This window comes from Paenibacillus auburnensis (assembly GCF_927798115.1).
In the GTDB taxonomy this organism is placed as follows: Bacteria; Bacillota; Bacilli; order Paenibacillales; family Paenibacillaceae; genus Paenibacillus_AQ; species Paenibacillus_AQ auburnensis.
On the sequence record NZ_CAKMMG010000017.1, the window covers coordinates 1 to 57671 of the forward strand.

Sequence of the window (57671 nt, forward strand, 5' to 3'; positions counted from 1 at the left end):
GCGTTCGTCCTGAGCCAGGATCAAACTCTCCAAATTGGTATTTAGAAAGAGCGATTGCTCATTTTGAAACATCTGACGAGAATTTGCATTCTCAAGATGAATTTCTAAAGCGTACAAGACGTTGTGAAAATCATCAGTTTTGGATCTCACCGAAGTGATTTCCGATACTCACTCGTTGTTCAGTTTTCAAAGATCAAGCTTGTTGTCAGTGATGATTAGCTCGTCACCAGCAACTCTTATAATATATCACATCCAGCCGTTCAATGCAAGCTCTTTTTTTCAACTTCTTTTTCGAGCTCGGCGTTGATGTTTCGCGGCCAGAAATAGAATATACCATGTATAACGTTTGATTGCAAGCATTATTTTAAAATATGTTCATTCCACCATTGAACCAAGGAAACTGCCTGTACAGCTTCCCTGGTTATTGTGGTTTTGCGATCAGGACTTTATTCAGTCTTTGTTACGCATATGCGGGAACAACAGAACATCACGGATAGAAGCCGCGTTGGTAAGCAGCATGATCAGACGGTCTACACCGATTCCGAGTCCGCCTGTAGGAGGCATGCCGTATTCCAGCGCACGGATGAAATCATCATCCATCTCATGGGCCTCATCGTTACCCTGCTCTTTTTCCTGAATCTGAGCTTCGAACCGCTGACGCTGGTCAATCGGGTCATTCAGCTCACTAAATGCATTCGCATGCTCTCTGGCAACAATAAATAGCTCGAAACGGTCAGTAAACCGCGGATCCTGTTCATTCTTTTTGGCCAGTGGCGAGATTTCAACCGGATGACCCATTACAAATGTAGGCTGAATCAGTGTTTCCTCAACGAATTGTTCAAAGAACGCATTGAGGATATGGCCGAAGGTCATGTGCTTCTCAACTGGAACACGGTGCTCCTTAGCCAAACGCTGGGCTTCCTCATCAGTCATCTGAACGCCAAAGTCAACACCCGTTACTTCTTTAACAGCATCAACCATGGTTACACGACGCCATCCCGGTGAGAGGTCGACTTCTTGTCCCTGATAGTTAATCTTCTGGCTGCCAAGAACCTCCTGGGCGATGTGGGCGATCATGTTCTCCGTCAGCTGCATAATGTCTTTGTAGTCAGCATAAGCTTCGTACAGCTCGATCATGGTGAATTCCGGATTGTGTCTTGTTGAAATTCCTTCATTACGATAGACGCGGCCGATTTCGTAGACTTTCTCCAGACCGCCGACAATCAGGCGCTTCAGGTGGAGCTCGATAGCAATACGCATATACAGCTGCATATCCAGTGTATTGTGGTGGGTAATGAACGGACGCGCAGCAGCTCCGCCGGCAATTGCATGCAGAGTCGGAGTTTCAACTTCAAGATAGCCCAGCGAGTCCAGATAACGGCGCATCGACTGGATAATCCGTGAACGGGCAATAAACGTCTGCTGGACCTCAGGGTTGATAATCAGGTCTACATAACGCTGACGGTAGCGCAGTTCTACATCCTTCAGGCCGTGATATTTCTCAGGCAAAGGAAGCAGGGATTTGGACAATACCTCGAGGTTGCTCGCTTTAATCGACGTTTCACCTGTTTTGGTCTTGAACAACGTTCCGCGGACACCGATGATGTCGCCCAAATCAAGAACATTAAATGCTGCATATTGCTCTTCAGGAATGCTGTCCTGGCGCACATAAATCTGGATTTTACCGCTTAGGTCCTGGATGTGGGCGAAGCTGGCTTTGCCCATTACCCGTTTACCCATGATGCGGCCGGCAATGCTTACATCCAGAGCAAGCTCGTCCAGTTCTTCTTTGGTTTGTCCGTCATACTTAGCCAGAAGGTCTCCGGCTCCTGCAGTACGCTCATATTTCTTGCCGAACGGGTCGATTCCCAGTGCACGCAGCTCGTCCAATTTCGCACGGCGGATCTGCAGCAGCTCGCTAAGTTCCTTTTCCGTGCTCTCCACGGTATTCAATTCCTCGGTCATGTTCGTTCATCCTCTCTAAAACCATCATGTCATATACATAAGAAGAAACGGCTCCCCGCGGGCATTGAGCGAAGGCAGTCCGTTTCAGTACAAAATATAAGCTATATATGTTCACCCATATTTTTCGCTTGTTATACTTTGAAAAAAGCTTCCCTAAGGAAGCTTTCGGGGTACAACTGTAAGTTACTTCATTCTAATATCGAGAATTTTATATTGAATGACGCCTGCAGGAACACTTACATCGACGATTGTGCCGACTTTTTTGCCGATAATGGCTCTACCTACCGGGCTTTCGTTAGAGATTTTATTATTTAACGGATCGGATTCAGCTGTGCCGACGATGGTATACTCCATCACATCGCCATATTCCAAATCTTCAACGCTAACCGTAACCCCGATGCTTACCACATCAGTAACAATCTCGTCGCTGTTGATGATTCGGGCGTTGCGGAGCATTTTTTCCAGAGTAATAATACGGCCTTCGATAAAAGCCTGTTCGTTCTTCGCGTCTTCATACTCCGAGTTCTCGCTGATATCCCCGTAGCCGATTGCTACTTTAATCCGCTCGGCCACTTCGCGGCGTTTCACGGATTTGAGGGTCTCCAGTTCTTCTTCCAGACGCTTAAGTCCGTCCGGCGTAAGGATGACTTCTTTATCGCTCATCTCAACCGATTCTCCTGTCGTATACATTTATTGAAAACACCATACTATATGCGAATCCGGAGGGATAAGAACCCTCCCTGCTGCATTAACGCTTGCTGTAACGGCGATTTTATACTGTGAAATTATATTGGAACCGCTACTAAATGTCAATGACGCCCCATATAAAGTTCAGTGTTATCCGATAATGTAAGCAGAAGCATGAAAATCCCCGCTGCCGGAGCGGAAATTATACTGCCGAAAGAGAAGGGTTTAGGTCTTCCTGTTCCTCTTCATCTCTAAGCTGTACGACAAAATCATTCAAAATCCGCACCATTCCGTCGCGTCTTGTTTCTTCCATAATGACATCCTTCACACGGGCGGCAGCTTTCAGACCTTTCAAATACCAGGCCATATGCTTGCGCATTTCACGAACGGCCACCGCTTCCCCCTTAAGGGCCACCAACCGGTCCATGTGAAGAATCGCTACTTTGAATTTCTCTTCGACTCCAGGCTCAGGCATCAGTTCGCCAGTCTTCAAATACTGCACAGTACGGTACAGCATCCACGGATTGCCCAGTGCGCCGCGGCCGATCATGACTCCGTCACAGCCGGTCTGATCAAGCATGGCCCGCGCATCCTCAGGTGTATTCACGTCCCCGTTACCGATAACAGGAATCGAAACAGCCTCTTTGGCCATTTTGATATACTTCCAGTCTGCATGTCCGGTGTACAGCTGCTCGCGTGTACGGCCGTGCACACTGACCGCCTGACCGCCGGCCCGTTCTACAGCACGCGCATTTTCTTCCACAAAGATGTGCTCACTGTCCCAGCCGATGCGCATTTTTACGGTGACAGGCTTATCAACAGCTTCCACGACAGCCGACACCATCTCGTAAATTTTGTCAGGATTCAACAGCCAGCGGGCGCCGGCATCACATTTGGTCACTTTAGGGACAGGACAGCCCATATTAATGTCGATAATATCGGCATTGGTCTCTTTATCCACCACTCTTGCCGCTCCAACCAGCGTTTCACGGTCGCCTCCAAAAATCTGCAGGCTCAGCGGTTTCTCCCGCTCATCCACAAACAGCATTTCGCGTGTACGCTTGTTGCCGTGCAGGATGGCCTTGTCACTGACCATTTCTGCGCAGACCAGACCTGTTCCAAACTCTTTAGCGATCAGACGAAAAGCGGGATTGCATACGCCAGCCATAGGCGCCAAAACCACCTGATTCTTCAATTCAATACCGCCTATTTTCAGCATGTTCTTTCACTTCCTTTACTATTGGTTTATATAAAAGCTCCGTCTCACGGGGAGGGATTAGCCAGCTCTTCGGCTGAAACACCGAGAACGTCCGCAATTTTATTTAAAATTTTATCTTCCAACCGACGATTGCCCCTCTCTACTGCGCCGAGCACAGCGAGGGAAATTCCGACAGAATCCGCCAGCTCCTGCTGGGTATACCCCTTTAGCTTCCGGAATGCTCTGACCCGCCGTCCCATTCGTTTGATGTCCACAAGCGCATTCCTTCCTTTCCGTCCAAATCTTGAAGCGCTGCAGCAATCATTCCGTAAAGTCCGAACGATGCATCATTCTGCGGAACAATATCACTTAGCGGAATCAGCACAAACGCCCGCTCCATCATCCGGGGATGCGGAAGTGTTAACTCAGGCGTGTCCAGACTCCGGCCTTCTACCCAGAGTAAATCCAAATCGACGGTTCTCGGTCCGTACCGGATATCCCGGACGCGGCCGAGCTGTGTCTCAATCGCCAGCATGACATGAAGCAAATCCTCCGGCGCAAGCGTAGTACGCAGGGCAGCAGCCATATTCAAAAACTGCGACTGATCCAGATAGCCAACCGGCTCGGTCTCGTATATTCTGGAGCAGCGTACAACTTCTATTCCCTCATGCTGGTTCAGCCTGTTCAAGGCTTCCTTCAAGGTTCCCTCACGGTCGCCTAAATTAGCCCCTAAAGCAATATAAGCCTCTGATGCCTCAGAGGTGGAATGTATGTTCATGGACCTGGTCTCACTTTCTCGTTCTGCGCAGTTCTACGGTCACTCCCTGAAAATGAATGTCGAACGGCGGATGCGGCTTGGTCACTTTGACCGTTACTGCATTGATAATAGTATAAGTGTCCAGTAACACGGATGCAATATGTTCCGCCAAAGCTTCAATCAGCTTGAAGGACTTTGTTTCGACAATGTTTTTAACTGTTTCATGCACCTCGGCATAGTTCACCGTCTGCGTCAGATCATCATTTAGTCCTGCAGTCTGCAAATCAAGCTCCAGCTCCAGATCCACATAGAAGCGCTGGCCAAGCTTGCGTTCCTCTTCAAACACTCCGTGATATCCGTAATACTCCATGCGGTGCAGCGTCATTTTATCCATTACAGTACCTGCTTTCTTATAATAAAAATAGTCAGCCGCTGCAGGCCTAACCTACTTCCGCACTTGCGGGGAGGCGGCATACAGCATAGCGTCGCACATTTGAACGGTTCGTTTGATTAAGGATACATCATGCACCCGCACGATCTGACAGCCTTGGGCAATACCGAACGCCACAGTCGCCGCGGTTCCCTCCACTACATCATCCGCTGGAAGACCGAGTGCAGTCCGGATGAACTTTTTGCGGGAAGTGGCCAGCAGCACCGGATAACCCAGCTCAGTCAAGCTGTCCAGCGCCATCATCGCCTGCAGATTCTCGGTATAATCCTTGGCAAACCCGATACCCGGGTCAAGAATGATGTTCTCCGGCTTTACACCTGCAGCCAGTGCCATATCAATACTCTCTTTGAGATCCGCAGACATATCTGCCGCCAGATCCTTATAATTACGGTCATGACGGTTATGCATCAGAATGAAGGGGCATCCGGCTTCTGCAGCTACAGCGCCCATATCACGGTCAGCTTTGCCGCCCCAGACATCATTAATAAGGTGTGCCCCCGCCTGTAGAGCCTGCCGGGCTACCTCAGCCTTATACGTATCTATCGAAAGAACCAGATGGGGCGCTGCGCGGTGAATGCTCTCAATAACAGGAAGCACCCGCTCCAGCTCTTCCTCCATACTCACCGGCTGGTGGCCGGGACGCGTGGATTCACCGCCTATATCAATAATATCGGCACCCTCTGCCGCCATTTGGAGTGCATGCTCTACCGCTCTATCCGGCTCATTCCACAGGCCCCCATCAGAAAAAGAGTCCGGCGTTACATTCAGGATGCCCATAATCAAGGTGCGGTCGCCTAAGACCAGTTCGCTGTCCTTAAACCGGTAGTTCCGTCTATAAATAACAGGTTTCATTTCAGCCCTTCCGTCCTTTCCCTGTACAACCTGATTAATTCAGCCGTGTTCTTGCCGCTTCGTCCACCGCTAACCATCAATGACTCATTACCGTGCCAAAGTGTCGTCACCGGAACAATCTCCTGCACCGAGTTCGTCAGAAATATTTCCTCGGCAGCAAGCAGCTGCTCCCAGCGGTAAAATCCCTCTTCTGTGTGCAATCCTGCACCGGGGGCCAGTTCCAGCACCATTTCCCGGGTAATGCCGGGCAGGATGCCTGCAGCTATATCAGGAGTATGGAGTATCCCGTCTTTGATGTAAAAGAGATTGCTGACGATGCCCTCCGCAATAAACCCTTTATCCGTCAGCATCAGCCCTTCCGCACCGCCCGCAGCTGAGGCATATCCGGCAAGCTCACGTTTGGCCAGAATGTTATTCATATAATGCAGCGACTTCAGTCTAACCGGCCCTTCCGGGGTATTGCGCGGTATCCGCAGCAATTGCAGCGGCTTGCCTTCCGTGTAAAGGGACGAAGGCACCTTGGGCAGCTCTTTGATATAGAGCAAATGATTAGGCTGGGTATACTCTCCGGCCGGAAGCCCCAAAATATCTTCGCCTGCAGTAACTGTATAACGGATATATGCTTCCTGCAGCCCATTCGCTGCCATTACTTGTCCGATCCATTTACGCAAAGAGTCTTCATCTGCCTCAAACGGAATTCCCAGCTGTCTGCAGCCGTCCGCCAGCCTATCCAGATGGCGCCGCAGCAGAAAAGGGACGCCTCCGTAAGTACGCAAGGTTTCAAACAGGCCCATGCCGTACAAAAAGCCGTGATCCAGAGCGGAAACCACGGCGTCTTTGGCCTCGACTATTCTTTCATTCAGTCCGATATAGTTCATGCCGGTTCTCCGGCTCTCCGTTTCAGGAAGTTGCGGAGCATGGTGTGTCCATGATCGGTAATGATTGATTCCGGATGAAACTGGACACCTTCAATCGGATATTCTTTATGACGCAGTGCCATAATTTCACCTTCCGCCGTCTCTGCTGTAATCTCCAGGCAATCCGGCAGGCTCTCGCGTTCTACAATTAACGAATGATATCTTGTTGCGGTAAATGGGGATTCCAGTCCCTCAAAAACTGATGTGCCGTTATGGTAAATCGGCGATGTTTTGCCGTGCATTAAACGTTCGGCACGGATGACGTTTCCGCCAAAGGCCTGCCCGATGGCCTGATGTCCCAGACATACGCCGAAGATCGGAATGACGCCCTTGAAATGCTGCAGCAGCTCCAGGCTGATGCCCGCTTCATTCGGGGTACAGGGTCCCGGTGAGATCAGAATATGATCCGGAGCCATCTCCTCAATCTCCTGAATCGTAATTTCATCGTTGCGGTGCACCTTCACTTCTTCCCCCAGTTCGCCTAAATACTGCACCAGGTTGTACGTAAAGGAATCATAATTATCGATGACCAAGATCATAGTGTTGCTCCCCCTTTGGCTCCACCGGTGGTCCGTGATTCCTGCTGCAGCTCACTGCAGAGAACCGCCTTCACTACCGCTTTGGCTTTGTTATGGCATTCCCGGTATTCGCGGTACGGATCGGAATCGATCACGATACCTGCGCCTGTCTGAATATATCCTACTCCGTCCTTGACTGCCAACGTCCGTATAATAATATTTAATTCCATATTGCCGTTATAGTCAATCCAGCCCAGTGATCCGGTATATGGGCCGCGGCGAACCGGCTCCAGCTCTTCGATGATTTCCATTGTGCGCACCTTGGGCGCACCGGTGATTGTGCCGCCGGGAAACAAGGCGGCCATGACATCATAAGCATCGCGGCCGGGGGCGATGCGCCCCTCCACCTGCGAGACGAGGTGCATGACATGCGAGTATCGCTCCACGGTCAGCAGCTCCGGCACGCTGACCGATCCATACGCAGCGACACGGCCGATGTCGTTGCGCTCAAGATCGACAAGCATAATATGCTCGGCGATCTCCTTCTCGCTCCCGCGCAGCTCCGCCTCCATGGCGGCATCCTCCGCGGGAGTGAGCCCCCGGCGCCGGGTACCGGCAATGGGGCGGGCGCTGACCTTGTCCCCGTGCAGCTTGACGAGCAGCTCCGGCGAAGCGCTGGAGAGCGCGAAGCCGGGCGAGCGGAGCAGCCCCATGTACGGGGACGGATTGAGCTTGCGCAGCCATTCATAAACATCCTCCGGCGGGGCTTTCAGCTGCGCCTCCTGGCGCAGCGAGAGGTTGACCTGGAATACGTCGCCCTGGCGGATGTATTCCTGAACATCGAGCACGGCCTGCTGGAAGTGCTCTGGTGAAAAGGCAGACCTCATGCCAGGCCACTCTCCGGACAGATTAACGCTCTCCTCAATCACAGCCACAATCCTGACCATCTCCGCTGCCTGTGTCTGTGCTTCCGTTTCTGCAGCACAACCGATCAGCCGCCACTGTTCAACCATCTTTTCCGCCCGCTGTACAGACTCGGAATAGAGAAGTCTGAGGCCGGGCAGATCAGGTTTATTGCCGGCAGTCACTGGGACATGAACAGTGCAATAAAGCATGTCCTCCTGGTGATCGTAAATCCATAGCTCTTCGAAACGCATAAACAAATAATCAGGAAATCCCGGATCATCCTTAGCCAGCGAAGGCAGCCTCTCGAGGGAACGGACTACGTCATAGCTGAGATAGCCCACACAGCCGCCATGAAACGGCGGTAATCCTGAAATCTCTGCGCGCGGGGAAGTCAATCCCTTCATCCATCCCTGCAGCACATCCAGCGGTTTACCTTGCAAATCTTTCTTTGCATCGGCTTCCCAGACTTGATAGCCCGGTGTTCCCGGGGTTAAATCGAATGCTGCCGCTTGTTCTCCTTTGCCTTCTATTACGGAGACAGGGCTCAGCCCCAGGTAGGTATAGCGGCCGCCTTTCCCGCTCTCCAGTACCACTGAATAAGGCGAGGCCTGCTCCCAAGCCTTCATCCAAGAAGCCGGCAAGCCGGATTTATCCTGTGGTGATTGTATAATCAAGGGAAGAAGGCTCCAGTTCTCATCTGCCCATTGCTCCCAGTCCTGCCACGCCGTTAAGATTTCCAAAGCTATCCTCCTTAAAGTTTTGTAAAGCCTTTGCTTCTAGCGTATTCTTCACAACAAGACTCGCTTCGTAAGCATTTACTTAGTTTGTGAAGCCTACATGGTTATCATCGTATATTGCCTGTCAGTATACTGTACTTCAGGACGCTTTGAAAACCCCGAAGATTGGATTTATGTAAAATAAGCCTATTATTGCATTCAAAACGCACCAACTGCTCTGAATATCGCCACATCATCTCTTCTATCAGCATGCACAAAAAAGAGCCTTCACTATCCCTGAATGAGCGGAGAGGAAGACTCTTATAGAAAATTTTAATAATTATACTTCGAAGTTGTACAGCGGAGTGCTGAGGTAGCGTTCGCCGTTACTTGGAATAATGACAACGACTTTTTTGCCTGCACCCAGCTCTTTGGCTACTTTAAGCGCTGCAAATACAGCGGCACCGGAAGAAATACCGGACAACACACCTTCTTCTTTGGCCACACGGCGCGCAGTTTCGAAGGCTTCGTCGTTCTCCACATGAATGATCTCATCGTAGATGTTCTGGTTCAGGATGTCCGGAATGAAGTTAGCACCAATCCCTTGGATTTTGTGCGGACCTGGTTTGCCGCCGGCCAGAATAGGTGAAGCAGCTGGCTCTACCGCATAAATCTTCACATCAGGATATTGCTTCTTCAATACTTCGCCGGCACCAGAGATGGTTCCGCCAGTACCTACGCCTGCAACGAACGCATCCAATGGTCCACCAATCGACTCAATCGCTTCTACGATTTCAGGACCGGTAGTTTCCAAGTGAATCTTCAGGTTAGCTTTGTTCTTGAACTGCTCAGCAAGGAAGTAATCCGGATTCTCGGCCAAAATCTGCTCGGCTTTCTTAACCGCACCGTTCATACCTTCTGATCCCGGAGTCAGTACGAGCTCAGCACCGTAAGCGCGAAGCAGGTTACGGCGCTCAAGGCTCATCGTTTCAGGCATAACAATAACTGCCTTGTAGCCTTTGGCAGCTGCAACAAGTGCTAAGCCGATACCAGTGTTACCGCTGGTAGCTTCTACAATCGTTCCGCCCGGTTTCAGAAGACCATCCTTCTCAGCTTCTTCTACAATGCTGAGGGCAATACGGTCTTTAACACTGGAACCCGGGTTTTGGTATTCCAGCTTCAAGTAGATATCTGCGGAACCTTCGGGAGTGATCCGATTCAAACGAACAAGCGGTGTGCCACCGATCAAATCTGTTACGCTGTTGACGACTTTAGCCATGAGCAAAAACCTCCTTGGAATATTTATTAATCTATGAGTGCATAACTTGTGACATAAGTCTTCAGCATGTAATTCCGGGTGTTTGATGTATTGCGGCTTATCTCTCAAGGGGACGATGAGTCTGCACCAGGATATTCAATACCGCAGCGTCAAGTTATAACGCTGTAAGGCGGCCATTTTGTGTAATCCGCCGCCGGTTATTCCCGACTAAAACGGTAGGTTTTACATTTAACCTCATATTATCAATCTTGCAGGCCGTTGTCAATATATATCGCTGTGTCATATTTAGTGCGCAGATCGCTTTCTACCTGCTGTAATGGAGCAGCCTGCTCCAGTGCCAGCTCCCGGCGTACCTGCTCCCTGATTTCCGCCTCATCCGGCTTAGGGGGATCAATCATTTTCTCCAGCCGAATTACGGCATAAGCTTCACCGGTCTGCAGCGGCCCGGCGATATCGCCCGCTTCAAGTCCTGCGGCCGTTTCCAGCAGATCCCCAGGCCAAAAGGGATCATCCTCCTCCACCATTCCGATGCTTCCTCCGTGCTCCCTGCTCTCGGTGTCGATGGAGACCTCCTTGGCTACAGCGGCAAAATCCTCTCCCTGCTCCAGCCGGTCCATCACATGATCTGCCTCATCATAAGTCTCCACCTTGATCATCGAAAGCTGCATTTGCTTCTTGGGTATGAAGCGTGCGGAATTCTCCGCTAAATAATCATCGATTGCCGATTCACTGATAATAACGTCCTTTGTGGCCACCGCCTGGAGAGTGAGCCGGTAAACCGCCTCCTCACGTACCTCCTGACGGGAAAGTCCCAGCTCAGACCGCATTTGTGTGTAATACTGTTCCTCTGAGCCATAACCAGCCATACTACGCTGAAGTTCCTGCTCGATGTCAGTATCTGTCACGGTAATGCCAAGTGCCTTGGCTTCCTTATCGACTACAATGTGATTGAGTATTCCCAGAAGCACCTCATCACCGTGCTTTTTTTTGAGTTCATCTATCCATTCCCGGTCCGTTACCGGCTGTCCGCCTGCGGTGGCGATATCAGCGGATTCACCCTCGCCAGCCTCACCCTTCAGAATGTACATCGCCCGCAGGCTCCAAAAGAGCAGTCCCCCAAGGACTAAAGTGCCGACAGCAAGTATGACAACGGCATTGCGCAGCACGCGCTCCTGTCTAGTCATCATCCCATGCCCTACGATTTCGCTTGATCCAGGATAACCTGTAGTTCATCCTTATTAAATAAATAGGCCTCGTTGCAGAAATGACATACAACCTCCGCCTGATCGTCTTCTTCGATTAAACGCTCCAGCTCGTGCTGGCCCAGACTGACCAATGTTTGTTCAACCCGCTCCCGGGAGCATTGGCAGACAAAATTAATATCCAGTTCATCCAGTACGATGGCATCCGGTAAAAGATAACGCAGCATTTCCTCAGGCTCAAGTCCCTGATCCAGCAGGGTAGTAACAGATGGCATAGCGCCTACTGCCTGTTCAATCTCAGTAATTTCAGCATCGGTAAGTCCTGGAAGCAGCTGGATAATAAATCCTCCGGCAACACTCACAGAGTTATCCGGTTCAACCAATACGCCCAGCCCGACCGCCGCAGGTGTCTGCTCGGAAACGGCAAAATAGTAGGTGAAATCGTCGCCAAGCTCACCTGAAATAATAGGTACGCTTCCGCGATAAGGCTCTTTCATCCCCAAATCCTTGCTCACATCAATAAATCCTTCGGTCCCTACAGCACCGGCCACATCCAATTTGCCAAGACTGTTGCTGGGCAGATGCACATGCGGATTGCTCACGTAGCCGCGCACTTCCCCAAGAGCATTCGATTCAGCCGTAATCTGTCCAATTGGGCCGTTTCCTTTGACCATAATCGCCAGCTTCTCTTCTCCTTTGAGCATAGCGCCCATCATGGCTGCTGCGGTTACTGTACGGCCCAGTGCGGCTGTAGCCGTCGGGTACGTATCATGTCTGCGCCGCAATTCATCAACGAGTGCTGTCGTGCGGACAGCAAATGCCCGGACTCTTCCGTCCAGTGCAGTCCCCCGGATCAGCCGGTCTTTTTTTGTTTCCATTGGGTGCATATCCCTCCACTCTCTTAGCCTCGTTCAGGCTTCTTTATCTTTATTGGTTACGGTCATAAATAATGCGCAGGCCTTCCAGTGTCAACATAGGATTAACTTCATCTATACAGTCCGTCTCCCCGGCAATAAGCGTAGCAAGCCCGCCTGTAGCTATGACCTTCAGTACTGGCGCATTCATTTCCTGCTTGATTCTCCGTACGATTCCCTCAACCTGGCCGGCATAACCAAAAATAATCCCGGCTTGCATGGCATGCACCGTATTGCGTCCAATGACCTTCTTGGGTTTCTCGAGCTCGATTCTCGGCAGTTTAGATGCCCGCTGATACAGGGCCTCGGTGGAAATACCGAGCCCCGGTACAATGGCCCCGCCAAGATAATTAGCACCGGCATCAATACAATCGAAGGTAGTTGCAGTCCCGAAGTCCACAACCACTAACGGGCATTTGTACTGTTCGACAGCCGCAACAGCATTCACAATCCGGTCAGCCCCTACTTCACGGGGATTTTCATACCGCAGATTAAGACCGGTCTTAATTCCGGGACCAACCAGCAGCGGATCTTTACCGATATACCTTACACACATCTCTACGATTACTTGGACAAGCGGTGGGACGACAGAGGAGATAATGACGCCCTCCACATCTTTAAACGATATGTTCGACATATGGAACAAATTATGAATCAGCACACCATATTCATCGGCCGTAGATTGACGCGCAGTGCTGAGCCGGAAATGGTGCAGCAGCTCACGCTTCCGGTAAACACCGAGCACAATATTGGTATTGCCGATATCGACAGCCAGTATCATGAGAGAGGCGCCTCCTTCTTGGCATTCAGATCCAGACTGATGTCCAGACTAGTGAAGGAATAGGTCAGCCGTCCGACAGAAATCACATCCACGCCTGATTCAGCCATGCTGCGAACAGTCTCCAGGGAAACATTCCCCGAAGCTTCGGTTTTGACATGCGGTGATTTGGTCTTAATTCTTCTAACCGCTTCCTTCATCAGCTCAGGCGCCATGTTGTCCAGCATAATAATATCTGCTCCAGCAGCTAAAGCTTCCTCAACCTGCTCAAGACTCTCGGTCTCCACTTCAATGGTCATGGTATGCGGAATATTCGCCCGGGCCCGGCCTACAGCCTGACGAATGCCTCCGGCTCCCTTGATATGATTATCTTTGATCATCACAGCATCGTATAATCCGAACCGGTGGTTCGCACCGCCGCCGACGCGGACAGCGTACTTCTCCAGCATCCGGTGTCCCGGTGTAGTCTTACGGGTATCAACAAGCCGTGTAGGCAGACCATTCAGCGCTTCTACAAAAGCGGCTGTCCGTGAAGCAACACCGGATAATCTCTGCATCAAGTTAAGCGCAAGCCGCTCCCCGGTCAGAATTGCGTGCGTGCTTCCTTCCACTTCAGCAATTACCGTTCCCTTGGAAACGGTCTGCCCTTCTTGAACCAGCGCCGTAAATACAAGCGAAGGATCCACAACTTCAAAAACCAGTTCTGCCACAGGCAGGCCGCAGATGACACCGGCTTCCTTCGCATGGATAATCCCCTTGGATTCGTGGCCGGCCGGAATCGTCGTACGTGTTGTAATATCACCCGAACCGACATCCTCCTGCAGCCAACCCTTGATTAATTGCACTAATTCTTCGTTATATCCATTAAACATCATCACTTAATTCCTCCACTATTCCGAGATCGCGAATCTGGAGCAAATGTTTCTGCCACTTCGCATCATCCCTTAGCGGATAATCCTCACGGTAATGTGCTCCACGACTCTCCTGCCGCGCCAAAGCCGATTCAGTGATCAGCAGACAGCAGGTAAGCATGTTGGCAAACTCATATTCCTCACGTTTGGTTAGAGCAGAGCCAAAAATCGGCAGCTGCCGTTTTAGTTCTTCCAGTCCTTTTTCCAGCATTTCCTCATTCCGCCGGAGACCGGCATAACGCACCATTACCTTTTGCAGCTTAAGACGACGTTCGACTATAGCTTGGGTCGGTGATTCCACCCGTCCTTCATCACAAGCGGCGGATACAATATCCCGGCCAAGCGGCGGAAGCTGACGGATACGTTCTATAATCCGCCGTCCAAATACAATCGCCTCGGATAAGGAGTTGCTGGCCAGGCGGTTTGCTCCCTGTACTCCGGTCGAAGAAACCTCCCCGCAGGCAAACAGCCTGGCGATATTGCTTTCTCCGTTGAGATCAGTCTTGATGCCCCCCATCATATAATGCGCAGCAGGAGCCACAGGAATCCAATCACTTGTAATATCGAGTCCGTAACTCATACATGTCTCATAAATCGTCGGGAACCGGTGTTTAACCATATCCGCAGGCTCATGTGTAATGTCGAGGTATACGAAGGTAGACTTAGTGAGCTCCATCTCACTGATAATCGCCCGGGCTACGATGTCACGGGGTGCCAATTCCAGCAGCTCATGATAACGCTCCATGAACCGTTCGCCATTAATGTTGCGCAGGACAGCTCCCTCACCGCGTACAGCCTCGGAGATCAGAAACCGTGGTGCTCCGGGATAACTCAGTGCTGTCGGATGGAACTGGATAAACTCCATATCCCGCACATGAGCTCCAGCCCGGTAGGCTATCGCTACCCCATCCCCGGTGGCAACCTCAGGATTCGTAGTATAGCGGTACAGTTGCCCCGCTCCCCCTGAGCAGAGAATCGTGGCATCGGCTTGCAGGAACAGTCTTCCGCCGCCTGGACGCTGCACCAGCGCACCTACGCATTCTCCCCCGTCAGTAATAAGATCTATAACAAAATGATCATCCCAGATCTCAATATTCTCATGCTGCTGGACTTGTTCCGCGAGTGCACGGACAATTTCATAGCCGGTAGCATCCCCATTAGCGTGAAGGATACGGCGGTGGCTGTGTGCTGCTTCCTGAGTTAAAGCCAGGACACCATTTTCCTTATCGAATATGGTACCGAGCCGGATCAGTTCACGCACCCCCTCCGGACCTTCATGCACCAATACATCCACTGCTGCGGAAGAGTTAAGCCCCGCTCCAGCCATTAGGGTGTCCTGGCGGTGGTAAACTGGCGAATCATCTTCTGAGAATACTGCAGCAATTCCACCCTGTGCATACCGGGTGTTGCTCTCCATCAGCGATTTCTTGGTAATCATAATAACCTTCCGGTCTTCACTGGCTTTAATTGCTGTGAATAATCCGGCAATCCCCGAGCCGATTACAAGGCAGTCTGTCTTTACTGTAGGGAGCTCACGAAGATCGAAATCTACTAAATATTGTGGAATCATGACCGCTTTTCACCTGTTTCAACGAAAGAGTAGCGCATGCTACCGGACTTGTAGCATGCGCTCTAGGGAGGTTCTGGCTTTGTCGGCGACAGCGGGCGGTACGTAAATCTGCGGCTTCATCGTCTCCAGGCATTTTACCAGTTTCTTTAGATTATTAACTTTCATATTAGGGCAGACAAGGAATTTTGTCGCAAAGTGGAATTCCTTATCCGGGCTGTCTTTGCGCAGCTGGTAACCAGTACCGTCCTCTGTTCCAACGATAAACTGCCGGCGGTCCGATTTCCGGCAATACTCAATGATCGAGGTGGTGCTGCCTACATAATCACCCATCGCAACTACTTCAGGGCGGCATTCCGGATGTACCACAAATTCTGCTTCCGGATATTTGGCTCTCATTTCAATAACATCTTTAACCGTGAGCATATCATGAGTGTTGCAATAGCCTTCCCAGATAATCAGCTTCTTACCGGTCTGTTCCTGAACATAATTGCCCAGATTCTTGTCCGGCACCCAGATGATTTCCTCCGCGTCGAGCGATTCAATCACCTTGACGGCATTGGCTGAGGTACAGCAAATATCCGTTTCCGCCTTAATCTCAGCCGACGAGTTAATATAGGTGACCACCTTGGCGTTCGGATGCTGCGCCTTGAGCTTGCGGAGCCCATCCACATTGACCATATCCGCCATTGGACAGCCTGCACGTTCGTCCGGAATCAGTACGGTTTTGTTCGGAGCAAGAATCTTGGCGCTTTCGCCCATAAAGTGCACACCGCAGAATACAATAACCTCCGCATCGGTCTCCGCTGCCTTTTGAGCCAGTAAAAAAGAATCTCCCCGGAAATCCGCTACCTCCTGAATTTCATCACGCTGATAATAATGAGCCAAAATAATTGCATTCCGTTCCTTCTTAAGCTGTTCGAGGCGCTCACGAAGTTCACGGTTCTGTTCCTGCTTGCGCTCAAGCGCCAGAGCTTCCACGGTCTGTTCTCCCCCTTAATTCTTATGGCTAATCAAAGCCGGACATTCATTATACCAGTTACCCGCTGCAATCAGATATGCAAAGCCACTCAGCTCTGCTATTTCAAGGTATATTTATTATTTAATATTTAATCACTAATGTACACAACGTTCCACCCCCTGTCAATGTGACCAGGCAAGCAGCAGAGCCCTGCATAGACTGCATAAAGACATATAACCCTGGGCATATCCATGCTTATATGACAAAAAAACCGGAGAACCCATTGGTTCTCCGGTCGAACTGTATACTCTTTATTCCGATATGAGCAGCTTAGACCAGGCTTCCGCCGCCGTCTTTATTGCCGCCGTTTGGATCATTTCCGTCCTCGGAATCCGTTTTGTTCGGGATATCCTTGGTCAGATCAGGCAGTATGGCTGAGTCATCATCGGTTTTGCCCTGAATACGAACACGCACATCACCAATAGAATCAATGACTGGCTCCCCAGCTTCATGAGTCACCCCAGGAACTTCTTCCGGTTTGCCATCCTCAGTCAGGTACCCTTGCTCAATCAGTTCTTTGATCTGATCAAGTTCCAGCGTTTCCTTCTCAAGGAGAGTGTTAGCAATCAAGTGCATTTCCTTAGAATACTTAGTCAGCAGCTCACGGCAGCGCTCATAGCAGCTGCGGATAAAGTTCTGCATTTCCTGATCGATTTCGTAAGCAATGGAATCACTATAGTTCTGCTCATGCCCGATATCACGGCCAAGGAATACCTGGCCTTGGGATGTGCCGAACTGCATAGGTCCCAGCTTGTCGCTCATACCGTATTCCATAATCATGCTTCGCACGATGCGCGTAGCCTGCTGGAAGTCACTGTATGCACCTGTTCCTACTTCACCGATAAACAATTCTTCAGCCACACGTCCGCCGAGGAGTCCAGTTACTTTATCAAGCAATTCTTGCTTGGTAACAAGCATACGGTCTTCCTTAGGAAGCATAATGACATATCCGCCTGCGCGTCCGCGCGGGATAATTGTTACTTTGTGAACCATGTCAGCATGCTCCAGGAAGTAGCCAACAATGGTATGACCTGCTTCGTGATAAGCCACGATGCGCTTCTCGCGTTCACTGATGACACGGCTGCGTTTCTCAGTACCCACGATTACACGGTCAATCGCTTCATCCACTTCCCGCATGGTAATGTCCTTGCGGTTACGGCGGGCAGCGAGTAGTGCCGCTTCATTCAGCAAGTTCTCCAGATCCGCACCGGTAAACCCGGTAGTACGCTTAGCGATAACATCAAGTCTTACGTCCTTCGTAAGCGGCTTATTGCGGGAGTGAACCTTCAGTACTGCTTCACGGCCTTTCACATCAGGGCGGTCAACCGTAATCTGACGGTCAAAACGTCCCGGACGGAGAAGCGCCGGATCAAGTATGTCTGCGCGGTTAGTAGCCGCGACGATGATAATACCTTCGTTGCCGCCAAAGCCGTCCATCTCGACGAGCAATTGGTTGAGCGTCTGTTCGCGTTCATCATGTCCGCCGCCGAGTCCGGCGCCGCGTTGACGGCCCACTGCATCGATCTCATCAATAAAGATGATACATGGAGCATTCTTCTTGGCATTCTCGAACAGGTCACGTACACGGGAAGCACCGACACCGACGAACATTTCTACAAAGTCGGAACCGGAAATACTGAAGAAAGGAACGCCTGCTTCACCGGCAACTGCGCGGGCCAGCAAGGTTTTACCAGTCCCTGGAGGACCGACCAGCAGTACCCCCTTAGGAATACGGGCACCTACTGCAGCAAACTTACGCGGATCCTTCAAGAACTCGACCACTTCGACCAGTTCCTGTTTCTCTTCATCAGCACCAGCGACATCCTCGAAGCTGATCTTCTTCTTCTCTTCATTGTACAGGCGGGCTTTGCTCTTGCCGAAGTTCATTACTTTGCCGCCGCCGCCCTGTGCATTATTGAACAGGAAGAAGAACAGGATGAACATAATCACCAGCGGGATAATGGAAGAAAGGAATGTCAGCCAGATGCTGTCACCTTCCATTTTCTTCTGGGTTAACTCTACGCCATTGGAATCGCTGGCGGATATGAGTTCATTGATGGCTGCATCAGTAGGAGGAACATATGTGGAGAAGCTTTTCGATTTGGCATCAGTCGGTAAATTTTTGTATTCACCGGTAACCAAAAAAGCGTTACCTTCAAACTGAATCGTCATGCTCTTCACATTGTTAGTTTTGATCTCCTGCCGTAACTCATCGTATCTAGGGAAATCGGCGGATTCATTTCCATTGCTGACAAACTGGACAATGCCCACCACGACTAAAAATAAAATCAAATAAAAACCAGAATTCCGGATGAACCGATTCATCCCCTACCTCCTCTCACAACGCTCAAGTTATTGTACCATAGCCTGCCCGGAGTCCTCAAATAACATCAGGCCCGGGAATCTGATCCGTAGATCTAAGGCTGTCGATTAGTTCATTTGGAATAAATTTCAGGCTTCAGCACACCGACATAAGGGAGGTTCCGATATAGCTCGGCATAGTCCAGTCCGTAGCCGACCAGGAATGCATCAGGAATCACAAAACCGGTATATTCGGCTTCAAGATTAACTGCACGGCCTGACGGTTTGTCGAACAGGGTGACTACTTTGACAGAAGCAGCGTTACGGCCCTGCAGCATGTCAATCAAATAGCTGAGCGTAAGACCGCTGTCGATAATGTCCTCTACAATCAGAACATCGCGACCTTCAACTGATGTGTCCAAATCCTTGATGATTTTGACAATACCGGATGATTTGGTCGTACCACCGTAGCTGGATACTGCCATAAAGTCCATTTCAACGGGTACTGTAATGACTTTAACCAAATCTGCCATAAAGATAAACGCGCCTTTTAGCACACAGATCACTAAAGGCGTGCGTCCTGCATATTCTTCGCTCAGCTGGGCGCCGAGCTCCCTGATTCTTTGTTGAATTTCCTCTTGGCTGATCAAGATTTCCTGAATATCGTTCTGCAACTTGCGAACCTCCTAAGTTATACTATGAAAGACTTACAGCGACCATTACGTTTCTCCGCTTTTCTCCAGTTCTTCCAGAGTTAAGAGCAGAACCGAGGCCGTGTGCCGCCCTACTGCGGCATGCATCGAGCGTCTTACGCCCGGAATCCAGACGATATTGCCCAAACCATCACAAACGAGGGGAATTCTAGAACGTTCGGAAGAAGGTATTTTATCATCAATGTAAATATCTTTTACCTTTTTGCTTCCGTTTAATCCCATAACCCTTATGGTATCTCCAGGCAATCGGGAACGGACGGTCAGCGGCAGCACCAGCTCATCACTGTCAAACCAGGCCGACATCTTCCCGGAATCCTCCTCCTGTAAAGCAAAACTTTCCCTCTCCAGCACAGTCATTGTCATTGCTTTTCCGATTTCCCATAGCTCAAGGCGGGAGTCGGGCAAAGACAGCCGATATGTATAGCTAACCTGCTGCTGCGGAGGCTTGGACGAGAACAAAATGGTATCGTATTGCCGCACACAGATCAGCCCCCCACCCAAATCGAGACTCCATACGGTGGGATGTTCCTGCAGCGTCCCCCGGCGCACTGCTTCGATCTTGGAAAAATCCAAGGTCCGTGAATCCGCCGACAGATAATTTAATATTAGTTTAATCAAACGCCGTTGTAAAGCGGAGGGTACGGCCGCAAATGAAGCTCTCTTAAAGGTGTATTTTCCATGCTCGAACAAAACTAGCTCTTCGAAGCATTTTAACGCATTCGCCTCCATAAATTCATCTTCCGCTCCGGCAATTTCGGACAGCTGCAGAAGCGACTGCTTTATTTTGGGGTTATACTTTTCCAGCATCGGCAGCACCTCCAGCCGAACCGCATTCCGCTTATATTTCATAAGCAGATTGCTGGCATCCATGGCATAAGCAAACCCTTCACTCTGACACAGCCCGATAAGAGCTGTTTTGTTAATACGTAGAAAGGGGCGGATGAGTTCCACCTTTTTTTCGGTTCTTTTCCAGCGCATTCCGACCAATCCCGATGGACCGCTGCCGCGCAGCAGCCGCATCAGCACCGTCTCCGCCTGATCGTCTGCATGATGCGCCAGTGCGACGGCGCGCGCCCCGTGCCGCTTGGCCGTTTCAATCAGAAACTGATAACGTTTCTCCCGCGCTGCCCCCTCCGGTCCCAGACCGCTTTTCTTCACAATAGAGGGAATATCAAATTCAGCCAGCTCAAAAGGTATGCCCAGCTCATCCGCCAGCGCGCGGACAAATTCAGCCTCCTCCTGCGACTCTGCCCTAAAGCCGTGGTTCACATGGGCGCATATCAGTTTTAGCGGTGTCCGGTTCAAGGATATTTCATGCAAAATACGCAAAAGAGCCACAGAGTCCGGTCCTCCGGAAACTGCGACTACAATGGTGTCATGGGGTGCCCACAGCTCATGTTCGGCCGCCGACTCCATTACGTACTGCACTAGTTCATTCATTTGCTCCATCTGCGGCTTCCTTTCCTGCCTGTTAAATACGTATGTAGTATGTATAATGTCAAAACCGGAGCACCCAGTAAATTGTAAAGGCCAGCACAAACAAAGAAAGCGCAAAGGCATTCTTCAGCCAGCGAGGAGTTGCCATGACTTCCTTAGCAGGTTTACGCTGATTATAGATGTGATGCTTCCACGCCGCCGCTGCCGCCGCCGATCCGGTAAACCCGCCCTTCAGCGCCAGACACAGCCAGGAGGAAAGCTTTTTGTCCGGCAGATTTCTGGCCAGTCTGATCAGCTCATCCACGCTCCGGGTCTGCGGAAGCTGCTGGGCAGCAACCTTCAGCCCGTCCTCATTAAGCAGGCGAAGGCACAGCACGGCAAAAGAAAAGAGGTCGTAGCTCTCATCCCCCGTGCGGCTCCCGGCGTTCCAGAACCCGCGGTCATGCCATTCGGTAAATTGCTTGACACTGCGCCCAATAGGGCTTGCACCGCCATAATCTATCAGCTCGGCTTCCCCGTAATCGGATACCATCACGTTCTCCGGCTTCAGGTCCCCAAACACAAAACCGCATTCGTGCAGCAGTTGCAGCTTCTCCAGCAGCTTCAGTCCGACCAGACCCAGCCAGGAGGCACCGTTTTTGGCCAAAAAAAGATGCAGCGGCCGCCCCTCCACATAACGCATGACGTAAAATGGCTCATTGTCCCCGCCTTTAAAGTCATCCGATTCCAGCAGATAAGAGGAGAGCGGAGATTCACGGCGAGCCCGGAACTCACTGCGCTTACGGCAGGATTGAAGGGAAGTCAGCACATTGATTTCAGACTGCAGTTCAAGCGTGTCGTTTCCGACCTTGAGCGCATACTTCTCCCGTCTGCCTTCTCTTTGCACGAGATATACGGTTCCGTTCGCCCCTTTTCCCAGCAGCCGTTCGACAACATAGCGGTTCCCCCGCCATTTGCCTGAAATTACGGTGCCTACCGGATAGGGTGGATTAGACGACATACCCACCAATCATCCCTTCTCGTTCACCCTGGTCCTCGCTGACGCGGCGGTCACGGTGTTCATCCAGTTTATCATAACGGTAATGCTCAAGCACCTTGAAAATGGCCGGTCCTGTCGGTGTGGCTCCCCTCATCTTCAGCCTGCTGAACAGGGAGCGGACTTCGGATACATCGCTGCTCCAGTCCATATCAAGCGTGGCATCCTCGCTGCTGGAACGTCCGGGAAAATGGAACACGGCAAGCTCGCTGCGTCCTTCCCGCGCCTCTAGGCTGAGCGCCAAATCGCGGATTGCCTCCTCAACTGCAGCCAGCTTAGGCTTCATGCTTGCACTTGCATCTATGAGCAGTGCAATACGCAACGGTGTGGTCTCCGTAAGCTCATCTACCACAGTAACGACCTGCGAACGTTTAAGCGGAGGAAGCTCTTCCAGCGAGCCTTCACCGAGTATTTTTTTTACCTCTTTATTAACCGCCTGCTGAATCGTCTGAACCACGGTTTTCCGGGTCATCATCTGCATCGTCTGCGCCAGCTGCGGCGTGCCGACGATCCGGCTGAGTCCGCCTCCGGCTTTGGCGATATCCGCAATCTCCCGGCTCCCAAGCTCCCCGATTGTCCCGTAATCCACTACACCAACGACATTCACAGTGATTCCCTCCTGCCGGGCATGCGCCGCAGCCATCACCGGACTTTCCCCCACGTTCGAACATCCGTCAGTAATGAGCAAGATCTGTCTCATACCTGTTCACTCCCCTTTGCCTTGTTCTGTTTCTAGCATATCCAAGGTTGAGAGATTTCAAACGCCGCTTAGGCGGACATTTCAGATAAAAACTATTAAAGTGAACATAGGGGAACTGCGAGGAACTTTTGGGCTTCCGATCGCTGTTGTCCTCCGATTTCTTTGATTGAACCGCCCATTGCGGTTGAAATCGGAGAACAAAGGCGAACGCTAACGCTTCTCCAGCTCCAAAATTCCTCTCCGTTCCGTAGATTCACATTACGGTTAAATCTGAAGGAGCACGCCGCTGAACCAGCGGCTTTTGAAACGGGGCGGGGCAGGGACGGGCGAGTCTATTGAATGGACTCGCCGGAATAGAGCTATAGTTGCTGACGCACCGGCCAACTATAATGGGAATAACTCCAACAAATTGGCTGCGTATTTCCAATAATCATAATTTAGTTGGAAAAACTCCATTAAGATCACGTGAAATCAGCCATTCAGTCAACAAGGCGGATAATTAATTGGACAATTTCCCGCTAGACAGCAATCCTTCCATATATAATGCATAAACTATAGTTCAGGACGTATAACGGACTTTAAATGATAGGTTACCTACCAAATTATCTTTAACTCACGGTGCGCGGACGCTCCATCCGGCCAATGCCGGGCATATGCAGGCTGGACCACTCCGGATGGAAATGATCAAGGCGGGTGACGACAATGGTCATGTCATCATGTATCTCATTGCCCTGATACCGGATTACCTTATCCAGCAGCTCATCGGCCATATCCTGCGGATCGTCGCCCTCAAGCTCCTGAATCAGCCGTTTCATCCATATCTCTTTATTAACGGCATATCCGGGCGCATCATAAATACCATCGGTCATCATAATGAGAATATCGCCCGGGCGCAACTGCATGCTGATCAGATCGACCTCAATATCTTTTATAATCCCGATGGGCAGATTGCTTGAAGTAATGGGAATGACCTCGCTGCCCCGGCGGATAAAACTCGGTGCTGAAGCAATCTTCATAAAGGTTGTCTGCGCCGAATACTGGTCTATCAGCGCCATATCCACCGTCGCATAGAATTCATCCGGTGAACGCAGCAACAGAATAGAATTGACCGATTTCACAGCCAGCTTCTCGTCCATTCCGGATTGCAGGAGCTTCTCCAGCATCGACAGCGCAGCGCTGCTCTCCATCCGAGCACGTTCGCCATTCCCCATCCCGTCACTGATTGATACCGCAAAGGTGCCATTGCCCAGCTCCACTGTGCTGAAGCTGTCGCCGGAGAGCAAATCTCCTCCCTTAGCCGCACCGGCCACACCAGTGCTCACTTCATAAGCCTTCGCCGAGCCGAACGTGACCATGGACAATCCCTCACGCGGATGGACTGCCGTTTCACTGACGACGGCAATGTTCTCCTCCAGAATGTCAGAGAGCAGCGGGGCAATCATTTTGCGGCACTCATCAAATCCCCGTGTATAAGCATGGACCACCTCAATCTCTACCCGTCCGGGATCAAGACTGAGAATCTCAATGCTGTGAATGGACAGTCCCAGCTTCTCCAAGGCTTCACGGATCTGGCTTTCCTGCCGGTACATAGCCTGTCCCTCACGTTTAATCTCTTTGGCCAGATCCTCCATAACCTGTGAGACGCCGGATAACTGCTCAGCAACAAATTGGCGGCTGTCGTATATTTGTCTTTTCCACCGCATATCATGCTGGTAAAGATCATATTGGCCTTTCATGACTTCCAGCACCTCGGACGTCTTGCCGCAAATCCGGTTCCACTCCGGAGGAAGCTGGGCGGCCGTTATATCCGGGCACTCTTCTACCGTAGTCATCATATCTGTCATGTATCTGTAGGTTTGATAGAACTTGGCATCCCAGCAGTGGGTCCGGCGGATGCAGCCGGCGCAGGCGCCTTCGGTTACGGTGCTCATGAAATCCTCCATTTCACGATCCGTCTTCCCCGCTTCCCCGGCCCGGGGAATTTGGCCGAAGCTGCTGGACAGCTGCTGGAATACTTGGGAAAACTGCGTAACCCGGTCTGCCGTAATATCTCTTACTCTACGGGCATATTCATGCTGCGACCGGCTGTGATCGGCAGTACCCGGTACATATTTGGCAATGGCAGAAATAATGCCTTTAGGTGTGATAAGAAACAACAGCACAGCTGCACTGGTCTCCCAGGTTGAGGCCATTACATCACCCGGTCCGAGAAAATAAACGGACAGAATGGTTGATCCGAGCAGCATTCCCATGGATACTGCCCCTTTGCGCCCGGACTGCATCATACCGGCCAGCATGCCCGAGAAGGCAAGCAGGCTCATTTGGTAGATAGCCCCGATATCGGCAAGACTGAGAATTAGGCCCGTCACTACCCCAACGGCAGCACCGAGTGGAGCACCGCCGGCCAGCGCAAACAGCAAAATGAGGTACCGGGATAATATATGTTCCAGCGACAATCCGTCTACGGTCCAGCCTACAAGACCGGTCATTACGGAAGCGAGCAGAATGATCAGGCATAAGATCTCATCACTGCGCAGCGCCCGGCTTTTCTGCTTAAACGTAAAGAGCGGAAGCGCCTGCAAGAACACTAGCGTCAGCACAAACCCGAGAAGTGCATCAATGACGGACATCATCAGCGGATACCAGGCGATGGAAGGTCCAATCACCACCCGGAACAGGCCGACCATAAACGACGATACGAATACCATCAGCGGTGCATAGGAGAGGTCTACACGCTGAAAGTTCTCAAGCCCTTTATAGATCAGGAAGAAAATAATCAGTTCAGAAGCAACTACAATAGCACCGGGAAACGGCGTGAACAGACTGCCAAGAACGATAGCCGCGGCCACGGGCAGCATAGAATCTCTCCGCATAAACACAATGACAGCAAAGTAAGCTGCAGCAAAGGGTGACAGCTCGTCCAAAATCATGGCCCGTCCCAACAGAAAGCCCATAAGACTCAGCAGCAGCATCCATTTCTTGACTGTGATAAGCTGGAAAAGCGGCTGCTTCATACCCCAGTTCTTAAACCGCATACTCCAGGCTTCTTCCTTCTGCGCCTTGTCCTTGCTTCCAGCTTTGGCCCACTCCGGCAAATTCACCACATTGCTTTTATTCATTTCCTTTGCACCACCCGTTTAAGAATTTATGGTTCTCATTATAAGCGGGCGGTTCTATTAAAGTTTGTCAGAAACAGAGAGCGGCGCTCAAGAAATTTCCGACAAAAAAGCCTGCGCCGACATTTTATGGAAATTTAGAGCTATCCCTTACGGGTCAGCGGATTGATAGACTTTAAGATTGCGCTCCTCCCAAAGATCGGAAAGCGCTACCGCGGACATTCGTCAGCGATTGCCTTGGAGTTATGTGAGATTGGCAAGGATGCTGTCGGCAATTTGTGTGCCAGCGACAAAAAAACCGCAAGGGGCAATTGCCCCCGCGGTTATTTATGATGTACAAGTATTGAATTATACGCGTTTAGCTCCACGGCCGCCGCGCTTTCCTTCTGTGTTCTTCTTGATCGAAGATATCCGTTCTTCGCTGTCTTTCAGGAAGCGTGACATTTTATCCTCGAATGAAGGTTTACCGGCTGCAGGCTTGAATGGACGCCCACCCCGTTCACGATTGTAACCACCACCGCCGCCGCCTCCACTGCCGCCACCGCCGCCGAAACGGTCTCCGCCGCTTGGACGTTCTGGTCTTGGAGCTCTAGGGGGACGTACTTCCGATGCCGGCTTATCTACAGCCTGCTTAATGGAAAGCCCGATCTTGCCGTCCTTGTCAACATTGATCACCTTGACGGTTACTACATCACCAATCTTTAAATGATCGTTAACATCCTTGACGTAGTTATCGGCGATTTCCGAAATGTGAACGAGACCTGTGACACCTCCTGACAGATCCACAAATGCTCCGAAATGCGTGATGCCTGTCACCTTGCCCTCTAACTTGGTGCCCACTTCAATTGCCATAGAATAAAATGATCCTCCCTTAAAAATATACAGACGAATATAAAGTCCATCCTGTCTGCGGTGATTTGATTATACAGTAAAGAGCAAAGCAAGGCAACACAGCGAAAGCCTTATTTGGCCTGCTTTATTGCCCTGATTGCTCGGTACGAATTGGCAGTTCCCCCGGGAGATACATATTGTACCATTTCCGCGCCAATTGGCCGATATACTCATCTTCATTTAGCCTCGACACTTCGTATTTCAGTTGATTGAGAGAGGCCGTAACATTCTCATTACTTGCCTGCTTCTTGGCAAGCACCTCTTTCTTGTCCGCAATTGAAGCGCTCTGGTCAAAGAAAATATAGCCGGACCAACCAAAAAACACGGCCATCACGAGGAGCCAGATGAATTTCCTTCTCTTTGCGCCTGCGGTCAAAGCTTCGCTTAGATTTCCCTTGTCTTCCGCAGATAATCTGCTCATACGTCGTACCCCCATTAAAGGTCAGCGTTTCCGCCATGCGTTTATCCATTCAATAGATCTCGTAATCCAGGCGGAATGATAGAGCCGGGACAAATACGGAGAGATCCACCTTACTGGAAGTACCCAAATTGGCTTCGTTAGACGCAAAAGCAGCTTCAGGATAAATAACAGGATACGGCCTAGCAGCAGCAGCGTCCCTATTAGAAGGCGCCATAGCCACAGCAGCGGTACACCTATTAAGGTTTCCAATATTCTCCATAGTAGTCTGCATGTGTACTGTACCGACTGAATTAACATTACCACAAAACGCCGCACCGTAACACTGAAGATCAAAAAATAGATCCATACGCCTAAGAAGAGGCCCAAAAAGACATAAAACCTCAATTGCCCCTGATTTCCGGCATACAGCATGCGAAAGACGAGCAGGGCCGCCCATACCCAATACAGCAGATCCAGCAGCGCATTCAGCCATTTGGGAAAGCTTAGCTTCAGCGACAGCACCCGGTAGCTGTCATAGGTCAATCCCATAGCTATGCCGGCCAGCATCATATAGAGCAGGGTCATCCATTGAACCGCGGGGTTCATTTAAACAGCTTGCCGAGTATGCCCTTGTTTTTCCCCTGCGATCCGGGATCGAGATAAATCAGGGAATGGACATTGCCTTCCAGGGACAGAATACCGTTCTCGAGGCTTAAATTTTTGATATGTAAATGATTCCCGCGAATGGTGAGATGGCCAAGTTCTGTCCGAAGCAGAAACTCCTCGCTGTCGAAGCTTTCTACATTCTGCACGCCTGTAAGTTCCAATTGCTTGCGACTGCGCATGTGAAGATCGTGCTGTTTATTGACTTTGACTGGCTCGATCATAGCATGTACCCCTCCTTCTTGATTCTAATCTATGGTGATCAGAAGGGTTATAGAACAGGGATATACAATTTGAGACCATACCCCAAAGCCATTACGCAAAATGCACAGGATCAAGGAAAATATAAAAAGAGCGCAAGCTTTACCTATTAGTAAAGCCCACGCTCTTTATTCTGTTCAGCTATCAGCTCTTACCAGTCAAGACCGCTGCTCTTGGCCACAGGCTCTTCACGGAGCAGTGTGTACATACCGGCTGCTTCATCCTTGCGGGTGGTTTCAACCAGCTTCTCCACTTTGACCGTTACAAGCTTTTGACCAAATTGCACCGTAATCTCGTCACCGATCTTTACTGTGCTGCTTGGTTTGGATTCTTTCCCGTTAATCAGCACCCGGCCTTGTTCGGACACATCCTTGGCCACAGTACGGCGCTTGATCAGCCGGGACACTTTCAAAAACTTGTCCAAACGCATTAGTTAACGGCTTCTTTGAGCTTGTTGCCAGCCTTGAAGGCCGGTACAGTCGATTCAGGGATTTCAATAGGTGTGCCCGATTGCGGGTTGCGGCCTGTGCGGCCGGAACGTTTGCGGGTTTCAAAAGTACCGAAGCCAATCAGCTGTACTTTATCCCCTTTGGACAAAGCGTCTGTAATTTCGCTAAGTACGCCGTTCAACACTGCTTCTACGTCTTTTTTGGCCAATCCGCTTTTTTCGGAAATGTTGTTTACCAGATCTGTCTTGTTCATAATTTGAAGTTCCTCCTAGGATACGAAAAAATAAATGAAATGCGATCCATGCTGCCACAATCTGGCGCAAATCGTCATTTCGTCTTTATGATATTCTTGATGCCGCTCTGAAATCCTGCCACAACGACCTTTTTTTTAAAAATATAGTAGTTTTCCAGGCTCAAAGCACTACTACATTATAAACCTCTCAGTGCATTTGAAACCAGTGAATTAAGGCTCATTCACAGCATTGCCGCTTCTTGTCGCACCTATACGGCAATATTCAAGAAAATATACCATTCTCTGAAGCAGCCTGGACAGACGGATTTTGATAGTTTCACCCGGTTCAGCAGGGTTATTTCCGCTCCTCCGCCTTCGCTTCCTGCCATAATTGCTCCATAACCTCCAGGCTGCTCTCCTTCACACTTGTACCCCTATTCAGCAATTGCTGTTCGATGTAAGCAAAACGCGACACAAACTTGCGGTTCGTGCGGGTCAGTGCCTCCTCCGGGTCGGCTCCGATGAAGCGGGCAATGTTAGTTGCTGCGAACAGCAAATCGCCAAGTTCAAGCATCTGTTCTTCTGCCGTCGCGCCGGTCTCAATCGCTTCCTGCAGTTCATCGACCTCCTCACGGATTTTGGCCAGAACGTCGGTTGTATTATCCCAGTCGAATCCCACTTTGGATGCCTTCTTCTGCAGCTTGTAGGCTTTCATGAGTGCAGGCAGATCGCGGGGAACACCGCTAAGCGCTGACTCCGCTTCAGGCTTCACACCTTTTAGCCGCTTCTCTTCAGCTTTCATGCCTTCCCAGTTTTTCAGCGCTTCTTCAGCATCTACAGCGTTTTTGCCGCCAAATACATGCGGATGACGAAAGATCAGCTTGTCATTCAATCCTTCAATCACATCATAGACACTAAAAGTGCCAAGCTCCTCTTCCATCTGGGAATGAAGCATGATCTGCAGCAGCAGATCCCCCAGCTCTTCCTTCATATGGTCCGGATCATCCTCATCGATCGTTTCCAGCACCTCATAAGTTTCCTCGATCAGATTCTTACGCAGCGATTCATGCGTCTGCTCACGGTCCCAAGGACAGCCCTCCGGGCTTCTCAAGGTATCAACAATTTCATGAAGGCGGGCAAAGGTGCGTTTACGCGCATCCTCCGAACGGTTCGCTGGAACATAGACCAATGAAAGGTTACCATACCCGTCCTGCCGGTCCAGCTCATACAGCGGCACCCGTAGAATACGCTCCTCCTGTTCCACTCCAAGCGCATGGCCCACGATCACTTCGTACTCCGGCGGGTACAGCTCCATCAGACACAGCTTCGTTTCTGATGCTGTAAAGCTGTCATAGACCTGCCCGATCAGGGTATGCAGCTCCGGCTGAAGCTGGGAGCTGCGGATCCCGGAGGCATCCAGCAGCTGAAAGCCTTCAATCGGATCGAAGCCAAGGCGCACAAATGCCTCATCCAGGAAGCTCTCCCCGCCGAGAATCTGCAGCTCAATGCCTGCTTCCGGGCAGCGCTGGCGCAGGAGGGATACCGCCGACTCCGCGACCATCGGGTGGCCTGGAACCGCATAGACGATCTCAGTACCCTCAGGTGCAGACAGCGCCTCTTCGATTAATCGGGAAGTAATCGCTTCATATACCTCCGGAAAGGAGTCCAACGACTCGTATAAACCGTCAAACGAGCAGGAAGATATATCCAGCTCCTTGAGCGCCGCCATCACCGGATGCTCAGCGGTCCGTACATAAACGGTTGCTGCTGCCTTTAATTTCTTGATTATCCCCAGCGTCAGCCGGTCCGGGTTGCCTGAACCCAGGCCAACCACTGTTAATGTTGCACTCATGCCGTTCCACTCCTTCTTGGGCAGCCTATATGCCTGATGCATCAGGCAGCCGCTTGGACTTGCTCTATAAGTAATATCTCCAGGGTACACTGTGTCCGGTTCTTAGGGGAACAGGCGCAGCTTCTTCAGCTTATCCGCCAGCTTCGGGCCAAAGCCCGGCAGCTGGCGCAGCTCGCTCTCGCTGAGCAGCCGCAGGGCTACCGCGCCTGCGGCAAAGACGGCGCAGCCCGCCAGCACGCCGAGCAGGCTCTGCGCGAGGCTTGCGGTCCGCCCGCCGCCCAAGCCGGCGGCAGCCGCAGCAAAGCCGGCGCCGTTGCTCACAGCGGCGGCGGCCAGCCCTAAGCCCGCGAGCAGCAGCGCGGGCTTCACCAGGGCATCTGCGAAGCGCAGCCGCAGATAGCCCTGGCGGTGCAGCAGCAGCACGTTTAGCGCTGCTGCGAACAGATGCGCAGCCACGCTGGCGATGGCTGCGCCGGTAATGCCCTGCTGTGGTACGAGCAGCAGGTTGAGGGCCGCCTTAAGCACAGCGGCGGCCAAAAGGTGCAGCGCCGGCGCACGCACGGCGCCAAGGCCCTGCAGCAGCGCGGCCGAGATGATGCTGACCGTGCCGCCGGCGGCGGTGAAGGCCAGCCAGATCATCGTGCCGCTGCCGGCGGCATCGCCGTACAGAGCCGTGTTAATCGGCTCTGCCAGGACAGCCAGGCCGACCGAAGCGGCCAGGCCCAGCAGCCAGAACCAGCGCAGCGACAGGCTGCAGCGGGTTCTTACAAGCGCCTCGTCCCCGCGGTACTTGGCCTCGGCCAGGGCCGGGATGAATACGACCGACAGTGAGGTCGCTAGCATCGTCACGATCTGTACAAGCGGCAGACCGCGGTTGTAAATGCCGAACTGGGCCATCGAAGCCGCTTCACTGTAGGATGATGACAGCAGCCGGGGGACTGTAAACACATCGACCAGTCCGACCAGCGGCACGGCTAATGCCCCCAGCATGACCGGCAGCCCGTAGGTGAGCAGCTGCCGGGCTTGGGTGCCTTTGTGCCGCCGGCCCCCAGCCGCCGCGCTGAAGCCGGACTGTCTACCTGCCGCCGTCTCGGCAGCGGCGGCGGAGAATTCGGATGCAGCTTCCGGCAGTAATGCGGAGACCTTATGGCGGTGGCGCCGCCAGAACAGCAGCATGATAAGCAGCCCTGCGGCTCCGCCTCCGGCTGAGCCGAGCAGCGCGCCAGCCGCTATAGTGGCTGCGTCCGCACCATTTCTTGTCAGATATAGCAGCAGTGCGATCATCACGATAACGCGGACTGACTGCTCTACGACCTGAGATACAGCCGTCGGCACCATATTATGCAGTCCCTGAAAGTAGCCGCGCAGGGCTGCCATCAGCGGTACAACTGCCAGTCCCCAGGCGCTGGTATGAAGCGCGGGTATAATATGCGAATTTCCGACCCATCTTGCAATGACCGGAGCACCGGCATAGGTAAGCACTCCGATAACCAGGCCGCTGATGGCTGTAAGGATTGCCGACAGCCGGAGTACCCGGCGTCCTTCTGCCTCGTCTCCTCCGGCGGAAGCCTCTGCTACAAATTTGGATATGGCGGGTGGGAGACCCAGCATCGCGACCGTGACAAGCATCGTATACAGCGGATAAACCGTATTATAAATGCCGAAGACGGCATCCCCGCCTAAATTTTGCAGCGGGATCTTTTGCAGCGTACCAATAAGCTTGGAGACAATGGCTGCTGCACTGAGAATAAATGCCCCTTGCAGCAGCTTGGAGCCTTGCGGGTTTAATTTCATGGTTTACCTGCTTCTACAGCTATAACTGTCATAATGGGATGAATTCCTAATATTATAACGCATGCAGGCAGACGACAAAACCCCGCTCTCCCTTTGATGTTAAATCAAAAGGAAAGCGGGGCACCTGGCGCCAATCGGTTACTGCTCCATCTGCTTGCCCAGGAAGGCGGCAGCGGTCTCGGCCATTTTCACTTCCATCTGCGCCATTTTCACTGAATCATCTTTATTCAGCAGAACTACGCAGCCAATCGGATCGCCGCCAGAGATAATGGGGGCAGCTACATAGCTGGACAACATCTCCGCATGATCTTTTCCGATGTCGTAATTCCCGGCATTTGTCTCAAGCACCGTCTTACGGCTTTCCATGACCTTTTCGAGCAGCACTCCTACTTGTTTTTCCAGGTAATCTTTTTTGGAGCCGCCGGCAAGGGCGATGAAGCTGTCACGGTCAGTAATCATTGTGATATGCCCGGTGCCTTCAAAGAGAGATTCTGCATATTCCTTGGCGAAATCGCCGAGCTCCCCGATCGGGGAATATTTCTTCAGTATGACTTCACCGTCACGATCGACGAAGATCTCCAGCGGATCGCCTTCACGGATACGCAGTGTGCGTCTAATCTCTTTAGGGATAACAACTCGGCCGAGGTCATCAATACGGCGAACAATACCAGTAGCTTTCATTTCACATGTTGCCCCGCTTTCTTAAGAAGTATGGTCCAACTACTGTCCATTATGGGAAAGGATAATCCCAGTGATTTATCGTAATATCTGACCATAGTATTCATCTCTTCCCAGTTCCTTATACATGCTAAGGACTGCATTAAATATAATATCCAAATCCTCGCGGCTACCGGATATTTGTTCCAAGGATGCGCCTCTTTCCACTAAATTATACCAACTGGGGATAACAAAAAAACCATCCCTCGCTTGGAAGCGTCAGGATGGCTTGTCTGTTCTTATTTGGTTTATTGAGCGGCTTCTGTGGCGGCCGGTGATGCACTTGGAGCTTCAGTAGCCTTAGTTCCGCTATTGGTTGATCCGGTTTGATCTGGAGCGGCAGAGCTCTTCGGCAGATCGATCTTGATTTCAAGCGATTCGAGGTCCTTGTCCAGGAAGGATTCAAGATTCTTAGAAGCCAGAGTGCTCTTGACGGTTTCCTTCTGCTCGTCTGTCAGCTTGTCGAAGGTGGTCTCTGTGCGTGCTTCCACTTTCATAATGTGATAACCATAGCTTGTCTTCACCGGATCACTAATGGTGTTCAGCGGCAGGGTTTGCGCGGCCTTCTTGAACTCCTCTACATAAGTACCCAGGGTAGCATCCTTATATTCGCCGCCCTTGTCCTTCGAGCCGGGGTCATCGGAGAACTCTTTGGCAACTGCGGCAAAATCGGCACCGCCGTCAAGCTTGGCCTTTACTTCTTTAGCCAGCTTCAGTGCATCTTCATCCGTCCGCTCTTTACCGGCGGCATCGGTCAGCCCGATCAGCACGTGGCGCAGTGTCGCCACCGTGAAGTCGCCTTTGGTCGCTTCAAATTCTGCCTTCACCTGATCATCGGTAATTTTGAGCAGCATGTCCTGATATACGGTAAGCACACGCACCATATACGTGCGGATCTCAGCTTCCGTCAAATTCTGCTCCTTCAGCGAGCTTTCATAGGTGTCGCCAAGCGCGGTCTTGAGCGAAGTCACCTGCACATCCGCCTCTTTCTCCGCTTGCTTCTTAGCATCATCCGTTGCTTTGCCGGCCAGATATTCGAACGCAACCTCCTGCTTCAGAATCGACTCCTTAAAGGCGTCAATTTCCAGATATTGCGCCTGCTGCGGAGACAGGAACTTCATAACACGGGTATCCAGATCGAACTCCTTCTCGGTGATTGTGCCGTCTTTATAGGTTGCTACAGCCTTGCTGTTATCTTCAGCAGCGCTGTTGTTGTTATTATTGCTGCTGCAGGCAGATAGCATAGAGAAGGAAACAGCCGCGGCTAATGACACCAGCAGCACTTTCCAGGATTTTGTTTTATTTAACGACATTGTGTAGTTCTCCCTTCGATTTTAAAGACTGTTTCGCTGCCGCCAGAAACTGTTCGAGCAGATCAAGCAGCTCTTTGTCACTGAGATCCTTAGCTTTTATACGGATGCCTGCTTTGGCATCTCTATCAAATTGTACACGTCTTTCGAAGCTATTTCCAACTTTCGCGAGTTTTGCCGTGTCAAACGCAGCCGTGCTGCCTTCATGGAAATTGAGTGCAACCTCATCGCCCTTACGGACCATGGATTCCATGCCGTAAAGTTTACCGTAAACCTTAAGGCGTGCTACCGACAGCAGATTAATCACCGCCTCCGGTAATTCGCCAAACCGGTCAAGCAGTTCATCCTCCAGTTCGCCCGCATCCTCAAAGGTGGCAACCGCTGCAACCTTTTTATAGATTTCGATCTTCTGAATGCTGTCGTAAATATACTCGGACGGCAGATAGGCGTCAATCGACAAATCAATGACGGTATTGCCTTGCTTGAGCGAAGTATCCTCTTCCCCAAGAACCGTAACCTTCCGCTTACGGATTTCTTCTGCCAGCATCTGCGAATACAGATCGAATCCGACAGAGGCAATGAATCCATGCTGCTCTGCGCCAAGCAGGTTTCCGGCACCGCGGATGGACAAGTCACGCATAGCTATTTTGAAGCCGGAACCCAGCTCTGTAAATTCCTTGATCGATTGCAGGCGTTTTTCCGCTACTTCTGTCAGCACTTTATCCCGCTGGTAGGTGAAGTAGGCATAGGCAATCCGGTTGGAACGGCCCACCCGTCCACGCAGCTGATACAGCTGGGACAATCCCATTTTGTCGGCATCATGCACAATCAGAGTATTAACGTTCGGGATATCCACTCCGGTCTCAATAATGCTCGTACTGACAAGCACATCATATTCCCCGTCAAGGAAATCAAGTATCGTTTTCTCCAGCTCCGACTCTGACATCTGGCCATGGCCGATGCCCACCCGCGCTTCCGGAACAAGCATAGAAATCTGTGCAGCCATCTCTTGAATGCCCTGCACGCGGTTGTACAGATAATAAACCTGGCCGCCGCGGGCCAGCTCACGCTCCACCGCCTCACGCGTAAGCGTCTGGCTGTGCTCTACCACATACGTTTGTACGGGAAAGCGGTTCTCTGGTGGAGTCTCAATGACTGACAAATCCCGCACCCCGAGCATGGACATATGCAGCGTACGCGGAATCGGTGTTGCTGTGAGGGTGAGAACATCGACATTCGTCTTCAGCTTTTTGAGTTTTTCTTTATGGGTTACACCGAATCTTTGCTCTTCATCCACAATCAGCAGGCCGAGATCCTTGAAGACCATATCCTGCGACAGCAGCCGGTGTGTCCCGATGACCACATCCACGGTTCCCTGCCGTACGCCCTTGATCGTCTCATTCTGCTCCTTACGGCTGCGAAACCGGCTGAGCACCTGAATGTTCAGCGGATAATTGGCAAACCGCTCCCGGAAGGTCTCGTAATGCTGCTGTGCCAAAATAGTGGTCGGCACAAGAACTGCCACCTGCTTGCCTTCAATGGCTGACTTGAATGCGGCACGGATCGCCACTTCAGTCTTGCCGTAGCCTACGTCACCGCATAGCAGCCGGTCCATCGGACGGTTCTGCTCCATGTCCTTCTTGATTTCCTCAATCGCCCGGAGCTGGTCGCGCGTCTCTTCATAAGGGAACATTTCCTCGAATTCACGCTGTTCCTGGGTATCCTTCTCGAATCCGTAGCCAAGCGCACTCTGCCGCTCTGCATAGAGCTTAATCAAATCATCCGCGATATCCTGCACAGAGGAGCGTACCTTGCTCGTAACTCTCGTCCATTCGTTACCGCCGAGCTTATAGACCTTCGGCTCCTTGTCTTCCGAACCGACATATTTCTGGATCAGATCAATTTGTTCAATCGGCACAGACAGCTTGTCACCGCCGGCATACATAATATGCATATAATCACGGTGAATGCCGCTGACCTCGAGCGTACCGATCCCCATATATTTGCCGATCCCGTGATTCTGGTGAACGACGTAATCGCCGATTTTAAGCTCAGTATAGCTCTTAATCCGCTCGGCATTGTCGATTCCTTTGGACACCTTGCGCGCTTTGCGCTGCTTCTGTGAGAACATTTCCCCTTCGGTGATTACCGCCAGATGGATGGAAGGCAGCTCGAAGCCGGACCCCAGGTTACCTTGCAGCAATGTAGGCTCCTCAATACCGTAGTCATCAAGCACCCGGCGTACCCGTTCCATCCGTTCCTCACTGCTCGCAAGCATCACTACCTGCACACCTGATTTATGCCAGCGCTCCATCTCTGATTTCAGTACATTCATCTGTCCATGGAAATCCTGCATGCCGCGGCTGATAAAGCCAAGGATGTTCTGGGGCTGGATATGGGGAACCTGACGCAAAAAGATCGACATAAACAGGCTCTGGAACGGCCGGCGGTACATAATTACATCATTGTCCACAGAGAGATGGAGGTCCGGCAGATTCTTGCCGTTCTGCAGCAGATGCAGGTTCCATTCCGACTCATCGCGTTCCAGCTGTTTCGCTGTCTCCAGCAGTCTTGCAGGCTCATCCAGTACCAGCAGCGTATCCTGAGCCATGTAATCATATAAATGAGTACGTTCAGGATATAAGAGACTAATATATTTATAGATTTCAGGAAAATAAGTGCCTTCCCGCAGCATCTCCAGCTCACGGCCCATTTCCTCGCGCAGACGCAGCTTGGCCTGCCGGTCGGTCATCTTCTCCAGCTGGCGTTCCAGCATGTCCGCTGCAGCCGAAGCCGCCGACTCCAGACGGGAACGCTCCGCAATAATCTCTTTGGCCGGTGTAATCTTCACACTGCGTACCTTGTCAATGGAACGCTGATCTGCAGGGTCAAAGGTCCGGATGGAATCCACCTCATCATCGAACAGCTCCACCCGGTAAGCCAAAGCAGAGGTCATCGGATAAAAGTCGATAATTCCGCCCCGTACGCTAAGCTCGCCGCGGTTCTCAACCCGCTCTACCCGTTCATATCCCATCCCGATCATCGATATCAGGAAATCCTCCAGAGAGAGGGTCCCATCCTGCGAAATGGTCAGCTGGGCTTCAGCCATGACATGCGGCGAGGGAAGCAGACGGCGAACACCGGAATAAGGAACCACGACAATGCCCCGGAAGCCTTGTGCGCATTTGGTCAGCACATCGATCCGCTGGGCAAGCGTCTCCGGACTGGATACCGCTGCTTCAGCGGCTACCAGCTCATTGGCAGGGTATAGCAGCACGCGATCAGGAGAAAGCGCTTCCTGCAAGTCCTCAGCCATCTTCTGCGCTGAGAACATATTATGGGTCACTACGAGCAGCGGGCGTGCAGTCTCTTCATGCAGCGCCGCCAGCATAATTTGTCTGGCCGAACCGGATAATCCCGAAATGAGCTGCTCCTTCATACCTGCAGCGACACCACGGGTGACAGATTGGAAATCAGGATCTTTGGAGAATGCTTCTATAAGACCGTGTAACAACTAAAGACACCTCTCTTACTGAACAGGCTGACGGTGATATGAAATCACCGTCACCTATTATGATTGGAATCGAAAACAAGCCTCAGCGTAAAGCCAAGGCTTGCGGATGACGACAGAGACAGGCGCTTCCACCTTACTGAAGCGGACTGGACAGCAGGCTGAGTTCGGGATTGTTATCCAAGGCTTGCTTGCAATAATCGCAAGTTACCTTTACCGTGATTTCGCCGTCTGAATCATACGCTATGATATCTCTGCGTTCCGCAGGGGTTAAGGAGTGAAGGCCCAGCTGCATTTCTGTAGTAGAGCTTTTGTCGATGCTTCCCAGAAATGTCCGGCAGTGCCTGCACACGTAGTGTATTGCCATCTATATGCCTCCTGAAGGTAGTATATACCCTTCAGTATGCCCCGGCCGGAGCGCGTTTAGCCTGGAATCATGAGCCGGAGCCTTCTGACCTTTAGCCGTTGAATTTGGCCATTGTCTGTTCAAATGTATGCTGGAGACTGAACTCCAGGGCATCGCATGTATCCAGAATCATCGTCTTCAGCTTATCTCCATCCTTCTTCGGGAAGGTAGACAGCACATAATCCACTATTGCAAAACCCGGCTCAGGACGGGAAATGCCCATCCGTACCCGGTTGAAGGTTTGGGTGCCTGTATGCTGGATGATGGATTTGATTCCGTTGTGGCCGCCGGCGCTGCCTTGATAACGCAGCCGGATCTTTCCAATTTCGGTATCCAGATCATCATACACCACAATCAGGTCCTCCAGCGTTACTTTATAATATTCCATATAGGCGCGTACTGCTTCTCCGGACAGGTTCATAAAAGTCATGGGCTTAATCAAAACGGTTTTGACTCCGCCGATGACCCCTTCACCAATTACAGATTTGCATTTGTTCTGGTTAAAGGTAATCCCATTCCGGGCTGCAAGCTCGTCGAGCGCCATAAATCCGACGTTATGCCTTGTTTTGGCATACTGCGTCCCCGGATTCCCGAGTCCAACAATCCATTTCATGATCGGCCGATCCTTTCCATCCGCTCTCTTAGCAGAAGAGTTGCGTTTTTGGTACAATAAGTTTTATATACTCCAGAGACAGGTGATGAACGATGCCACATCAGGGCGATATCTTAACGCTTCAGCGCCATTTCCAGTATCACATTCAGTATGCTGTGCCTGTCGAAATCTACAAGGACGACGTGTTCGTGGCTATCGGTGTAGTGACAGCGGTGGACGAGGGTTTTGTAGAATTGCAAGGCACTCTTTACAACCGCGGCCTGTTCACCTTTATCTCCCGTCCGGGGTACTAGGGGCCGGCATACGCCGATAAGGGTTACATCTTCCGTGATCGGAGGTGTAACCCTTTTTTTGATATGAAAAGTGCCTCTGCAAGCACCCGTATTCAAAGCGTACTTGCCTGTCCTATTCGATCTCGAACAGTTTACTGATCGACAATTCCTCATGAACGCGAATGATCGCCTCGCCCATCAGTGGAGCCACGGACAACACTTTGAGTTTGGAGGTTGGATTGTCGCTGCGGATCGGAATTGTATCCGTCACGATAATTTCTTTGATTGGAGAGTTCTCCAGACGTTCATGCGCAGGGCCGGACAATACAGGGTGGGTACAGCAAGCGTACACTTCCTTTACGCCGCCTTCCATCAGGGCATTTGCCCCCAGCACAATTGTACCGGCTGTATCGATAATGTCATCGATCAGAATTGCCGTCTTGCCTTCGATGTTACCAATGATATTCATTACTTCGCTGACATTCGGCTCCGGACGGCGCTTGTCGATAATCGCCAGCGGGGCATTTAGGAAGTCGGCAAGCTTTCTTGCACGCACTACACCGCCATGGTCCGGCGATACTACAACCGGGTTCTGGATCTGTTTGGAGCGGAAGTACTGGGCCAGAATCGGAACACCCAGCAGATGATCCACCGGAATATCAAAGAAGCCCTGAATCTGCATAGCATGAAGGTCCATAGTAATGACACGGTGCGCGCCTGCCTTCTCAATCAGGTTCGCTACCAGCTTGGCCGTAATCGGATCACGGGAGCGTGCCTTACGGTCCTGACGGGCATATCCGTAGTAAGGAATAACCACGTTGATGCTCTTGGCTGAGGCACGTTTGAGCGCATCTACCATAACCAGGAGCTCCATCAGGTTATCATTGACCGGGCCACAGGTGGATTGAACAATGTAGACATGACAGCCCCGGACACTTTCCGAAAGCTTGACCTGAATTTCTCCGTCACTGAAGCTCGTGGTGTGGGATTCACCCATCGGAATGCCGATATAATCGGCAATTTGACTGGCCAGCTTAGGATTAGAGTTGCAGGTAAAAATCTTTAATTTGGAATCGCAATAAGTCATAAAATATAAACCCTCCGTGACGGAATTTAACTTCCAAGCAGCGCCGGCGCTAAAACCTCAGCTTCGTCCGGCGCTTTGGCATTGGCCTTTACGATGGACTAAAGCTGGTCTTTCTTTGCTTTGGCGCGGGCACGGATCTTCTCCGCATATCCCGGCTTGTTCTCCTGTCTTACTCTGGCTACAGCCAAATCATTCTCCGAAACAGAGCGTGTGATGGTCGACCCCGCTACAACAAAAGCACCTTTGCCAACCGTTACCGGGGCAATCAGATTGACGTTGCTGCCGATAAAGGCGTCATCTTCTATCGTTGTCTTAGCTTTATTGAATCCGTCGTAATTGGCGGTAATGGCACCGCAGCCGACATTAACATTCTTACCGACTGAAGCATCGCCGATATAGCTTAAATGCGATACCTTCGAGCCGTCACCAATCGTGGCATTCTTGACCTCAACGAAATCGCCGATTTTGACTTCTTCCCCAAGCACCGTGCCTGGACGCAAATAGGCGAATGGCCCAACGGATGTCCGTGCGCCGACGGTTGCTTGGCTGAGCACAGAATGCTTCACTGCAGCTCCGTCCATAATCGTGCAGTCTTCGATTTCACTGGAAGGCCCGATGACACAATTCTTCCCAATGACGGTCTTGCCTTTAAGCAGCGTTGACGGATACAGAATCGTATCTGCTCCAATGACAACATCAGCCTCAATATAGGTGGAGGCAGGATCAATGATCGTTACCCCGTTAAGCATATGAGTCTTGTTGATCCGCTGGCGCATATGCCCCTCTACCTCGGACAGGGCCAATCGGTCGTTAACGCCAATAGACTCCGCAGCGTCATGAGCCTGATATCCCAAAACGATATCACCCTGTGCCCGGAGTATGCCGATACAATCGGTTAAATAGTATTCCTGCTGGTTGTTATTGTTCTTAACCTGCTCAAGTGCGGCAAACAGCTTGGCGTTATCAAAACAATAGGTACCTGTATTGATCTCGTTTACAGCAGCCTCTTCCGCATTGCAGTCCTTCTGTTCAACAATCTTCAGCACGCCGCCGTCTTCACCGCGGATAATCCGTCCATAGCCTGCAGGCTGGTCCATTACTGCGGTTAATATCGTTGCAGCTGCCTGCTGTCCTTCATGCAGGGCCATCAGTCCTTCAAGCGTTTCGGCTGTGATAAGCGGTGTATCTCCGCAAATGACAATCGTTGTGCCCTCTTCAGCGCCGAGAAGATCCTTGGCCTGCTTTACCGCATGACCGGTTCCCAGCTGCGTTTCCTGCAGCACATATTCAGCATCCTGGCCTATATAAGCTTTAACTGTCTCTGCGCCGTGTCCGACTACTACAATCTTGCGTTCGCATCCGGTCGCTTTTACGGTATCAAGCACATGCCCTACCATCGGTTTGCCACAGACGGGGTGCAGTACTTTATATAATTTAGATTTCATGCGCTTGCCTTGACCTGCAGCAAGTACAACAGCCATTCTTTTCAAGAATGCCAACCTCCTACTTCTTGAGCTCACTACTGAATATATCTCATTCCGGGCAAAAAGAAAAGAGAACCATGCAGCCATGGTTCCCTTTTCTTCGAACCCCAATTGAAAACGGCTTGACCTTACGCCGCCCGCAAAGGGCAGGCGTTCATCAGAGACAGCGCTTTAACTTATGCTCCCTCTTCGATGACTTCTTCTTCTTCCGTAGCGGCGCGATCGTACTCGGCCAGAACCGCAGATTGAATCTTCTCGCGTGTTCCCGAAGAAATCGGGTGTGCGATGTCGCGGAATTCACCGTCCGGTGTACGCTTGCTGGGCATTGCAACGAACATCCCGTTATTACCATCGATGACGCGAATGTCATGAACAACAAACTCGTTATCGATTGTAATGGATGCGATTGCTTTCATTCTCCCCTCAGAGTTGACGCGGCGGAGTCTGACATCCGTAATTTGCATGTGTGTGTTCACCACCTTTTTCCATCAGAGACTTGGTGTATAATTCCACACAGCAAAGCGAATTCCTTCTTTTTGATTCCAAAAAATGACTGTTGAAGAAGATTATTTTTGCAGAACCATTGATTTCGACACACTTCGTGCTGTTTTCTAATAGTTCCTCATGTTTTCGACACTTTCCTCCCCAGTCTGGAACTGAGTAAACAATCTTGCCTAAGAGGAAAAATAGTTACCGGGATGCGCCGAAATCCTCCGTACTTTGGAGTCCACCTCGGTTAGTTTTACCAGCGACACGTAGTCATGCAGCAGGCGTTCTTCTGTCTCCACAGCGCCTGACTCCACAAGTACGCCAACTCCGGCCACTTCCGCATTGAACTCCCCGAGCAGATCCACCATGCCGCGCACGGTGCCGCCGGCCTTCATGAAGTCGTCCACGATCAGAACTCGTGACTTCTCCCGCAAAGCCCGTCTCGACAATGACATGGTGTGAATGCTCTTGTGGGAGCCAGACACATAGTTAATGCTTACAGCCGAACCCTCCGTTACCTGATGATCACGGCGCACCAGCACTACAGGCAGCCCCAGCTGCGCTGCTGTTGCATACGCGAGCGGAATCCCTTTGGTCTCCACTGTCATCACTACATCGATCTCCACGCCGTAGAATGCCGTTGCAATGATTTTGCCGGCCTGCTCCATTACCGAGGGAAGTCCCAGCAGGTCTGACATATACAGATAGCCGCCGGGCAGAATCCGGTCGCTCTTTTCAAGTTCTCCGCACAAGTGATTCACGAAGGCTAGCGCCATATCGGTAGGCATCCGCGGAATGTAGCGTACTCCGCCTGCTGCACCGGCTAGCGTCTGCAGCTCGCCCATACCTTCGCCCTCAAATACCTCTTTTATAATAGCCAAATCTTCACTGACGGATGATTTCGCTGCTCCGTACCGGTCAGCAAATGTAGACAGCGGCAGCAAATCATGCGGTTTTTCAAGTAAAAATTGGGTCATATCAACCAAACGTTGGCTTCTTTTTAGTTTTTTCACGGAATGCTCCTCGCCAAAACCGAATATTATTAAAAATAATATCACTTTTGTACGGAATTATACAAGAAGAAACGGCTTTGCCATCCTTTCCGGGACAGTAATTCCGTTTCTTCAGGGAATAAAAGAATTATTAATAGCGTTTAGCTCAAGGAGCGCACGGCATAGACTTCTTTGCAGAACCCGCGCAGACCGTTGTAAATTCTCGCGACCTTGGACTGCTTGGAGACCAGCCCGAATACAGTAGGTCCGCTTCCGGACATCAGCACCCCGTCCGCGCCGAGCTTCACCATGGCTTCCTTCAGCTGCTGGACCTCCGGATGCAGCTTCAGTGTCACATCCTCCAGCACGTTACCAAGGTTCGCGCATACCGCCCCGAAATCGCCTGCTTCGATAGCTTCCTGCATGCGGAGCGCCGACGGATGCACGGCAATCTGATTGGCCCGTACACGTCCATACACTTCAGCTGTCGAGACATTGATCGGCGGCTTCGCCAGGACGACCCAGCACTGCGGCGGATTCTGGATCGGTGTCAGCCGCTCCCCCCTGCCCGTAGCCAGGGCAGTTCCGCCTGTGACGCAGAACGGAACGTCCGAGCCAAGCTCGGCGCCCAGTTCCTGCAGCTCCTGCGCCGGGATATTCAGGCGCCACAGTCGGTTCAGGCCGCGCAGCGTAGCCGCGGCATCACTGCTGCCGCCGGCCAGACCGGCAGCGACCGGAATTCTTTTATCCAGGTGGATATGTACTCCGCTCTTCACATTATAGCGGTCTTTAATAAGCCTGGCTGCCTGAAAGGCCAAGTTCTTCTCATCCAGCGGAATATATCCCGCCTGGCTTGATATTATAATCGAATCCCGCTTCAGCTCCGATAACTCCAGACGGTCTGCGAGATCGACCATGGTCATAATCATTTCCACCTCATGAAAACCGTCAGCGCGCTTGTGAAGCACATCCAGCATCAAATTGATCTTGGCCGGCGCTTTTTCATACATTTTCAAGGCGTTCACCCACCTTCAGCTTTTCCCGTAAAAACAACTTAACATATTATATGAGAAACTTGTAACGAAGTCCATGAGCAAAAGTTCAGTGAGATAAAGAAGGATACTTTATGGCTTATAAATTCTTATTTTACAAGCAAAAAAAGGGGTCCCGCCACAAAGGACGGTCCCCCCTCTGCCACCCTCTTTTGGCCTGCGCTTTACAGCTGCGACTTTCTTGCAGCCTGCTCGGCAAGCTGAATGGCCCGCTTCACCATATTCCCGGCATCCTGTGCCCGGATTCCACCCCAGCCGTCCCGTTCCACCGTTTCGTAGAAGCCAAGCTCCTTGGCCAGCTCCGTTTTCAGTTCTTCCGACATCATGCCTCGTCTTCTGCGGCTCATGTGCTGAAATTCCTCCCTTGCGGTAATAGATGATGAGCTTATTGCCCCTATAGTATGCTGCTGCAAGCCGCCGGCCATTCGGGACAACTCAAACCCCGCAAAGAAAATAAAAAACAGCCCCCATCCGGAAGGCTGCCCTGTGATACTTAAGCTTTAATATACATAATCCGCATCTGCCCATCATCTTCACAAACTGTGATTTCCACAGATTCGGTAAGTATATCGGCATAGCTATAGGAGACACGCTTGAAGGTTTGCTGCTCCTGATCCAGTTTGACAATAAATACAGAAGGGTACGTTTCTTCCAGGACACCGGTACGTTCCACGGTTTTACGACGACCACCGTTAGCCCGTAACGTGATCTTATGACCGACGTGAGCTTCAAGACTGCGTTTAATTTCCAACAGCGCGTTATTAGCCATTGCCTGACGACCACCTCTTTCCTTGTCCATTATACAACTTTTCACAAACTTTGTCAAAGCAAATAAATAATTATAGATGATGCTAAAATAGTTGTCAACGGAATTTTTTTAGAAGAGTAGAGTTCCGGTGAATCGCCCTTGTTATCGGCAACAAATGCACTGGCAGGTAACCGCAGACTGCATGTCCGTTCCGGATATAACAAAAAGAGAAGGACAGCATTAAGCTTATCCTTCCCCTCTTGTCTTCCTGTCATTCCATAAATTATTACTACACAGCCGAAGGCGTAACCTTTAGCGTGGACAGATTCTGCAGACGCGGCATGCCGATCCGGAAGCTGCCCCTGGTCTCAATCCCGCCCATTCCCTGATTGCCGCTGATGGTATGGTTCAGCACATCCCCCAGATTCACGGTATCACGGATGGAGGTGAAAGATGCCTTGGCGGCAATATACACCGGGTCCAGTGCATGGATCAGAATTCTCCCGGGAGAACTGGCAAAGTTAGCCCCCGTCCCCAAAAGTGCCTCGAAATGCGACTGGCAGGCCCCCGCTACAATCGTCAGGGCATCAAAATTCCGCTCATACTCCCGGGCCACCCGGATCGCCGCCACAAAATTCTGCGAATTTTTATAGCTGTTCAGGCTGTATAAATCATAAGTATTCGACTGTTTCAGCACACCGTCATGGCCCGTGATCACTACAATATCAGGACGGACACGGGGCAGGAGCCGGTACAACGTTTCCGCCATTTTTGATTCATGGACATGATGACCTTCTGCCGGAATCCGGAGCTGTTCATATAAGCTCAGACTTTTGCTCAAATAAAGGGCGTCTCCGTCCAGGTGCAGGACCTTGCCCGGTACCTCGAAATAGGGAGCTTCCTTGGGAGCCTGCGGCCAGCCGCCTAATGCACTCTCCCCGCTGCGCTGGCTCTGCTCCTGCCGATCCTTGCGCAGCCTTGTTAACGATTCTTTGGCTTTGATCTGTGCCTGTTGTCCCCGCTCCGTAATACGGCTAGGAGGCACCTGAATCAAGTCGTCCAGGGGAGAATCCGCGAGCAGGCGGAATTCTGTGCCTTTTATTACGGCTGCATTTTGCACTATGTTTTCTACCCGGAAAGTCACATCTCCGCCGTATGATTTTCGAACGACCAAGTCTCCTAAGTTCATTACAACACCACCTCTACCCCCATCGTATGGGCAAAGGTCCCGGTTGGTTCATAAACAGGCGCATTTTCAAAATGCAGCAGGCTTAGCGGCAGGCCAGCCTATAAAATTCCTGCGGCCAACAGCACAGCGCTTAGCCGTGCATATTCGGCAATGCTGAGCGTCTCCCCGCGGCGGGTTGGCTCTATTTCAGCCTCAGCTAATAGCGCCTCCAGACGCTCCCGGCCTTCGCCCGGGAAGAAGCGGGCTTTAAGGTTGTTGGCAATAGTCTTACGCCGCTGTGTGAATGAAGCCTGTACCACTTCGAAGAAATGCTTCTCATCAGCCACCTCAACCGGCGGACGCTCCCGTACCTTCAAGCGGATCACCGCAGACTCCACATTCGGCTGGGGAATAAACACTGTGCGCGGCACAATGCAGACCAGTTCAGGCTCGCTGTAATATTGCACGGCAATGCTTAAGCTGCCATATTCCTTGCCGCCCGGGGAAGCCGCCATACGCTCGGCAACCTCCTTCTGGATCATGACGACAATATTATCAAGCGGAAGCTTCTCCTCCAGCAATTTCATGAGGATAGGCGTCGTCACATAATACGGCAAATTGGCAACAACACTAACTTTCTCCACGGATGCAAAATCTTCAGCAAACAGCTCCTGCAAATTCACTTTCAGCACATCATCATTGCGTACCTTGACATGCGGATAAGCAGCCAGCACATCCCGCAGGATCGGGATCAGACGGCGGTCAATTTCTACCGCAGTAACGGCCCCTGCCTCCATGGCGAGCCGCTCTGTTAACGCGCCAATACCCGGCCCGATCTCCAAAGCGCCTGACGAAGCGCTAAGCCCCGCGGCGTCCACAATTTTATCCAGAATATTCTGGTCAATCAGAAAGTTCTGACCTAAGCTTTTTTTGAACGAAAATCCGTAGCGCTGAATAATTTCCTTGGTCCGTGTTGGGGATGAGATATTCTCATGTCCGCTCATGTAGTAATGCCTCCCTGATCAATTTGCGCGAGGGCTGCTTCGAATTCCTCCCGCGTAATACCAAACATCGCCAGCCGTTTGAATAGCTGCTTGCCGTTACAGTAGCCAATACCCAGCGCATTGCCGAGTGCCATTCTCCGTTCTGCCGCCCTCGGATGCACCAGCATTCCGGCTGCCATCAGATCGTCAAGCCCGATCAGAGCCGGTGCGCCCTCAAAGGAGGTATGCACATGCTCAAGGGCATGGCGGATCGCCTCTGGCGAAGCATTCTCTACTCCGATATCGCCTTTTCGGGTAGCGTCCTTCTCCGGTATAAAGGCATGCTTACAGCCCCGTACCTTGGACGAAACAATCTTGCGTATGCGTTCTCCAGCATGGTCAGGATCCGTGAGGATTATAACCCCTCTGCGCTCCATCGCCAGCGCTATTTTGGCAATGACCTTACGGTCTACTGCGGATCCGCCAGTCTCTATCGTATCGGCCTCCACTGCCCGTTTAACGGCTACCGTATCACTTTTGCCTTCCACCACAATTAATTCCTTGATCATCGTTCTGCTCCTTCCAGGTGCAACACAAAAAGAAGAGGATTCGCTCCTCTTCTTTTTGGCTAAAGAATGTATAAGTGATGAGCTAGCCCGTTCGTAAAGTGCTACCCTCACTATATCGTATTAATCACTAATTTGCAAAATACAGCCGCCTTAATTCAGCTCCGGCTTCACAGGTCCGATCACATAGATCGTGCGGGATTTCCGGCCGAAATTACGGGCGTTACTCAGTGAATCGTAGTATACATCGATCTTGTTGCCTTGAATGGCACCGCCTGTATCCTCTGCACGGCGAAACCCTAATCCCTCAATGTACACCCACCAGCCGATAGGTATCACATCCGGATCAACAGCAATCGTACGACCTTCCGTTACGCGTGTTCCGGAGGCTGTTCTTGTTCCAATACCCGGCTCTTCGGAAGAATAAGCGGTCATGGAGACATTTTTGATCATTCTCTTATACTCGAAATCTACGCCTGCCTTGTGCACGACGTTGCTTGCTGCAGTAGTTTTGGCTGAACTGGAGGTAGTTTTTTTGGTGGAAGTTGCTGCAGCTACAGTAGCTTTGGGAAGTGCCTTAGTTCCAACGGCAATAACTTTGTCTTTGGTGACCGTCTGAACTTCCTTGCCGACCATGCTCATGGATACCAGCTTACCGTCCTGATACGTCTTCTCGATATGTTGGATGATAGCGCCTGGTTTGCCTGCCTGTGCCACTCTTACGTCTCCCTTGTACAGGGAAGGGTCTGCGGTTTTGATGACCCGGAAAGGCAAGCTTACGGTCCGTTCCACCACTTGTTTGGTGACACGTACAATCTTGACTTCCATGCCGGGTGAAACTGCGGTTTCAAGCGAAGGGATAATCTTGTCATTGCTCTTCAGGCTATAGCCTAGTTTTTGGATAGCCTCACCGAGTTTATCCTCAGTGGTGTACAACGTTTTGGTTGTACCATCTGCAGTAAGCGTGAGCTTCTGCGCTCGGGTAATTACGACACGGTCGCCGTCTTGTATTTCATCACTAAGGCCAATGGATACTTCATCATGCGGCAGCAGCGAAATTTGTTCTTTTGCCAGCACGTCGCTAAGCAGCGCTTCACGCGTCTCCAGCGTCAGTACTTCACCGTCTATTACTAAGTTTATAACTTTATTGCCTTGACCGTGTACGTACAGCAGAATAAGCAGCGCGATAACGATTGATACCACACCTGCAAGCGAAAGTACGCGAGGATTCACTTGCTTCCACCGTAATGCGAAAGACCTGCTGGATGATTGCGAATCATGGGATACCTCTGGTTGGAATACGCCCACTCTCTCCATCCTCCTTACATAGCCCCGTCGTCCAAGTAGTTTATCTAAGAAGACTGAATGATTTCAGACGAAACTAAGTTTGAGATTGCAACAGGATACGCCCGCATTGCTTCAGCGTTTCCTGCTCATGGATCGCCTGCTCGGCATAGCAGCTCCAGATCACCTGTTATATAACAGTATGCTGGGGACATTCACATTATTCAAAACAAAAGAAGCCTAAAAAGAGTTCATAGAGGACTCTTTCGTGGCTTCTCCGGATGTCAGAATACGCGAGAATGTTTATGCACGAGGTTTCCTCTCTTACTGGCGCTTACGAGGTTAGCTGTCGGGTTCGGGCATAAGAGAGACGCCCTATCTCAGGTCACCCGCTCACGGCGGTTGCCCTCAAATTCACCCCGAGACCACATAAAGAAATCAAATAATGTCTGCGGCATTTCTGTGTTGTACTCTATGTACGTTCATGCGGCAGTGCAATATTGGTTCCCCCGTTCTCCATACGGAGACTCAGCGAGACGATCCATGAATCAGTGACTGTCACAGTAACAACAGCTCACTGCACTGAAAAGATGATATCCTGTTTTGATGCATGTTGTAAAGGACGATTCAACCACGTTTACGCAGAAATATGGTTAAAATATTGTAATAATCAGCCATTTTGAGATTAAAAAAGTTTAATATATCGGCTATACTTCTTTTTTCACCGGTTTTACTCCCGATTTCAGACAATCCCAAATCGTACCAGTGCGTTCGCATACGTAATTTCCGCCAATTCCTGTAAATCAATCCCTTTTATTTCCGCAGCTGCTTCTGCTACCAGCTTTACATAACCGCTCTCATTCCGCTTCCCTCTGAAGGGATGCGGAGTCAAATAAGGCGAGTCCGTTTCAATCAGCAGACGGTCCAGCGGAGTCTTCTCAAGCACCTCTTTGGGAACCCTTGCATTCTTGAAAGTAATGGGTCCGCCGAAGGACAAATGGAAGCCAAGATCTAGGCACATTTTGGCGGTTTCCCAGCTGCCGGAGAAAGAGTGCATTACTCCGCCGACCTCGTTTGCTTTCTCTTCGCGCAGAATACGTACCACATCCTCATGGGCATCCCGGTTATGAATACAGATCGGCATTCCCAGCTCCCGGGCCAGCCCGATTTGCTTGCGGAGTACTTCCTGCTGTACCTCTTTAGGGGAGGTATCCCAGTAGTAATCCAGACCGATTTCGCCGATAGCGACTACTTTGGGATGACTGCATAACGAAGCAATCCATTCCAGGTCCCCGTCCTTCATGTCAATGGCATCCACCGGATGCCATCCGACGGCTGCATAAATATAATCATAGGTTTCCGCCAATTTCATGGTCGTCGGGATCGTTTCCCGGTTAAATCCGATATTGATCATTTTGGTCACTCCGGCTTCCAGCGCCCGCGCGATTACCTGTTCGCGGTCCTCGTCGAATTGCGGAGCATCCAAATGGGTATGGGTGTCAAATAATTGCATAACGCAGCTTCCTTCCTGTCATCATTTCTATGATGAATTCCAACTTTTTTTGTATTACTTTGCAAAAATCCCTGCTACGGAAGACGGCAGCTGTGAAAGTGCTTTCTGCAGCTTATCCTGCGGAAAATACAGGTGATATCTGCCGCGGTGAATCCCGCTGATGGAGCGTACAATATCCGATACCTCCGAGATTTCCCTTAGCTTGTCATGACGGTCGAGCAGCAGGATCTGTTTGCTGTCAAAAGCGTCCCCGGGACGGAATACATCATAGGGAAGATCCGTTGGAAAATCGATTTCCAGGTCATACTCGGGATTCAGTCCGGCTCCGGCAAAACTGCGGCGGATTTCGTCAATTGTCTCGGAATCAAGATTCTCCATCTCTACATATTTATACAGTTTACGATGAATAAAACGGCTGCACAAGTCACTCAGCAGTTCATCGGCTTCCAATGTCCACTGCATAAAAGCCGTCTGAATCATCGCTTCATCCAGCAGCAGATATTGCTCTACGGTCACTTCACCCCGGAATAAATCACTTAAAGGCTCAATCATGAATCCAAAGGTATAACCGTTCTTAAACAGCTCCTTCGCCCTGCGTAAAATCTGCCGCAAAATAATCTCCGAGCTGCGGGTAACCGGGTGAAAATATACCTGCCAGTACATTTGGTAACGGGACATCAAATAATCCTCAATCGCATGCATGCCCGATTCTTTAACTACCACCCTGCCGTCATAAGGCCGCAGCATTCTGAGAATCCGGTCAATATCGATTGTTCCGTAGTTGACTCCGGTGTAGTATGCATCACGCAGCAGGTAATCCATCCGGTCTGCATCAAGCGGTCCCGACACCAGATTGACAACAATCTCGTGCTCATAGGTTTTGGAGATTACCGATGCCACTTTTTCCGGGAAATTCTCTGATACATCCTTCAGTATCGCTGTAATTTCCGTATCCTCCAGAATGATCCGGCAGGTCCAGTCCTCATGGTTCATCTCGAAGGCTTCTTCTATAGAATGGGAGAACGGTCCATGCCCCAAATCATGCAGCAAAGCGGCACACAGGGTAAGCAGGCTTTCCTCCGGCATCCAATCCTTATACCCGCTCCGTTCAAACTGGGAAATAATCCGCCGTGTAATTTCATAGACTCCAAGCGAATGCGAGAAACGGCTATGCTCCGCACCATGAAAAGTAAGATAAGAGGTACCAAGCTGGCGGATCCGCCGCAGACGCTGAAATTCCCTGGTATTAATCAGCCGCCAAATAATGGTTTCCTGCACATGGACATAATTGTGAACAGGATCTTTGAAAACCTTCTCTTCTGATAGCAGTTGCTTCATGAGATCAACTCCTTTGAATTCATTTCGTTCGAAACAAGCTGGAACTTAGCGTATAATAATGGATTATGTCGCACTTTGTCGAATAATGACAATTAAACAATTTACAAATCGACAAATCTTTTTTTAGGACTGATACGGGAAATCGGCCTAATCGCAGGCCACACAAAAGTTTTTTTAAAAAATTCCTTAAAATTAGCCTCAAAAAAGGTTGACTGTTTTGGGAATGGTTGGTATTATAAGTATCATAAAACGGTGAACAATGTCGAATAATGACGTTTTGGAACTTTGAGAGGAGCAACGATTGTAATGATGAAATCAACTGGAATTGTAAGAAAAGTAGACGAGCTTGGACGGGTTGTTATTCCGATTGAATTGCGCCGTACGCTTGGCATTGGAGAAAAAGATGCGCTCGAAATTTACGTGGACGGTGAGCGGATCATGCTTAAGAAATACGAGCCTGCCTGCATCTTCTGCGGCAACGCCGAGAACGTAACCTATTTCAAAGGAAAAATTGTTTGTCATGAATGCATTTCTGCTATCCCTACCCCTGTGACAAATTAAAATAAATAGGGTATAATAAGAACTAATCAAATTGTTAATTCTAACCTTTTTATATCTCCTTGGCCTCCCGTTATGCGGGAGGTATTTTTTTTGCCATTCTCAAGGCGGTAGGCGGAGGACCGACCCTTTCCCGGGCACGCCCTCAGGGCCTGCTTTTCACACTTGAGGAGATTGGCTAAATGCATTCTCTGCAGTTATTTCATACCATATCGTTAGAAATAATATTTTAGTTGTATTTCATACAATTATAACCAGTTAATTCCTCGTTACTATCCTTTTTCCATAAATATAAATGTACAAAATACATCTAAACCTAATATAAGGAATAATTCATTCCAATTAAATGTAATAAATACAATTATTCCTTATATTTATGCCGATTATCAATAGCTGTATTAACTTCTTATTCCCGCTCCAACAATGCGTTATAAATATCCCGCTTGGCCAGTCCCCGGTCAGAGGCTGCTTTTTTCATAGCTTCCTTGCGGGCGAGCCCCGAATTTTCATAGTGCTGCACATGCTGCTCTATACTCAGCTCACGCCACCAGGAGGATTCAGCAATTTCTGCTTCTTCCTTGCTCTCCCCCTCAACCACTACAACATATTCACCAAGCGGCGGATGCTCCGACAGCCAGGCTATACATTCCTCGATGGTTCCGCGCAGAAACTCCTCATATCTTTTGGTCAGCTCACGGGCCAGGACCACCCTGCGATTGCCGAATGCCTCCTGCAGGTGACCTAATGTCTTAGCTACCCTGTGCGGGGATTCATAGAACAACAGGGTTCCTTGTACGGCACGAAGACCGGATAATACCGCGCGGATATCCTTGCGTTCTCTCGGCAGGAAACCAATAAAGGTGAAGCTGGCAGTCGGAAGTCCGGACGCTATCAAAGCTGACAGTGCTGCGTTAGCCCCCGGGATCGGAATGACCGGAATTCCATGGCTGACGGCGAGGGCAACCAGGTCTGCACCAGGGTCCGAAATGGCCGGAAGACCTGCATCGCTGACAAGGGCCAAATTTTTTCCTTCTATTATATAACGTATCAGCTCAGGGCCGCTGGCCGCCTTATTATGCTCATGATAACTGAACAGCATCGAAGGTGTTATTTCAAAATGGCTTAGCAGTTTGCGTGTCTGTCTCGTGTCTTCAGCTGCAATAATCTCGCATTCCTGCAAAGTCCGCACCGCACGATAAGTCATGTCTTCCAGATTGCCGATCGGTGTAGCAACCAGGTACAGACACCCGCTTCCCTCCGGTTTATCTGCTTCATGGTTTCTTTGAAAGCTGCTTTGGCATGTTATCGTCATTGGTGGTTACCCTTCTTTGTTTCCATAGTAAATATCCATTATTTCTGAACAGTATTGATTGTCATCATTATATACGATGAGTGGAGGTTGTAAACGCACCTCCGGTTTCCCGTCACGCGCAGCTTCTATCAACACCATATTCGCCTCCAGATGTGCCCGCGGATGGACAAAACGGATCAGCTTCGGCTCCAGACGGTATTGTCTCATCAGACTTATAATATCCACTAAACGCTGGGGTTTATGAACCATACTTACCTTGCCTCCGGTACGCACCAGCCGGACACAGGCCTGAATCACCTCTTCCAGAGTACAGCCAATCTCGTGGCGGGCCATAGCCTGATGTGTGTTCAGCTTAAGATCACTTCCGTTAAGCGGCATATAAGGCGGATTAACCGTGATCGCATCATATACGCCGTACCCTGCGACCGTATGCAGCTCGCGCAAATCCCCCTCATGAATAGTTACCCGCTCCTCCAGTCCATTCATAGCAACACTGCGCCGGGCCATATCGGCCAGACGGGGCTGGAGTTCAATCCCTTCTATAGAAGCTTTAGTACGTGTAGTGAGCAGCATCGGGATTACCCCATTCCCTGTACATAAATCCAGCACTCTCCCCCGAGGCGGGATACTGGCGAACCGGGCAAGCAATACGGCATCCATTGAGAAGCTAAATACCTCATCGCTCTGAATAATCCGCAAATCATGAGTTAATAAGTCATCAACCCGTTCCGAGGGAAGCAGGGGCACAGACATTTCATTATAAGAATTCGTCATTGTAATCTCCTAAACGTTTGTTAGAAATTCAAAAAAAACCGTAGGCGTAAATCTCCTACGGCTGGATATCCTTATTTATTAAGAAAAGAAAGACAGAACAGACAATCACCCTCTGTACGCAAATGCCCGAAATAGACATTACAGATGTGAAAGCCTTCGTGATACAGCCGGGCCAGGTTATCGTAACCTTCCCCAACAACCTCCTCTGTTCCTTCTCTGGCAGCCAAAAGTGCTTCCGCCTCAGCCGTATCCACGGCAGGATCCAAAGGTGTGTCCCTTTTCAATATTTTGCGGAGTTGTTCATTTTCCAGACTGAGCCTTTGATTGGCCTCCATTAATTCCTTAACGGTCTGTTTCCAATCTCCGAGACTTGCGCGCATGGTTTCCATCTGCGCTTCCATCTCCTGCATGTGTGCAAATATATTTATCTTCTCCAAGTTTCCACCCCGAAAGTAACCTTATATGGTTTACTTGACGACAACATCATCCATTGGAAGTTCCTTAACTTTGCCCACTTCGAACAACTGCACATGGACCGTGCGGTTTCCGGCATTAATTCCTACCACCTTACCGTCGCCCAGTGAGGTTACGACGATCTTGCCTACCGCCGGCATTTCTTCTTTTGTACTTTCGTAATTATCATGCTCAAACTTCAGGCAGCACATCAGCCGTCCGCACAAACCGGAGATTTTGGTCGGATTGAGCGAAAGATTCTGATCTTTAGCCATTTTAATCGATACCGGCTCGAAATCCCCAAGCCAGGAGGAGCAGCACAGCACCCGCCCGCAAGGTCCAAGTCCACCCAGCATCTTGGCTTCATCGCGTACACCGATCTGACGCAGCTCGATACGGGTACGGAATATACTCGCCAGGTCCTTGACCAATTCGCGGAAATCGACGCGGCCCTCGGCGGTGAAATAAAATATGATCTTGTTGCGGTCAAACGTGAACTCTACATCCACCAGCTTCATTTTGAGGCCATGATCGCGGATTTTATTTAAACAGGTGGTGAAAGCGTCCTTTGCTGCACCTTTGTTCTCCTCCACCACACGTGCGTCGGTTTCCCCGGCGATCCGCATGACTTTCTTGAGAGGTAATACAACATCGGCTTCCTGCACCTCTTTTTTGCCAACGACAACTCTACCGTATTCTACCCCTCTTGCCGTCTCCACAATAACGCATTGATCACGTTCAATCGGGAAATCAAGTGGATCGAAATAATATATTTTACCCGCTTTTTTAAAGCGGACGCCTACTACGCTGTACAAAAATTAACCCCCTTGTTTGCCGGTAAAAGGAACCCTTAAGCAAATCCGCTCCCTGGTGATCGATGCTTGTCCTTCCTTATCCGTTAAACCCATACTTCCAGGCTGAAGCGTTGATCCGGAGGATGATATCACAACTAAGTCTTTAACTTTCCAATCGGATTAAAAACTGCTCCAGACACAATTGGGCGTTAGCATTAGAACGGAGCCTGCGACTACTCTCCGCTGCGAATTCCATATAAGCCACCCATTGCTCCGTACTCCGCTGACGGGCATGTCTGGAAATAAAGTCTAACTGATCTATGAAAACGATGCTTTCGTGTCTTCGATACAGGAAGTAGAGCATATCTTTAAACCAAAGATGGAACATGCTGAAAAGAGTATCCAAATGTTCACCAAGCCCGGTCTTGAACAGCTTCTGCCCAACAGTTGCCACTGCAGAGCTGCCTTTGCCCATAGACTCCTTTGCTAATTGTAACACTAGATTTCTCATTTCTGCAAACCAATTCTGTGCCAAAAGTTCCCTGCAGCCATCGAGCCCTGAAGTCAGTGATACTGCACACCGTGCCAGCGGCACCGGAACCCCCTCCCCCGACAAAGCCTGAAGCATAAGATCAGGATGCAGCGGGCTGAAAGGGATGCGCTGGGTTCTCGACTGGATGGTTGGAAGCAGGGAACTGCTATTGTCAGAGATCAGAATACCGACTGCTGGAGCAGGCGGCTCCTCCAAAAATTTTAGCAGACTGTTGGCGGCCTGCACCGTCATTTTGTCCGCTCCCTCTATAATGTAAACCTTCGGGTTAACTCCTTCGGACCGGTAGGAAAAAACACGCTGCAGCTCACGGATCTGATCGATCTTAATGCTTGCCCCGTCAGGCTTCAGTAATGTAAGATCCGGATGGTTGCCATGCTCAACTTTGCGGCATTCCAGGCACTCCCCGCAGGCATCATCCTTAAGCTTTGTGCAAAATATCGCCTGGGCAAACATGAGTGCAGTTGACATCTGTCCGCTTCCGGCTGGGCCGGTGAACAAATACGCATGACTGACTGCATCCTTGCGCAGTGCATTCTGCAGCAGGCGTTTGGCATCCTCCTGGCCTAATATATCATGAAAAGGCATAAATTCCTCCAACTTCTTTTAGAAAGAAAGGTTAATCAGCATACCGCGGATTTCTCCAACCCGCCCCAGCAGATCAATCCGGCCCTGCTCGCTCTCCAGCAGCTCATCGGCCAAATTCAAGAGTGCGGCGTCAATCTCCTCCAGCAGCTTGTAGCGTTTGCCACGGCCGCGGCGGTCCCAGCCCTTTGTCTCCTTGAGAATAACGCCGCGCCGCGCCGTTTCTTCCAGAAAACGTTTAATAAGATTTCTATATATCGCAAGCTCACGGACGGTCATAGATTTGGCCAGCCGGTCGCCCTGCTGCTGAATATCTTTAATCTGGCGGTTCAATTCATCAATGGTTTTCTGCTGTCCCTGCTGCTGAAAAACATCGCTAAATGTCTTCTGCTGGATAGGCCTGCGTTCCGCATCAGCGTTCGGGAGTTCACTTTTTAAGGGCCTGTAGCCCGGGTTAATCTTCAATGGTATCTACCGCCCTTATCGTTTACTCTAGTATGCTCAATAATGCTCAAAACGATCGACAGGCAGTACAAATACTGTAGCTCCGCCCACCTGCACCTCTACAGGAAGCGGCAAATAGGAATCCGTCGTTCCGCTCATCGGAGTGACCGGGGTAACCAGCTGC

General features: G+C 50.7%; 58 protein-coding genes and 1 riboswitch (1 of these 59 running past the window's edge). Of the genes, 2 read left to right on the forward strand and 56 right to left on the reverse strand.

The window, feature by feature from the left end; translation table 11 throughout:
- Window positions 1–450 precede the first annotated feature (450 nt).
- The 36 genes from lysS to pth all read right to left on the reverse strand — a co-directional run bounded on the left by lysS (window position 451) and on the right by pth (window position 39041).
- Entirely contained in the window at window positions 451–1965 is a 1515-nt protein-coding gene (gene lysS, locus L6H70_RS28020; RefSeq protein WP_236337479.1) for a lysine--tRNA ligase, read from the reverse strand.
- Window positions 1966–2148: 183 nt separating this feature from the next.
- A complete protein-coding gene (gene greA, locus L6H70_RS28025; protein WP_020425624.1) occupies window positions 2149–2628 on the reverse strand; it encodes a transcription elongation factor GreA in 480 nt (159 codons plus the stop codon).
- 226 nt (window positions 2629–2854) lie between these two features.
- Window positions 2855–3871: a tRNA dihydrouridine synthase DusB gene (dusB, locus tag L6H70_RS28030; protein WP_236337481.1), complete on the reverse strand. Its 1017-nt coding sequence runs from the start codon at window positions 3869–3871 to the stop codon at window positions 2855–2857.
- Between the two features lie 44 nt (window positions 3872–3915).
- Window positions 3916–4125, reverse strand: a complete 210-nt coding sequence (locus L6H70_RS28035) for a helix-turn-helix domain-containing protein (protein WP_236337483.1) — start codon at window positions 4123–4125, stop codon at window positions 3916–3918.
- Entirely contained in the window at window positions 4077–4628 is a 552-nt protein-coding gene (gene folK, locus L6H70_RS28040; protein ID WP_236337485.1) for a 2-amino-4-hydroxy-6-hydroxymethyldihydropteridine diphosphokinase, read from the reverse strand. Before folK ends, L6H70_RS28035 begins: the two co-directional genes overlap by 49 nt.
- Window positions 4629–4638: 10 nt before the next feature.
- Window positions 4639–5001 (reverse strand): dihydroneopterin aldolase, encoded by a 363-nt coding sequence (folB, locus tag L6H70_RS28045; RefSeq protein WP_054944005.1) that lies wholly within the window; start codon window positions 4999–5001, stop codon window positions 4639–4641.
- Between the two features lie 51 nt (window positions 5002–5052).
- Window positions 5053–5910: a dihydropteroate synthase gene (gene folP, locus L6H70_RS28050; RefSeq protein ID WP_236337487.1), complete on the reverse strand. Its 858-nt coding sequence runs from the start codon at window positions 5908–5910 to the stop codon at window positions 5053–5055.
- Complete coding sequence (locus L6H70_RS28055; RefSeq protein WP_236337489.1) at window positions 5907–6788, reverse strand: aminotransferase class IV; 882 nt, start codon at window positions 6786–6788, stop codon at window positions 5907–5909. Before L6H70_RS28055 ends, folP begins: the two co-directional genes overlap by 4 nt.
- Window positions 6785–7366: an aminodeoxychorismate/anthranilate synthase component II gene (gene pabA / locus L6H70_RS28060; protein WP_236337491.1), complete on the reverse strand. Its 582-nt coding sequence runs from the start codon at window positions 7364–7366 to the stop codon at window positions 6785–6787. Before pabA ends, L6H70_RS28055 begins: the two co-directional genes overlap by 4 nt.
- Window positions 7363–8991, reverse strand: a complete 1629-nt coding sequence (locus L6H70_RS28065; protein WP_236337492.1) for an anthranilate synthase component I family protein — start codon at window positions 8989–8991, stop codon at window positions 7363–7365. The genes pabA and L6H70_RS28065 overlap by 4 nt, the downstream gene beginning before the upstream one ends.
- Before the next feature lie 316 nt (window positions 8992–9307).
- Window positions 9308–10246, reverse strand: coding sequence for a cysteine synthase A (gene cysK, locus L6H70_RS28070; protein WP_206102660.1), 939 nt, complete (start codon window positions 10244–10246; stop codon window positions 9308–9310).
- A gap of 242 nt (window positions 10247–10488) precedes the next feature.
- Window positions 10489–11433 carry a peptidylprolyl isomerase gene (locus tag L6H70_RS28075; protein WP_236337493.1) on the reverse strand — a complete coding sequence of 315 codons (945 nt, stop codon included), beginning with the start codon at window positions 11431–11433 and terminating at the stop codon, window positions 10489–10491.
- Between the two features lie 8 nt (window positions 11434–11441).
- Window positions 11442–12326: an Hsp33 family molecular chaperone HslO gene (gene hslO / locus L6H70_RS28080; RefSeq protein ID WP_236337494.1), complete on the reverse strand. Its 885-nt coding sequence runs from the start codon at window positions 12324–12326 to the stop codon at window positions 11442–11444.
- A gap of 49 nt (window positions 12327–12375) precedes the next feature.
- A complete protein-coding gene (locus L6H70_RS28085; protein ID WP_236337495.1) occupies window positions 12376–13143 on the reverse strand; it encodes a type III pantothenate kinase in 768 nt (255 codons plus the stop codon).
- Entirely contained in the window at window positions 13140–14015 is an 876-nt protein-coding gene (gene nadC, locus L6H70_RS28090) for a carboxylating nicotinate-nucleotide diphosphorylase (protein ID WP_236337496.1), read from the reverse strand. The genes L6H70_RS28085 and nadC overlap by 4 nt, the downstream gene beginning before the upstream one ends.
- Window positions 14005–15621, reverse strand: a complete 1617-nt coding sequence (gene nadB, locus L6H70_RS28095) for an L-aspartate oxidase (protein ID WP_236337497.1) — start codon at window positions 15619–15621, stop codon at window positions 14005–14007. Before nadB ends, nadC begins: the two co-directional genes overlap by 11 nt.
- Before the next feature lie 39 nt (window positions 15622–15660).
- The gene (nadA, locus tag L6H70_RS28100; protein WP_206102654.1) at window positions 15661–16599 is read right to left on the reverse strand and encodes a quinolinate synthase NadA; all 939 of its coding nucleotides are present in this window, start codon (window positions 16597–16599) and stop codon (window positions 15661–15663) included.
- 310 nt (window positions 16600–16909) lie between these two features.
- Window positions 16910–18964 carry an ATP-dependent zinc metalloprotease FtsH gene (gene ftsH, locus L6H70_RS28105; RefSeq protein ID WP_236337498.1) on the reverse strand — a complete coding sequence of 685 codons (2055 nt, stop codon included), beginning with the start codon at window positions 18962–18964 and terminating at the stop codon, window positions 16910–16912.
- Between the two features lie 110 nt (window positions 18965–19074).
- Window positions 19075–19614: a hypoxanthine phosphoribosyltransferase gene (gene hpt / locus L6H70_RS28110; RefSeq protein ID WP_054944017.1), complete on the reverse strand. Its 540-nt coding sequence runs from the start codon at window positions 19612–19614 to the stop codon at window positions 19075–19077.
- A gap of 45 nt (window positions 19615–19659) precedes the next feature.
- The gene (gene tilS, locus L6H70_RS28115) at window positions 19660–21102 is read right to left on the reverse strand and encodes a tRNA lysidine(34) synthetase TilS (protein WP_236337499.1); all 1443 of its coding nucleotides are present in this window, start codon (window positions 21100–21102) and stop codon (window positions 19660–19662) included.
- 49 nt (window positions 21103–21151) lie between these two features.
- Window positions 21152–22090: a protein kinase domain-containing protein gene (locus tag L6H70_RS28120; RefSeq protein WP_423802887.1), complete on the reverse strand. Its 939-nt coding sequence runs from the start codon at window positions 22088–22090 to the stop codon at window positions 21152–21154.
- Entirely contained in the window at window positions 22080–22826 is a 747-nt protein-coding gene (locus L6H70_RS28125; RefSeq protein ID WP_236337504.1) for a vWA domain-containing protein, read from the reverse strand. The genes L6H70_RS28120 and L6H70_RS28125 overlap by 11 nt, the downstream gene beginning before the upstream one ends.
- Window positions 22827–23434: 608 nt before the next feature.
- Complete coding sequence (gene spoIIE, locus L6H70_RS28130) at window positions 23435–25945, reverse strand: stage II sporulation protein E (protein WP_279306805.1); 2511 nt, start codon at window positions 25943–25945, stop codon at window positions 23435–23437.
- Between the two features lie 345 nt (window positions 25946–26290).
- Window positions 26291–26794 carry a S1 domain-containing RNA-binding protein gene (locus L6H70_RS28135; RefSeq protein ID WP_236337506.1) on the reverse strand — a complete coding sequence of 168 codons (504 nt, stop codon included), beginning with the start codon at window positions 26792–26794 and terminating at the stop codon, window positions 26291–26293.
- 124 nt (window positions 26795–26918) lie between these two features.
- Window positions 26919–27254, reverse strand: coding sequence for an FtsB family cell division protein (locus L6H70_RS28140; RefSeq protein WP_054944021.1), 336 nt, complete (start codon window positions 27252–27254; stop codon window positions 26919–26921).
- Window positions 27255–27275: 21 nt separating this feature from the next.
- Window positions 27276–27839, reverse strand: a complete 564-nt coding sequence (yabQ, locus tag L6H70_RS28145) for a spore cortex biosynthesis protein YabQ (RefSeq protein WP_236337509.1) — start codon at window positions 27837–27839, stop codon at window positions 27276–27278.
- A complete protein-coding gene (gene yabP, locus L6H70_RS28150; RefSeq protein WP_054944023.1) occupies window positions 27836–28120 on the reverse strand; it encodes a sporulation protein YabP in 285 nt (94 codons plus the stop codon). Before yabP ends, yabQ begins: the two co-directional genes overlap by 4 nt.
- A 188-nt stretch (window positions 28121–28308) precedes the next feature.
- Window positions 28309–28587, reverse strand: a complete 279-nt coding sequence (locus L6H70_RS28155) for an RNA-binding S4 domain-containing protein (protein ID WP_038584395.1) — start codon at window positions 28585–28587, stop codon at window positions 28309–28311.
- Window positions 28587–28859 (reverse strand): HU family DNA-binding protein, encoded by a 273-nt coding sequence (locus L6H70_RS28160; RefSeq protein WP_039868883.1) that lies wholly within the window; start codon window positions 28857–28859, stop codon window positions 28587–28589. The genes L6H70_RS28155 and L6H70_RS28160 overlap by 1 nt, the downstream gene beginning before the upstream one ends.
- A 334-nt stretch (window positions 28860–29193) precedes the next feature.
- Window positions 29194–30690, reverse strand: a complete 1497-nt coding sequence (gene yabN / locus L6H70_RS28165) for a bifunctional methyltransferase/pyrophosphohydrolase YabN (protein ID WP_236337511.1) — start codon at window positions 30688–30690, stop codon at window positions 29194–29196.
- A 102-nt stretch (window positions 30691–30792) separates the two neighbouring features.
- On the reverse strand, window positions 30793–32484 hold the full coding sequence (locus L6H70_RS28170; protein ID WP_236337513.1) for a putative polysaccharide biosynthesis protein: 1692 nt from the start codon (window positions 32482–32484) through the stop codon (window positions 30793–30795).
- A gap of 138 nt (window positions 32485–32622) precedes the next feature.
- Entirely contained in the window at window positions 32623–33165 is a 543-nt protein-coding gene (gene spoVT, locus L6H70_RS28175; RefSeq protein ID WP_054944026.1) for a stage V sporulation protein T, read from the reverse strand.
- 284 nt (window positions 33166–33449) lie between these two features.
- Entirely contained in the window at window positions 33450–34514 is a 1065-nt protein-coding gene (locus L6H70_RS28180) for a peptidylprolyl isomerase (RefSeq protein WP_236337516.1), read from the reverse strand.
- Window positions 34501–38025, reverse strand: a complete 3525-nt coding sequence (gene mfd / locus L6H70_RS28185; RefSeq protein WP_236337517.1) for a transcription-repair coupling factor — start codon at window positions 38023–38025, stop codon at window positions 34501–34503. Before mfd ends, L6H70_RS28180 begins: the two co-directional genes overlap by 14 nt.
- Before the next feature lie 133 nt (window positions 38026–38158).
- A complete protein-coding gene (gene fin, locus L6H70_RS28190; RefSeq protein ID WP_236337519.1) occupies window positions 38159–38389 on the reverse strand; it encodes an anti-sigma-F factor Fin in 231 nt (76 codons plus the stop codon).
- Between the two features lie 91 nt (window positions 38390–38480).
- Complete coding sequence (gene pth / locus L6H70_RS28195) at window positions 38481–39041, reverse strand: aminoacyl-tRNA hydrolase (RefSeq protein WP_236337520.1); 561 nt, start codon at window positions 39039–39041, stop codon at window positions 38481–38483.
- Between the two features lie 92 nt (window positions 39042–39133).
- Between pth and L6H70_RS28200 the strand changes: the two genes are divergently transcribed.
- Window positions 39134–39334: a hypothetical protein gene (locus L6H70_RS28200; protein ID WP_054944030.1), complete on the forward strand. Its 201-nt coding sequence runs from the start codon at window positions 39134–39136 to the stop codon at window positions 39332–39334.
- A gap of 112 nt (window positions 39335–39446) precedes the next feature.
- Here L6H70_RS28200 and L6H70_RS28205 read toward each other — a convergent pair whose 3' ends face one another.
- The 13 genes from L6H70_RS28205 to L6H70_RS28265 form a co-directional block, all read right to left on the reverse strand.
- Entirely contained in the window at window positions 39447–40400 is a 954-nt protein-coding gene (locus L6H70_RS28205) for a ribose-phosphate diphosphokinase (protein WP_054944031.1), read from the reverse strand.
- 98 nt (window positions 40401–40498) lie between these two features.
- Window positions 40499–41890 (reverse strand): bifunctional UDP-N-acetylglucosamine diphosphorylase/glucosamine-1-phosphate N-acetyltransferase GlmU, encoded by a 1392-nt coding sequence (gene glmU / locus L6H70_RS28210; protein WP_279306806.1) that lies wholly within the window; start codon window positions 41888–41890, stop codon window positions 40499–40501.
- Between the two features lie 170 nt (window positions 41891–42060).
- A complete protein-coding gene (gene spoVG / locus L6H70_RS28215) occupies window positions 42061–42348 on the reverse strand; it encodes a septation regulator SpoVG (RefSeq protein ID WP_020425826.1) in 288 nt (95 codons plus the stop codon).
- Window positions 42349–42558: 210 nt separating this feature from the next.
- Window positions 42559–43386 (reverse strand): pur operon repressor, encoded by an 828-nt coding sequence (gene purR / locus L6H70_RS28220; RefSeq protein WP_054944033.1) that lies wholly within the window; start codon window positions 43384–43386, stop codon window positions 42559–42561.
- 140 nt (window positions 43387–43526) lie between these two features.
- On the reverse strand, window positions 43527–44381 hold the full coding sequence (gene ispE / locus L6H70_RS28225; protein ID WP_236337521.1) for a 4-(cytidine 5'-diphospho)-2-C-methyl-D-erythritol kinase: 855 nt from the start codon (window positions 44379–44381) through the stop codon (window positions 43527–43529).
- Between the two features lie 200 nt (window positions 44382–44581).
- Complete coding sequence (locus tag L6H70_RS28230) at window positions 44582–44764, reverse strand: small, acid-soluble spore protein, alpha/beta type (RefSeq protein ID WP_236337522.1); 183 nt, start codon at window positions 44762–44764, stop codon at window positions 44582–44584.
- 146 nt (window positions 44765–44910) lie between these two features.
- Complete coding sequence (gene veg / locus L6H70_RS28235; protein ID WP_019914493.1) at window positions 44911–45186, reverse strand: biofilm formation stimulator Veg; 276 nt, start codon at window positions 45184–45186, stop codon at window positions 44911–44913.
- 268 nt (window positions 45187–45454) lie between these two features.
- Entirely contained in the window at window positions 45455–46354 is a 900-nt protein-coding gene (gene yabG, locus L6H70_RS28240) for a sporulation peptidase YabG (protein WP_054944037.1), read from the reverse strand.
- Between the two features lie 98 nt (window positions 46355–46452).
- On the reverse strand, window positions 46453–47337 hold the full coding sequence (rsmA, locus tag L6H70_RS28245; RefSeq protein ID WP_236337523.1) for a 16S rRNA (adenine(1518)-N(6)/adenine(1519)-N(6))-dimethyltransferase RsmA: 885 nt from the start codon (window positions 47335–47337) through the stop codon (window positions 46453–46455).
- Window positions 47334–47885, reverse strand: coding sequence for a ribonuclease M5 (gene rnmV, locus L6H70_RS28250; protein WP_236337524.1), 552 nt, complete (start codon window positions 47883–47885; stop codon window positions 47334–47336). Before rnmV ends, rsmA begins: the two co-directional genes overlap by 4 nt.
- A 150-nt stretch (window positions 47886–48035) precedes the next feature.
- Complete coding sequence (locus L6H70_RS28255; protein ID WP_236337525.1) at window positions 48036–49190, reverse strand: 3D domain-containing protein; 1155 nt, start codon at window positions 49188–49190, stop codon at window positions 48036–48038.
- Between the two features lie 292 nt (window positions 49191–49482).
- A riboswitch (cyclic di-AMP (ydaO/yuaA leader) is annotated at window positions 49483–49710 on the reverse strand.
- Window positions 49711–49908: 198 nt separating this feature from the next.
- Window positions 49909–50679, reverse strand: coding sequence for a TatD family hydrolase (locus tag L6H70_RS28260; protein WP_236337526.1), 771 nt, complete (start codon window positions 50677–50679; stop codon window positions 49909–49911).
- Window positions 50680–50733: 54 nt separating this feature from the next.
- On the reverse strand, window positions 50734–52017 hold the full coding sequence (locus L6H70_RS28265; RefSeq protein ID WP_236337527.1) for an HD domain-containing protein: 1284 nt from the start codon (window positions 52015–52017) through the stop codon (window positions 50734–50736).
- Between the two features lie 306 nt (window positions 52018–52323).
- On the opposite strand from L6H70_RS28265, the gene L6H70_RS28270 reads away from it, so the two are divergent.
- Window positions 52324–52578: an AbrB/MazE/SpoVT family DNA-binding domain-containing protein gene (locus tag L6H70_RS28270; protein WP_019914502.1), complete on the forward strand. Its 255-nt coding sequence runs from the start codon at window positions 52324–52326 to the stop codon at window positions 52576–52578.
- Between the two features lie 403 nt (window positions 52579–52981).
- Here L6H70_RS28270 and rsmI read toward each other — a convergent pair whose 3' ends face one another.
- The 7 genes from rsmI to L6H70_RS28305 form a co-directional block, all read right to left on the reverse strand.
- Complete coding sequence (gene rsmI / locus L6H70_RS28275; RefSeq protein ID WP_236337529.1) at window positions 52982–53887, reverse strand: 16S rRNA (cytidine(1402)-2'-O)-methyltransferase; 906 nt, start codon at window positions 53885–53887, stop codon at window positions 52982–52984.
- Between the two features lie 6 nt (window positions 53888–53893).
- Entirely contained in the window at window positions 53894–54661 is a 768-nt protein-coding gene (locus L6H70_RS28280) for a tRNA1(Val) (adenine(37)-N6)-methyltransferase (protein WP_236337531.1), read from the reverse strand.
- Between the two features lie 71 nt (window positions 54662–54732).
- The gene (locus L6H70_RS28285) at window positions 54733–55098 is read right to left on the reverse strand and encodes an initiation-control protein YabA (RefSeq protein WP_236337533.1); all 366 of its coding nucleotides are present in this window, start codon (window positions 55096–55098) and stop codon (window positions 54733–54735) included.
- A gap of 30 nt (window positions 55099–55128) precedes the next feature.
- Entirely contained in the window at window positions 55129–55929 is an 801-nt protein-coding gene (locus L6H70_RS28290) for a PSP1 domain-containing protein (RefSeq protein ID WP_054944046.1), read from the reverse strand.
- A gap of 142 nt (window positions 55930–56071) precedes the next feature.
- The gene (gene holB, locus L6H70_RS28295; protein ID WP_236337535.1) at window positions 56072–57046 is read right to left on the reverse strand and encodes a DNA polymerase III subunit delta'; all 975 of its coding nucleotides are present in this window, start codon (window positions 57044–57046) and stop codon (window positions 56072–56074) included.
- An 18-nt stretch (window positions 57047–57064) separates the two neighbouring features.
- A complete protein-coding gene (locus L6H70_RS28300; RefSeq protein ID WP_054944048.1) occupies window positions 57065–57508 on the reverse strand; it encodes a YaaR family protein in 444 nt (147 codons plus the stop codon).
- Between the two features lie 36 nt (window positions 57509–57544).
- Window positions 57545–57671, reverse strand: partial view of a cyclic-di-AMP receptor gene (locus L6H70_RS28305; protein ID WP_054944049.1) — the 3' end only. The gene runs 203 nt beyond the window's last position; only the last 127 of its 330 coding nucleotides appear in the window; the start codon falls outside the window, past its right edge — the gene reads right to left on this strand; the stop codon is at window positions 57545–57547.

Coding starts and splice junctions, on each gene's coding strand:
- lysS (WP_236337479.1), bottom strand. CDS start 1,965: ATGACCGAGGAATTGAATACCGTGGAGAGCACGGAAAAGGAACTTAGC.
- greA (WP_020425624.1), bottom strand. CDS start 2,628: ATGAGCGATAAAGAAGTCATCCTTACGCCGGACGGACTTAAGCGTCTG.
- dusB (WP_236337481.1), bottom strand. CDS start 3,871: ATGCTGAAAATAGGCGGTATTGAATTGAAGAATCAGGTGGTTTTGGCG.
- folK (WP_236337485.1), bottom strand. CDS start 4,628: ATGAACATACATTCCACCTCTGAGGCATCAGAGGCTTATATTGCTTTA.
- folB (WP_054944005.1), bottom strand. CDS start 5,001: ATGGATAAAATGACGCTGCACCGCATGGAGTATTACGGATATCACGGA.
- folP (WP_236337487.1), bottom strand. CDS start 5,910: ATGAAACCTGTTATTTATAGACGGAACTACCGGTTTAAGGACAGCGAA.
- L6H70_RS28055 (WP_236337489.1), bottom strand. CDS start 6,788: ATGAACTATATCGGACTGAATGAAAGAATAGTCGAGGCCAAAGACGCC.
- pabA (WP_236337491.1), bottom strand. CDS start 7,366: ATGATCTTGGTCATCGATAATTATGATTCCTTTACGTACAACCTGGTG.
- cysK (WP_206102660.1), bottom strand. CDS start 10,246: ATGGCTAAAGTCGTCAACAGCGTAACAGATTTGATCGGTGGCACACCG.
- L6H70_RS28075 (WP_236337493.1), bottom strand. CDS start 11,433: ATGATGACTAGACAGGAGCGCGTGCTGCGCAATGCCGTTGTCATACTT.
- hslO (WP_236337494.1), bottom strand. CDS start 12,326: ATGGAAACAAAAAAAGACCGGCTGATCCGGGGGACTGCACTGGACGGA.
- L6H70_RS28085 (WP_236337495.1), bottom strand. CDS start 13,143: ATGATACTGGCTGTCGATATCGGCAATACCAATATTGTGCTCGGTGTT.
- nadC (WP_236337496.1), bottom strand. CDS start 14,015: ATGATGTTTAATGGATATAACGAAGAATTAGTGCAATTAATCAAGGGT.
- nadB (WP_236337497.1), bottom strand. CDS start 15,621: ATGATTCCACAATATTTAGTAGATTTCGATCTTCGTGAGCTCCCTACA.
- ftsH (WP_236337498.1), bottom strand. CDS start 18,964: ATGAATCGGTTCATCCGGAATTCTGGTTTTTATTTGATTTTATTTTTA.
- tilS (WP_236337499.1), bottom strand. CDS start 21,102: ATGGAGCAAATGAATGAACTAGTGCAGTACGTAATGGAGTCGGCGGCC.
- L6H70_RS28120 (WP_423802887.1), bottom strand. CDS start 22,090: ATGTCGTCTAATCCACCCTATCCGGTAGGCACCGTAATTTCAGGCAAA.
- L6H70_RS28125 (WP_236337504.1), bottom strand. CDS start 22,826: ATGAGACAGATCTTGCTCATTACTGACGGATGTTCGAACGTGGGGGAA.
- spoIIE (WP_279306805.1), bottom strand. CDS start 25,945: ATGAATAAAAGCAATGTGGTGAATTTGCCGGAGTGGGCCAAAGCTGGA.
- L6H70_RS28135 (WP_236337506.1), bottom strand. CDS start 26,794: ATGGCAATTGAAGTGGGCACCAAGTTAGAGGGCAAGGTGACAGGCATC.
- L6H70_RS28140 (WP_054944021.1), bottom strand. CDS start 27,254: ATGAGCAGATTATCTGCGGAAGACAAGGGAAATCTAAGCGAAGCTTTG.
- yabQ (WP_236337509.1), bottom strand. CDS start 27,839: ATGAACCCCGCGGTTCAATGGATGACCCTGCTCTATATGATGCTGGCC.
- yabP (WP_054944023.1), bottom strand. CDS start 28,120: ATGATCGAGCCAGTCAAAGTCAATAAACAGCACGATCTTCACATGCGC.
- L6H70_RS28155 (WP_038584395.1), bottom strand. CDS start 28,587: ATGCGTTTGGACAAGTTTTTGAAAGTGTCCCGGCTGATCAAGCGCCGT.
- L6H70_RS28160 (WP_039868883.1), bottom strand. CDS start 28,859: ATGAACAAGACAGATCTGGTAAACAACATTTCCGAAAAAAGCGGATTG.
- yabN (WP_236337511.1), bottom strand. CDS start 30,690: ATGAGTGCAACATTAACAGTGGTTGGCCTGGGTTCAGGCAACCCGGAC.
- L6H70_RS28170 (WP_236337513.1), bottom strand. CDS start 32,484: ATGAAATTAAACCCGCAAGGCTCCAAGCTGCTGCAAGGGGCATTTATT.
- spoVT (WP_054944026.1), bottom strand. CDS start 33,165: ATGAAAGCTACTGGTATTGTTCGCCGTATTGATGACCTCGGCCGAGTT.
- L6H70_RS28180 (WP_236337516.1), bottom strand. CDS start 34,514: ATGTCGTTAAATAAAACAAAATCCTGGAAAGTGCTGCTGGTGTCATTA.
- fin (WP_236337519.1), bottom strand. CDS start 38,389: ATGGCAATACACTACGTGTGCAGGCACTGCCGGACATTTCTGGGAAGC.
- pth (WP_236337520.1), bottom strand. CDS start 39,041: ATGAAATGGATTGTTGGACTCGGGAATCCGGGGACGCAGTATGCCAAA.
- L6H70_RS28200 (WP_054944030.1), top strand. CDS start 39,134: ATGCCACATCAGGGCGATATCTTAACGCTTCAGCGCCATTTCCAGTAT.
- L6H70_RS28205 (WP_054944031.1), bottom strand. CDS start 40,400: ATGACTTATTGCGATTCCAAATTAAAGATTTTTACCTGCAACTCTAAT.
- spoVG (WP_020425826.1), bottom strand. CDS start 42,348: ATGCAAATTACGGATGTCAGACTCCGCCGCGTCAACTCTGAGGGGAGA.
- L6H70_RS28230 (WP_236337522.1), bottom strand. CDS start 44,764: ATGAGCCGCAGAAGACGAGGCATGATGTCGGAAGAACTGAAAACGGAG.
- veg (WP_019914493.1), bottom strand. CDS start 45,186: ATGGCTAATAACGCGCTGTTGGAAATTAAACGCAGTCTTGAAGCTCAC.
- yabG (WP_054944037.1), bottom strand. CDS start 46,354: ATGAACTTAGGAGACTTGGTCGTTCGAAAATCATACGGCGGAGATGTG.
- rsmA (WP_236337523.1), bottom strand. CDS start 47,337: ATGAGCGGACATGAGAATATCTCATCCCCAACACGGACCAAGGAAATT.
- rnmV (WP_236337524.1), bottom strand. CDS start 47,885: ATGATCAAGGAATTAATTGTGGTGGAAGGCAAAAGTGATACGGTAGCC.
- L6H70_RS28260 (WP_236337526.1), bottom strand. CDS start 50,679: ATGCAATTATTTGACACCCATACCCATTTGGATGCTCCGCAATTCGAC.
- L6H70_RS28265 (WP_236337527.1), bottom strand. CDS start 52,017: ATGAAGCAACTGCTATCAGAAGAGAAGGTTTTCAAAGATCCTGTTCAC.
- L6H70_RS28270 (WP_019914502.1), top strand. CDS start 52,324: ATGATGAAATCAACTGGAATTGTAAGAAAAGTAGACGAGCTTGGACGG.
- rsmI (WP_236337529.1), bottom strand. CDS start 53,887: ATGACGATAACATGCCAAAGCAGCTTTCAAAGAAACCATGAAGCAGAT.
- L6H70_RS28280 (WP_236337531.1), bottom strand. CDS start 54,661: ATGACGAATTCTTATAATGAAATGTCTGTGCCCCTGCTTCCCTCGGAA.
- holB (WP_236337535.1), bottom strand. CDS start 57,046: ATGCCTTTTCATGATATATTAGGCCAGGAGGATGCCAAACGCCTGCTG.